Origin of the sequence: Polymorphum gilvum SL003B-26A1 (assembly GCF_000192745.1) — a bacterium.
Classification (GTDB): domain Bacteria; phylum Pseudomonadota; class Alphaproteobacteria; order Rhizobiales; family Stappiaceae; genus Polymorphum; species Polymorphum gilvum.
Genome location: NC_015259.1, coordinates 4,137,644 through 4,194,459, shown reverse-complemented (window position 1 = coordinate 4,194,459; position 56,816 = coordinate 4,137,644). Strand labels below are relative to the sequence as shown.

The 56,816-nt window shown below is 66.8% G+C and carries 57 protein-coding genes (2 of these 57 running past the window's edge); 44 read left to right on the top strand and 13 right to left on the bottom strand.

Translation table 11 applies throughout. The features are described 5' to 3' along the window. The 10 genes from fliK to SL003B_RS19510 all read left to right on the top strand — a co-directional run. A protein-coding gene (gene fliK / locus SL003B_RS19555) for a flagellar hook-length control protein FliK (protein WP_013654606.1) crosses the window boundary here: on the top strand, positions 1–266 show its final stretch. The gene continues 1,027 nt to the left of window position 1, outside the view; the window shows 266 of its 1,293 coding nt (coding positions 1,028–1,293); its start codon lies off the left edge, out of view; it ends in the stop codon at positions 264–266. Beyond that, on the top strand, positions 211–792 hold the full coding sequence (locus SL003B_RS19550; protein ID WP_148259349.1) for a transglycosylase SLT domain-containing protein: 582 nt from the start codon (positions 211–213) through the stop codon (positions 790–792). Before fliK ends, SL003B_RS19550 begins: the two co-directional genes overlap by 56 nt. 184 nt (positions 793–976) lie before the next feature. After that, positions 977–2,251: a flagellar hook protein FlgE gene (locus SL003B_RS19545; protein ID WP_013654604.1), complete on the top strand. Its 1,275-nt coding sequence runs from the start codon at positions 977–979 to the stop codon at positions 2,249–2,251. A gap of 33 nt (positions 2,252–2,284) precedes the next feature. Then, entirely contained in the window at positions 2,285–3,775 is a 1,491-nt protein-coding gene (gene flgK / locus SL003B_RS19540) for a flagellar hook-associated protein FlgK (RefSeq protein WP_013654603.1), read from the top strand. A gap of 5 nt (positions 3,776–3,780) precedes the next feature. Continuing rightward, complete coding sequence (locus SL003B_RS19535; protein ID WP_013654602.1) at positions 3,781–4,830, top strand: flagellar hook-associated family protein; 1,050 nt, start codon at positions 3,781–3,783, stop codon at positions 4,828–4,830. A gap of 58 nt (positions 4,831–4,888) precedes the next feature. After that, on the top strand, positions 4,889–5,239 hold the full coding sequence (gene flaF / locus SL003B_RS19530) for a flagellar biosynthesis regulator FlaF (RefSeq protein ID WP_013654601.1): 351 nt from the start codon (positions 4,889–4,891) through the stop codon (positions 5,237–5,239). A gap of 4 nt (positions 5,240–5,243) precedes the next feature. Next, on the top strand, positions 5,244–5,660 hold the full coding sequence (gene flbT / locus SL003B_RS19525) for a flagellar biosynthesis repressor FlbT (protein WP_013654600.1): 417 nt from the start codon (positions 5,244–5,246) through the stop codon (positions 5,658–5,660). Between the two features lie 11 nt (positions 5,661–5,671). Then, entirely contained in the window at positions 5,672–6,067 is a 396-nt protein-coding gene (flgD, locus tag SL003B_RS19520; protein WP_013654599.1) for a flagellar hook assembly protein FlgD, read from the top strand. 2 nt (positions 6,068–6,069) lie between these two features. Further along, positions 6,070–6,336: a flagellar biosynthesis protein FliQ gene (gene fliQ, locus SL003B_RS19515; protein WP_013654598.1), complete on the top strand. Its 267-nt coding sequence runs from the start codon at positions 6,070–6,072 to the stop codon at positions 6,334–6,336. 40 nt (positions 6,337–6,376) lie between these two features. Beyond that, complete coding sequence (locus SL003B_RS19510; RefSeq protein ID WP_013654597.1) at positions 6,377–7,441, top strand: DUF4424 domain-containing protein; 1,065 nt, start codon at positions 6,377–6,379, stop codon at positions 7,439–7,441. 17 nt (positions 7,442–7,458) lie between these two features. Here SL003B_RS19510 and SL003B_RS19505 read toward each other — a convergent pair whose 3' ends face one another. Then, positions 7,459–7,926: a hypothetical protein gene (locus SL003B_RS19505; protein ID WP_041375647.1), complete on the bottom strand. Its 468-nt coding sequence runs from the start codon at positions 7,924–7,926 to the stop codon at positions 7,459–7,461. A 41-nt stretch (positions 7,927–7,967) separates the two neighbouring features. Continuing rightward, positions 7,968–9,524: a right-handed parallel beta-helix repeat-containing protein gene (locus tag SL003B_RS19500; RefSeq protein WP_013654595.1), complete on the bottom strand. Its 1,557-nt coding sequence runs from the start codon at positions 9,522–9,524 to the stop codon at positions 7,968–7,970. 181 nt (positions 9,525–9,705) lie between these two features. Between SL003B_RS19500 and flhA the strand changes: the two genes are divergently transcribed. The 6 genes from flhA to SL003B_RS19470 are packed head-to-tail and all read left to right on the top strand — an operon-like array spanning position 9,706 to position 14,336. After that, positions 9,706–11,796: a flagellar biosynthesis protein FlhA gene (flhA, locus tag SL003B_RS19495; RefSeq protein ID WP_013654594.1), complete on the top strand. Its 2,091-nt coding sequence runs from the start codon at positions 9,706–9,708 to the stop codon at positions 11,794–11,796. Beyond that, on the top strand, positions 11,793–12,569 hold the full coding sequence (gene fliR, locus SL003B_RS19490) for a flagellar biosynthesis protein FliR (protein ID WP_013654593.1): 777 nt from the start codon (positions 11,793–11,795) through the stop codon (positions 12,567–12,569). The genes flhA and fliR overlap by 4 nt, the downstream gene beginning before the upstream one ends. 7 nt (positions 12,570–12,576) lie before the next feature. After that, complete coding sequence (locus SL003B_RS19485) at positions 12,577–13,014, top strand: hypothetical protein (RefSeq protein ID WP_013654592.1); 438 nt, start codon at positions 12,577–12,579, stop codon at positions 13,012–13,014. A gap of 15 nt (positions 13,015–13,029) precedes the next feature. Continuing rightward, on the top strand, positions 13,030–13,479 hold the full coding sequence (locus SL003B_RS19480; RefSeq protein WP_013654591.1) for a rod-binding protein: 450 nt from the start codon (positions 13,030–13,032) through the stop codon (positions 13,477–13,479). Between the two features lie 6 nt (positions 13,480–13,485). Then, complete coding sequence (locus tag SL003B_RS19475) at positions 13,486–13,884, top strand: hypothetical protein (RefSeq protein ID WP_049792619.1); 399 nt, start codon at positions 13,486–13,488, stop codon at positions 13,882–13,884. Beyond that, positions 13,881–14,336 carry a hypothetical protein gene (locus tag SL003B_RS19470; RefSeq protein ID WP_013654589.1) on the top strand — a complete coding sequence of 152 codons (456 nt, stop codon included), beginning with the start codon at positions 13,881–13,883 and terminating at the stop codon, positions 14,334–14,336. The genes SL003B_RS19475 and SL003B_RS19470 overlap by 4 nt, the downstream gene beginning before the upstream one ends. Positions 14,337–14,675: 339 nt before the next feature. On the opposite strand, the gene SL003B_RS19465 is transcribed toward SL003B_RS19470, so the two are convergent. From SL003B_RS19465 to motA, 7 genes are read right to left on the bottom strand one after another with little or no spacing between them, the layout of a single operon-like run. Continuing rightward, a complete protein-coding gene (locus tag SL003B_RS19465) occupies positions 14,676–15,155 on the bottom strand; it encodes a hypothetical protein (RefSeq protein WP_013654588.1) in 480 nt (159 codons plus the stop codon). After that, positions 15,155–16,231, bottom strand: a complete 1,077-nt coding sequence (flhB, locus tag SL003B_RS19460; RefSeq protein WP_013654587.1) for a flagellar biosynthesis protein FlhB — start codon at positions 16,229–16,231, stop codon at positions 15,155–15,157. Before flhB ends, SL003B_RS19465 begins: the two co-directional genes overlap by 1 nt. Before the next feature lie 46 nt (positions 16,232–16,277). Then, a complete protein-coding gene (locus SL003B_RS19455) occupies positions 16,278–17,312 on the bottom strand; it encodes a flagellar motor switch protein FliG (RefSeq protein WP_013654586.1) in 1,035 nt (344 codons plus the stop codon). A gap of 16 nt (positions 17,313–17,328) precedes the next feature. Next, entirely contained in the window at positions 17,329–17,739 is a 411-nt protein-coding gene (fliN, locus tag SL003B_RS19450) for a flagellar motor switch protein FliN (protein ID WP_013654585.1), read from the bottom strand. Next, positions 17,736–18,287, bottom strand: a complete 552-nt coding sequence (locus SL003B_RS19445; RefSeq protein ID WP_013654584.1) for a hypothetical protein — start codon at positions 18,285–18,287, stop codon at positions 17,736–17,738. The genes fliN and SL003B_RS19445 overlap by 4 nt, the downstream gene beginning before the upstream one ends. Then, positions 18,268–19,212 carry a flagellar motor switch protein FliM gene (locus tag SL003B_RS19440; RefSeq protein WP_013654583.1) on the bottom strand — a complete coding sequence of 315 codons (945 nt, stop codon included), beginning with the start codon at positions 19,210–19,212 and terminating at the stop codon, positions 18,268–18,270. The genes SL003B_RS19445 and SL003B_RS19440 overlap by 20 nt, the downstream gene beginning before the upstream one ends. A 3-nt stretch (positions 19,213–19,215) precedes the next feature. After that, on the bottom strand, positions 19,216–20,118 hold the full coding sequence (gene motA / locus SL003B_RS19435) for a flagellar motor stator protein MotA (RefSeq protein ID WP_013654582.1): 903 nt from the start codon (positions 20,116–20,118) through the stop codon (positions 19,216–19,218). A gap of 178 nt (positions 20,119–20,296) precedes the next feature. On the opposite strand from motA, the gene SL003B_RS19430 reads away from it, so the two are divergent. The 12 genes from SL003B_RS19430 to SL003B_RS19375 all read left to right on the top strand — a co-directional run bounded on the left by SL003B_RS19430 (position 20,297) and on the right by SL003B_RS19375 (position 32,843). After that, the gene (locus SL003B_RS19430) at positions 20,297–21,082 is read left to right on the top strand and encodes a DUF1217 domain-containing protein (RefSeq protein ID WP_013654581.1); all 786 of its coding nucleotides are present in this window, start codon (positions 20,297–20,299) and stop codon (positions 21,080–21,082) included. Between the two features lie 3 nt (positions 21,083–21,085). Continuing rightward, positions 21,086–21,811: a flagellar basal-body rod protein FlgF gene (flgF, locus tag SL003B_RS19425; protein WP_013654580.1), complete on the top strand. Its 726-nt coding sequence runs from the start codon at positions 21,086–21,088 to the stop codon at positions 21,809–21,811. Next, the gene (locus SL003B_RS22480) at positions 21,808–22,530 is read left to right on the top strand and encodes a hypothetical protein (protein ID WP_013654579.1); all 723 of its coding nucleotides are present in this window, start codon (positions 21,808–21,810) and stop codon (positions 22,528–22,530) included. Before flgF ends, SL003B_RS22480 begins: the two co-directional genes overlap by 4 nt. Continuing rightward, a complete protein-coding gene (gene fliI, locus SL003B_RS19415) occupies positions 22,517–23,839 on the top strand; it encodes a flagellar protein export ATPase FliI (protein WP_013654578.1) in 1,323 nt (440 codons plus the stop codon). The genes SL003B_RS22480 and fliI overlap by 14 nt, the downstream gene beginning before the upstream one ends. 146 nt (positions 23,840–23,985) lie before the next feature. Further along, positions 23,986–25,032 (top strand): IS481 family transposase, encoded by a 1,047-nt coding sequence (locus SL003B_RS19410; RefSeq protein WP_013651429.1) that lies wholly within the window; start codon positions 23,986–23,988, stop codon positions 25,030–25,032. A 320-nt stretch (positions 25,033–25,352) separates the two neighbouring features. Beyond that, entirely contained in the window at positions 25,353–26,081 is a 729-nt protein-coding gene (locus SL003B_RS19405; protein WP_013654577.1) for a response regulator transcription factor, read from the top strand. Between the two features lie 50 nt (positions 26,082–26,131). Beyond that, on the top strand, positions 26,132–27,091 hold the full coding sequence (locus tag SL003B_RS19400) for a LysR family transcriptional regulator (RefSeq protein WP_013654576.1): 960 nt from the start codon (positions 26,132–26,134) through the stop codon (positions 27,089–27,091). 129 nt (positions 27,092–27,220) lie between these two features. Continuing rightward, on the top strand, positions 27,221–28,381 hold the full coding sequence (locus SL003B_RS19395) for an ABC transporter substrate-binding protein (RefSeq protein WP_013654575.1): 1,161 nt from the start codon (positions 27,221–27,223) through the stop codon (positions 28,379–28,381). Between the two features lie 69 nt (positions 28,382–28,450). After that, positions 28,451–29,440, top strand: a complete 990-nt coding sequence (locus SL003B_RS19390; RefSeq protein WP_013654574.1) for an ABC transporter ATP-binding protein — start codon at positions 28,451–28,453, stop codon at positions 29,438–29,440. Further along, on the top strand, positions 29,437–30,387 hold the full coding sequence (locus tag SL003B_RS19385; protein WP_013654573.1) for an ABC transporter permease: 951 nt from the start codon (positions 29,437–29,439) through the stop codon (positions 30,385–30,387). Before SL003B_RS19390 ends, SL003B_RS19385 begins: the two co-directional genes overlap by 4 nt. A gap of 186 nt (positions 30,388–30,573) precedes the next feature. After that, a complete protein-coding gene (locus SL003B_RS19380; protein WP_013654572.1) occupies positions 30,574–31,395 on the top strand; it encodes an ABC transporter permease in 822 nt (273 codons plus the stop codon). A gap of 20 nt (positions 31,396–31,415) precedes the next feature. After that, on the top strand, positions 31,416–32,843 hold the full coding sequence (locus SL003B_RS19375) for a gamma-aminobutyraldehyde dehydrogenase (RefSeq protein ID WP_013654571.1): 1,428 nt from the start codon (positions 31,416–31,418) through the stop codon (positions 32,841–32,843). A 269-nt stretch (positions 32,844–33,112) separates the two neighbouring features. On the opposite strand, the gene SL003B_RS19370 is transcribed toward SL003B_RS19375, so the two are convergent. Beyond that, on the bottom strand, positions 33,113–33,670 hold the full coding sequence (locus SL003B_RS19370) for a tautomerase family protein (RefSeq protein WP_013654570.1): 558 nt from the start codon (positions 33,668–33,670) through the stop codon (positions 33,113–33,115). 107 nt (positions 33,671–33,777) lie between these two features. Between SL003B_RS19370 and SL003B_RS19365 the strand changes: the two genes are divergently transcribed. The 16 genes from SL003B_RS19365 (at position 33,778) to SL003B_RS19290 (ending at position 54,505) form a co-directional block, all read left to right on the top strand. Next, a complete protein-coding gene (locus SL003B_RS19365) occupies positions 33,778–34,629 on the top strand; it encodes a GntR family transcriptional regulator (RefSeq protein ID WP_013654569.1) in 852 nt (283 codons plus the stop codon). Positions 34,630–34,689: 60 nt separating this feature from the next. Next, complete coding sequence (locus SL003B_RS19360) at positions 34,690–35,922, top strand: ABC transporter substrate-binding protein (protein WP_013654568.1); 1,233 nt, start codon at positions 34,690–34,692, stop codon at positions 35,920–35,922. An 84-nt stretch (positions 35,923–36,006) separates the two neighbouring features. Beyond that, positions 36,007–36,879 carry a branched-chain amino acid ABC transporter permease gene (locus tag SL003B_RS19355; protein WP_013654567.1) on the top strand — a complete coding sequence of 291 codons (873 nt, stop codon included), beginning with the start codon at positions 36,007–36,009 and terminating at the stop codon, positions 36,877–36,879. Between the two features lie 4 nt (positions 36,880–36,883). Next, complete coding sequence (locus SL003B_RS19350) at positions 36,884–37,858, top strand: branched-chain amino acid ABC transporter permease (protein ID WP_013654566.1); 975 nt, start codon at positions 36,884–36,886, stop codon at positions 37,856–37,858. Then, on the top strand, positions 37,851–38,609 hold the full coding sequence (locus SL003B_RS19345) for an ABC transporter ATP-binding protein (protein ID WP_013654565.1): 759 nt from the start codon (positions 37,851–37,853) through the stop codon (positions 38,607–38,609). Before SL003B_RS19350 ends, SL003B_RS19345 begins: the two co-directional genes overlap by 8 nt. Beyond that, positions 38,602–39,306, top strand: coding sequence for an ABC transporter ATP-binding protein (locus tag SL003B_RS19340; protein ID WP_013654564.1), 705 nt, complete (start codon positions 38,602–38,604; stop codon positions 39,304–39,306). The genes SL003B_RS19345 and SL003B_RS19340 overlap by 8 nt, the downstream gene beginning before the upstream one ends. Further along, entirely contained in the window at positions 39,303–40,622 is a 1,320-nt protein-coding gene (locus tag SL003B_RS19335) for a 3-isopropylmalate dehydratase large subunit (protein ID WP_206771944.1), read from the top strand. Before SL003B_RS19340 ends, SL003B_RS19335 begins: the two co-directional genes overlap by 4 nt. Further along, on the top strand, positions 40,619–41,131 hold the full coding sequence (locus SL003B_RS19330; RefSeq protein WP_013654562.1) for a LeuD/DmdB family oxidoreductase small subunit: 513 nt from the start codon (positions 40,619–40,621) through the stop codon (positions 41,129–41,131). The genes SL003B_RS19335 and SL003B_RS19330 overlap by 4 nt, the downstream gene beginning before the upstream one ends. After that, a complete protein-coding gene (locus SL003B_RS19325; protein WP_013654561.1) occupies positions 41,122–41,988 on the top strand; it encodes an isocitrate lyase/PEP mutase family protein in 867 nt (288 codons plus the stop codon). The genes SL003B_RS19330 and SL003B_RS19325 overlap by 10 nt, the downstream gene beginning before the upstream one ends. Beyond that, positions 41,988–43,724 (top strand): hydantoinase B/oxoprolinase family protein, encoded by a 1,737-nt coding sequence (locus SL003B_RS19320; RefSeq protein WP_013654560.1) that lies wholly within the window; start codon positions 41,988–41,990, stop codon positions 43,722–43,724. The genes SL003B_RS19325 and SL003B_RS19320 overlap by 1 nt, the downstream gene beginning before the upstream one ends. Next, the gene (locus SL003B_RS19315) at positions 43,721–45,772 is read left to right on the top strand and encodes a hydantoinase/oxoprolinase family protein (protein ID WP_013654559.1); all 2,052 of its coding nucleotides are present in this window, start codon (positions 43,721–43,723) and stop codon (positions 45,770–45,772) included. The genes SL003B_RS19320 and SL003B_RS19315 overlap by 4 nt, the downstream gene beginning before the upstream one ends. Positions 45,773–45,775: 3 nt before the next feature. Further along, complete coding sequence (locus SL003B_RS19310; RefSeq protein WP_013654558.1) at positions 45,776–46,390, top strand: cysteine hydrolase family protein; 615 nt, start codon at positions 45,776–45,778, stop codon at positions 46,388–46,390. Between the two features lies 1 nt (position 46,391). After that, positions 46,392–47,795: an FAD-dependent oxidoreductase gene (locus SL003B_RS19305; RefSeq protein WP_013654557.1), complete on the top strand. Its 1,404-nt coding sequence runs from the start codon at positions 46,392–46,394 to the stop codon at positions 47,793–47,795. Between the two features lie 87 nt (positions 47,796–47,882). After that, a complete protein-coding gene (locus tag SL003B_RS19300) occupies positions 47,883–51,206 on the top strand; it encodes a transglutaminase family protein (protein WP_013654556.1) in 3,324 nt (1,107 codons plus the stop codon). 4 nt (positions 51,207–51,210) lie between these two features. Then, the gene (locus SL003B_RS19295) at positions 51,211–53,613 is read left to right on the top strand and encodes a circularly permuted type 2 ATP-grasp protein (protein ID WP_013654555.1); all 2,403 of its coding nucleotides are present in this window, start codon (positions 51,211–51,213) and stop codon (positions 53,611–53,613) included. 10 nt (positions 53,614–53,623) lie between these two features. Then, positions 53,624–54,505 (top strand): transglutaminase family protein, encoded by an 882-nt coding sequence (locus tag SL003B_RS19290; RefSeq protein ID WP_013654554.1) that lies wholly within the window; start codon positions 53,624–53,626, stop codon positions 54,503–54,505. A 66-nt stretch (positions 54,506–54,571) separates the two neighbouring features. On the opposite strand, the gene SL003B_RS19285 is transcribed toward SL003B_RS19290, so the two are convergent. The 3 genes from SL003B_RS19285 to SL003B_RS19275 form a co-directional block, all read right to left on the bottom strand. Next, on the bottom strand, positions 54,572–55,258 hold the full coding sequence (locus SL003B_RS19285) for a fumarylacetoacetate hydrolase family protein (protein WP_013654553.1): 687 nt from the start codon (positions 55,256–55,258) through the stop codon (positions 54,572–54,574). Between the two features lie 407 nt (positions 55,259–55,665). After that, a complete protein-coding gene (locus tag SL003B_RS19280; RefSeq protein WP_206771943.1) occupies positions 55,666–55,995 on the bottom strand; it encodes a DUF4387 domain-containing protein in 330 nt (109 codons plus the stop codon). Continuing rightward, positions 55,992–56,816: the 3' portion of an acyclic terpene utilization AtuA family protein gene (locus tag SL003B_RS19275; protein ID WP_013654550.1), read on the bottom strand. The gene runs 555 nt beyond the window's last position; only the last 825 of its 1,380 coding nucleotides appear in the window; its start codon lies beyond the right edge, outside the window — the gene reads right to left on this strand; its stop codon occupies positions 55,992–55,994. The genes SL003B_RS19280 and SL003B_RS19275 overlap by 4 nt, the downstream gene beginning before the upstream one ends.

Here is a 56,816-nt window from a genome sequence, read left to right as displayed (position 1 = left end):
ATGCGATCACCATTCAGGCAGCCAGTGACGACCGGCCGATGTTCCAGGTGACGTCGACCGGTTCTGCCCAGGGTGGAGCCATGGCAGAGGGCGACGGACCGGGCGCCGGCCCGCAGTTGCGCGGCGAGGGACAAGGCGACCGGCGCGAACACGCCGATGGTGACGACAGGGCCGCTGAAAATCATCAGGAGCAGGGCGAGAGGGCAATCGATGGCGGTTCGCAAGAACGTCGCACCGGTCGTGACCGCGGCGCTGTGTATCTCTAGCCTGCTTGCCGCATCGACCGGGCCGGCAGAAGCCTCCGGGAACGTCTGCGAGCGGGAAATGGCCGAGGCCGCCAGGCTCTACCGGATCCCGCTCGGCGTTCTTTATGCCGTCGGCCTGACCGAGACAGGGCGGCGCAACTCGCTCCATCCCCACGCGCTCAACATCGAGGGCAAGGCGGTTTTCCCGCCTTCGGCCCTGGTCGCCGAGCGCGAGGTGGCCTCGGCACGCCAGACCGGCAAGAGGCTGATCGACATCGGCTGCATGCAGATCAACCACCATTACCATGGCGACAAGTTCCGCTCGGTCGCCCACATGCTGGAGCCGCGCGCCAACGTGCGCTACGCGGCGCGCTTCCTTAACGAACTCCATGCTCGCCAGGGCACCTGGACCATGGCCGTCGCCCGCTATCATGCCGGGCCGAACAACGATCCGGCTCAGAAACGCTACGTCTGCAAGGTGATCGCCAACATGGTCGCGACCGGTTTCGGTCGCTGGACGCCCGAAGCCAGGGCGTTCTGCGGCTGAGCCTTGAAAAATTCTTATTGTAATCAGATTTTGGATCGACAGTATTTCGTTAGTAAGTCACGTATATTTTAATTAGAATTTGATTAAATGGACGCTTTCAGCGCCGAATTTATTCGTCGACAGCCCCACGCAAGTTTGCCGCGGTTGAATGTCTCTCGAAAAGTCTGGAAACGGGAGACGTTCCATGAGTCTTTACGGCGTTATGCGCACCGGCGTGTCGGGTATGAATGCCCAGTCGAGCAAGCTCGGCACCGTCGCCGACAACATCGCGAATTCGAGCACCACCGGTTACAAGCGTGCGGCGTCGGAGTTCAGTTCGATGATCCTGTCGCAGGGCACGGGCACCTACAACTCCGGCGGCGTGAAGGCGCACACGGTCTACGCGATCTCCCAGCAGGGCGCGATCAGCTACACCACCTCAGGCCTCGACCTCGCCATCGACGGCAATGGCTTCTTCGTCGTCGCCGATCGGGAAGGGTCGACCGCGCTGACGCGTGCCGGCTCCTTTGTGGTCGACAGCAAGGGCTACTTGGTCAACACCGCCGGCTACTATCTCCAGGGTTATCCGATCGGGAACGGCGGCACCGTCGCACCGGTCGCCAACGGGCTCGGTGGGCTGGAGAACGTCAACGTCTCGCAGAGCAAGCTTGAGGCCGTCCCGACAGACAGCGCCCTGCTGTGGGCGAACGTGCCGGAAGATGCAGCCATCGTTGCCGCCGCCGACCTGCCGTCCGCCAACGCGGCCACAGCGACCTATTCGGCCAAGACCTCGCTGATCGTCTACGACAATCTCGGCAACGCGGTGACCCTCGACATCTACTATTCGAAGGCGACCGAAACGGCCGCCGACAGCGACTGGGAGGTGACGATCTACAACGCCGACGACGCCGCACCCGGCGGCGGCTTCCCCTATGGCGCGCCGGCGCTCGCGACCCAGACGATCACCTTCGACCGGACGACCGGCAACCTGGCGGCAGCCAGCCCGACGGACATCACCGTCGCCGTGCCGAACGGCAGCACCTTCGATCTCGACATGTCCGGCATGACCTATCTCAATGCCGACTTCACCATCACCGAGGTGGACGCCAACGGCAACGCGCCGAGCGCGGTGGAGAGCGTGGAGTTCGCCGACGACGGGACGCTCTTTGCGGTCTATGCCAACGGCGACCGGCGCGCGCTCTACCGCATCCCGCTCGCCGACGTCCCCAGCCCGGACAAGCTGACGCCGCTGTCCGGCAACATCTACACCGTTTCCAACAACTCGGGCGAGGTCCGCGTCGGCTTCCCCGGCGAGGGCGGTCTCGGCAGCCTCACCGTCGGCGCCCTGGAGAGTTCCAACGTCGACCTCGCGTCCGAACTGACCTCGATGATCGAGTCCCAGCGTGGCTACACCGCCAATTCCAAGGTGTTCAAAGCCGGCTCGGATCTGCTCGAGGAACTCGTCAACCTGGTCCGCTAACGCGCCCGCCACCGCGCACGGGAGATCCCAGCCATGAGCCTTTCGGTTGCCCTGCAGGTCGCCCAGTCCGCGCTTGCGGCCCGACAGACCGAGACCGCGACCGTGTCCCGCAACATCGCCGGGGCGCAGGATCCGGGCTACACGCGCAAGTCCGTCGTGCTGAGCACGGTGGTCTCGGCGAGCGGCCAGACCGGCGGCGTCCGGGTCGACGGGATTGCCCGCACCACGGATTCGGCCCTGTATAACTCGCTCGTCAGGGCGACCTCGGTGGCGACCTCGCAGCAGGCGATCGTCGAGGGCCTGGACAAGCTGAACCAGACCGTCTCGGACACGGAACTCGAGCTGTCGCCGGCGGCCGCCCTCGGCAAGCTGGAGATCTCGATCCAGAACTACGCCTCGGACCCGGGCAACGCGATCCTGGCCCAGACGATGCTGGATGCGGCCAAGGACATGGCCACGACGCTCAACGAATACACAGCCCTGGTCCAGAACGTGCGGGCGGAAGCCGACGCCGACATGGCGTCGTCGGTCAAGACGATCAACAATCTGCTGTCGCAGCTCGAATCGCTGAACACGATCATCGTCAAGGGCACCCAGGGGGGCGCTGACGTCAGCGACGCCCTGGATGCCCGCGACAGGGTGCTGCTTTCCTTGTCGGAGGAAATCGGCATCTCGACGCTGACCCGCTCCGACGGCGGCGTCGTGGTCTACACCGACGGCGGCGTGACGCTGTTCGAGACCACCGCCCGTACTGTCAGCTTCACGCCGACAAACACCTATTCGGCAGCGACGGTCGGCAATGCTGTCTATATCGACGGCGTGCCGGTGACCGGCGCAAACGCCATCATGCCGATCTCCAGCGGCCGCCTGCACGGTCTCAGCGAACTGCGCGACGACATTGCCGTCACCTATCAGAGCCAGCTCGACGAGATCGCCCGCGGCCTCATCGAGGCCTTCGCCGAAAGCGACCAGAGTGGCGGCGGCGGTCCGGACCAGGCAGGCCTGTTCACTTACGCCGGCGCGCCGGCGGTCCCGGCAGCGAGCACGCTGGTTGCCGGCCTTGCCGGCGACATCCGCATCAGCGCCAGCGTCGATCCGGACCAGGGTGGCAATCTCGACCTGCTGCGCGATGGTGGCATCTCGGATCCACTCAATCCGGACTACGACTACAATCCGGGTGACCTGGCCGGCTATTCCGACCGCCTGCAGCAGTTCCTCAACGCCTTCAATCAGCCGAGGGTCTTCGACGGCGGCGTGGAACTGGATCCGACCGACACGTTGAAGGGCTTCGCCAGTTCCTCGGCAAGCTGGCTGCAGCGCGAGCGGCAGACCGCGACCAGCAACCTCGAGGTCCAGGCGGTCATCGTGACGCGCACGGCCGAATCCCTGTCGAACGCGACGGGCGTCAATCTGGACGAGGAAATGACCCGGCTGCTCGACATCGAGCGGGCCTATGCGGCGGCGGCAAAGCTGATCGCCGCCGTCGACAGAATGCTTGAAGACCTCCTGACCGCCGCGAGGTGACTGCCATGAAGACGACCTACATCTCGACATTCACGCTTTCCGACACATCGCGCGGCCTGCTCATGAAGCAGTCGGCCAACCTGGCCAGGCTGCAGGTCGAAATGTCCACCGGCCGCAAGGCGGATATCGGCCTCGATCTCGGCAGCCGGACGGGCGAGGCGATCGCGCTGCGCTCCGAGCACACGCGGCTCAATGCGATCATCGACACCAACGCCCTGGCCGCCTCCCGACTGGACGTGACCCAGGCCGCGCTTGGCGACGTGCTGGGCACGGCGCAGTCGTTCCTGGCCACTCTGGTGGGCGTGCGCGACAGCGACGGCAGCGCCTCCGTGGCCAAGGGCGAGGGACAGGGCGGACTGGACCTGCTGATCTCGCGGCTGAACACGCAGGTCAACGGCAACTATCTGTTCGCCGGGCTCAACACCGACGTCGCGCCGATGGCGAACTATTTCGAAACGCCGGCGGCCTCGAACAAGGCTGCGGTGGATGCCGCCTTCGTGGCGCGCTTCGGCTTCTCCCAGGACGATCCGGCAGTGTCGACCATTTCCGCGGCGGATATGGACGACTTCCTGACCAACTTCTACATGCCGCTGTTCGACGATCCCGCTTGGGGCGCGGACTGGTCGAGTGCCTCCAACGACGCAGTCAGCAGCCGGATCTCGGCGAGCGAGACGCTCGGGATCTCGGTCAGCGCAAACGAGACGGCGTTCCGCACGCTCGCCGCGGTCTTCACGATGCTGGCCGATCTCGGCACCGGCCAGCTCGGAGAAGCCGCCTACGGCGCGGTCGTCGACAAGGCGATCGGCCTGCTCGGGGAGGCGATCGGCGGCGTCACCGACCTGATGAGCAGGATGGGCATCGCCCAGGAACGGGTGTCGAACGCCAGCGACCGCCTCGCGATCCAGGCCGGCATTCTCAACCAGCGCATCAACGTGCTGGAGAACGTCAACCCGGAGGAGACCGCGGTGCGGCTCAACACGGCGATCACCCAGCTCGAGACGACCTATGCCGTGAGCGCGCGGATCCAGCGGCTCAGCATCCTCAACTACCTGTGACGGCCGGCCTGCGCGGACCGTCCGCACGGCCGGCTCCCGGAGCAACGAGAGAGGTTCCATGTACAGCTTTTCCTATGCCCAGACGATCGACGACCTTTGCGTCGACCAGCGCAGCGACGAGCGGCAGGCGATGGACATCGTGATCGCCCAACTGGAACGGGCCCGCGAGAAAGGCCTGAAGTCCCGCGAAGCGGTCGAGGCCATTTTCAACACCCGCCGGCTGTGGAGCTTCTTCATCGAGAGCCTCGCCGACGATGCCAACGAACTGCCGCCGTCGTTGCGGGCGGACCTGATCTCGATCGGCATCTGGGTGATCAAGGAGGTCGAACGGGTCCGGCAGCGGGAGACCGAAACGCTGGACGCGCTGATCGACGTCAACGCGATGGTCCGCGACGGATTGAAAGGCTGATCCCATGCATATCGCCCTGAAGGCCGGTGAACGGCTCTACATCAACGGCGCGGTGTTGCGCGTCGATCGCAAGACGAGTCTGGAACTCATGAACAACGCGGTCTTCCTCCTCGAGAACCATGTCCTGCAGCCGCATGAGACCACGACCCCGCTGCGCCAGATCTACTTCGTGCTGCAGTCCATGCTGATGGATCCGGCTTCGGCCGATCAGGCACGCGACCTCTATCTGATGCTGGTCGGCTCCGCGCAGCGGACCTTCGCCAACCGCGACATCCTGGCCGCACTGGACGACGTCGTCGACCTGGTGGAGGCCGATCGCGCCTACGAGGCGATGAAGCTGATCCGCGGCCTCTATCCGCTCGAGGCGGCGATCATGTCCGGCGGCGAGACCGCCGCCGTTGCCGAAACCGAAGCGGCCTGAGGGAGAGTGCCATGACCGTTTCCAGCGTTTCCCAGGCGACGACGGCGACCACGACGTCCGTCAGCGCCACCGACCAGCTGACGCTCGACTACAACGCCTTCCTGCAACTGATGCTGGCGCAGATGAAGAACCAGGATCCGACCGACCCGGTCGACTCGACCCAACAGCTCGCGCAGCTGGCAACCTTCTCGCAGGTCGAGCAGGCGATGAAGACCAACACCAAGCTGGAGGCCATGCTGACCAACATGTCCTTCGGCCAGGTCGACGACCTGATCGGACGCACCGCGACGGATGCGATCGGCACCACCGGCGTCGTGACCTCGGTCGAGGTCTACAGCGACGGCACACTGCTCGGGCTGGACAACGGCAAGGGCATCCTGCTCGGCCCCGGCGTCAAGATCTCCTGACCATGAACGAAGCCGACGCCCTCGACCTCGTGCGCAGCGCGATCTGGACAATCATCGTCGGCTCGGCCCCCGCGATCGTGCCGGCCATGGTGGTCGGCATCGGCATTGCGCTCATGCAGGCGCTGACGCAGGTCCAGGAGGTCACGCTGACCTTCATTCCCAAGATCGTTGCGATCCTGGTCATGATCGTCATCGCCGGACCCTTCATCGGCGCGCAGATCTACGCGCTGACGGCGCTGGTCTACGGGCGCATCGAGACGGGCTTCTAGGTCTGCGGCGGAACGGCCGCTTTCCGTCCGGGAGGTCGGCGTGGCAAGATGGCGGCAGCCGTTCATGCCGGCCATCGACACCGGCCATCGGGAGACCGCAGCCATGTTCCGCCTCATTGCTCTTGCCGTGCTTGTCCTCGCCGCCGGTCCGGCGGCGGCCAACGATTCGATCGCCGAACTGAAGACCGGTGGTCTCGTCCTCGTGCGGACCGACGCGATCTCCATGGACCGCGAGGATCTCTTCATCTCGCTCGACGAGATCCAGGTCGCCTACCGGTTCCGCAACACGACCGACGCCGACGTCGACACCATCGTCGCCTTCCCGATGCCGGAGATCCAGTACAATCCCTATGGCGACACGGCGTTGCCCGATACGGCAAACGACAATTTCCTCGGCTTCAGCGCGACCGTCGAAGGCGTGCCGGTCGACATCGCTCTCGAGCAGAAGGCCTATGCGGCCGGGCTCGACGTCACCGACCTGCTCAAGCGTCACGGTGTTCCCCTGTTTCCCTTCGGGGACGAGGCTTTCGAGGCGCTGAAGGCGCAGACGCCGGCGACGCTCAGGGACTGGGAGAGCCGCGGACTGGTCTTCAACGACCGCTATGACGTCGGCGACGGCGTCAAGGACCATCCGACGCCGGCCTGGACGCTCCGGTCGACCTACTGGTGGCGGATGACGTTCCCCGCGGGTCGCTCGATCATGGTCGAGCATCGCTACAAGCCGAGCATCGGCGGCACGGCCGGCGTCAGTTTCTTCCAGGATGGCCGCTTCTCGGGCGAGACGCATGCCGACTACCGGGAGCGTTACTGCCTTGACGAGGCGTTTGAACGCGCGATCCTGCGTGAGACGCGTGCGCGCGGAGCCGACTATCCGCCGTTCTACGAAAGCCGGATCGCCTATGTGCTCAAGACCGGCGGCAACTGGGCGGGCGGTACGATCGGCACCTTCCGCCTGACGGTCGACAAGGGCTCGACGAAAAATTTCGTCAGCTTCTGCGCCGACACTGTGCGCAAGGTCGGACCGACGACCTTCGAGGCGACGCAAACCGATTTCTATCCCGAGCGCGACCTGGAGGTGTTGTTCCTCAGGCCAGCCGACTACTGATCCGCCTCGCTCCGCGGTCATCGCGGCGACAGCTCGATCTCCCTGTATCCGGTCCAGGTGCCGCCTTCGTCGCCGCGAACGGAAAAGCCGGTAACGCACAGTCGTCCGGCACCTTCGATCTGCGAGGGATCCTGCATCGGCAGGATCAGCAGTAGCTGGCCCGGCCCGGGCTGCAGCACCCGGCCGTCGGCCGATGTCGCGAGAACGCGGTTGATCTGCTCCCTCCGGTCGTACTCCGGCCCGCTCACCGCGCCGAGCAGGACGACGGCCCGACCGGGCCAGCTCCGCGTCCGGCCGGCACTGCCGGACAGGCCCGGCGTGCCGGGGAGGGTGAGCGGCGCGAGCCAGTGATGGGCCTCCACGACCCCGCAAATCTGTTCCGCGCCAAGCGGCGGCAAGGGGGCAGCGGCAGCCGGCAGCGCCGCGGCGCCCGCCAGGGAGCCTGTTGCGACCAGGCGAGCCAGCCAAAGGATAGGACGCGGCATCTCAGGATCTCCTTGCAAGCCGGGTGGCATCGCGTCCCGGTTCAGGGTGTTGTGCGCAGGTCGGCGACCAGGGCTTCGCTCAACGGATGGCGATCGACGCTGGAGCCGCCCTGGATCGGCTTCGCCGCTTCCGATATGCCGTCGCCGTTGCGGTCCGCGAAGCCCTCTGCCTCCTCGTCGAAGTCGTCGTGGCGGTTTCCGTGCGTGCCGTTGTCCCAGCGGTTCGACGCCGGTTTCAGAACGGCAAGATAGCTTTTAAGGATTTCGGTGCGCATCGCCGGGTTTCGGCGCAGCTGTTCCTTGACCGCTTCAGGATAGGGCAGTGCGTCGATGACGCCGGCCATATCATCTGCCGTCAGGGTCCGGCTGGAGGAATCGAAGGCGTTGACCTTGTTGCCTGTCAGGTCGTTGAGGGCGACCAGGTTATTGGCCGCAGCCTTCGTCAGCGGATTTTCGCCGCCGATGCGAATGCCGAACTCGGTGTTATCCGTAACCTGGTTTCGTTCAATCACGTTCTCGTTCGAACTTATAATGTAGACGCCAATTTGGTTGGTCCGGGTGATGTTGGAGACAACGCTGTTTCGGTCGACCGTGTCGAGGCCGATCCCGGCGCCGAAATTGTCGTGACTGTCGTTGCCGCGGACAATGCTGTCTTCGACCAGACAGAATAAGTAGATCCCAGTCCCGATATTCTCCCGCTTCACTATGGCTTCCGACTTGCCAGCCAGGCCAGCGGTTATCGTATGCTCCACGGCGGCGATGGCTTCCAGGTTGGGCTTGCGTTCGATGCCGGTCAGATGGACGTCGTTGTTCTCGACAATGATCCGACGGCTATGCCACGTGACCGAAATTCCGAAGGTGCCGTTGCCGCGGACATGATTGTCAGCGATCATGACATCTTCTGACCGTTGCGCTTTTTTCGTGTCGGCGGCGAGGTCCGCCACCGCTTTCGGATCGTTCAGCCGGGCGAGAGGCGATTCCTGCATGGAATGCAGGACATCAACGACAATGCCGTTGCTGTTGCGCAGGACTGTATTCCGGCTCAGGCGGTGTTCGCGGCCACCCATCACCTTAATCCCTTCGCGCAGATTGTCTTCGACGAGCGAGTCTTCGACGGTCGATCCACGGCCGCCGAACATCAGGATGCCCCAGTCGTTGCCATAGACATGCAGCTTGCGGAGGCTGACGGCATCGGCTTTGACATGGACACCCGCATCGCCCCAGAACCAGAACAGGTTCGATGTGGTACCTGAATGGGTCAGGGCGATATTTTCGACGGCTACGTTGGGCGAGGTGATGGTCAGCACCGTGCCCTTGCCGCCACCGTCAAGAACCGGGGGCTCATCGCCTGCCGAAATGCCGACCAGGGTAAGCGGCCGGTCAATGACGAAGTTGCCGACAATGGGGCCGCCTTCGACTTCCAGCCGGTCGCCGCCGCGGGCAGCGGACAGCGCGTCCTGCAGGGAGGCGTGATCCCGGCCGCTGGTCAGGTTGCGCACGAGCGCGTCGCCGGCGGCGTGGACCTGAACCGTCGCGCCGGCTGCAACGATGCCGATCAGAATCGCTATGGCTCGGATCGGACCGACGAAGACGCGCATGGCCTCTCCCCCTCTGGTACGCAGGATGCTGTGATTGACACTTCCTAACTTTAAACTATCGCACAGCCGCGGCTGTGCACATTGACGTCCATCAACCCGGACGTCGGAGACGGCGGGCACCATGTTCGCACAAGCTTCGCGGCCCATTCTCCCCGGCGAGCGCCGCCAATCGGGAGACCCCATGTCCGAGACAGTTGTATCCACCATCGGCCCCGACACTCCGGAGAGCCGGCGCGACATCGGCTTCGCCATCGGCATCGTGCTGATCCTGGCTGTCCTGTTCCTGCCGATCCCCCCGTTCCTGATTGACATCGGCCTTGCCCTGTCGATCGCCCTGTCGGTGCTGATCCTGATGGTCGCGCTGTGGATCCAGAAGCCTCTGGATTTCTCTTCCTTCCCGACGATCCTGCTGATCGCGACCATGTTGCGCCTGTCGCTCAACATCGCCACCACGCGCGTGATCCTGGCCAACGGCCACGAGGGGCTGACCGCGGCCGGCCACATCATCAACGGCTTCTCGCAGTTCGTGATGAGCGGCGACTTCGTCATCGGCCTCATCGTGTTCGCGATCCTGATCACGGTGAACTTCCTCGTGATCACCAAGGGCGCGACTCGCATCGCCGAGGTCGGCGCCCGCTTCACCCTGGACGCTATCCCCGGCAAGCAGATGGCCATCGACGCGGACCTGTCCGCCGGCCTGATCAACGACAAGGAGGCGCAGCGCCGCCGCCGCGAACTGGAGGAAGAAAGCACCTTCTTCGGCGCCATGGACGGCGCGTCCAAGTTCGTTCGCGGCGATGCCATCGCCGGCCTGATCATCACCGCGGTCAACATCCTCGGCGGCATCGTCATCGGCGTCACCCGCTACGACATGAGCGTCGCCGAAGCGTCCGACGTCTTTACCAAGCTGTCGGTGGGCGATGGCCTCGTGTCCCAGATCCCGGCGCTGATCGTGTCGCTGGCGGCCGGCCTGCTCGTCTCCAAGGGCGGGACCCGCGGTTCGGCCGACAAGGCCGTGCTCGGACAGCTCGGCGCCTATCCGCGCGCCCTGTTCGTCGCTGCACTACTGATGGTGGTGCTGGCCCTGATGCCCGGCCTGCCGACGGTTCCGTTCGCGCTTCTCGGCGCGCTGATGGCCTTCATCGGCTATACGATCCCCAGACGCCTTGCAGAGCAGAGGCAGGCCGAGAAGGCCAAGGCCGAAGCCGCCGAGGCCAAGGCGAAAACGGACGGCCGCGACTCGGTCAAGGACTCCCTGAAGACCTCGGAGATCGAACTGTGCCTCGGCAAGCAGGTCGCTGCGCAGCTGCTCGCCGCGCATGGCGAACTGGCGCGCAGGGTCGGCAAGATGCGGCGCAAGTTCGCCGAGCAATACGGCTTCGTCGTTCCCGACATCCGCGTCTCCGACAGCTTGACCCTCGATCCCAAGAGCTACCAGATCCGCATTCACGGCACGGTGGTGGCGGCGCAGGACCTGCGGGTCGGCGAACTCCTGGTCATGCCCGCGGAAGAGCAGAAGCTGCCCGTGCTCGGCGACCCCACCCGCGAGCCCGCCTTCGGCCTGCCCGCCTTCTGGGTGCCGATGGCCTATCGCGAGGAGCTCAAGCGCGAAGGCCTGACGCCCGCCGACAACAACACCGTCATCCTGACCCATCTGAGCGAGGTGATCCGCAACAACCTGCCGCAGCTTCTGTCCTACAAGGACATGCGCAACCTGTTCGACCGCCTCGATCCCGAATATCGCAAGCTGATCGACGACATCTGCCCGTCGCACATCTCCTATTCCGGCCTGCAGGCGGTCCTCAAGCTTCTGCTGTCCGAGCGCGTCTCGATCCGCAACCTGCACCTGATCCTCGAGGCGATCGCGGAAATCGTGCCGCACGTGCGGCGGTCCGAGCAGGTGGTCGAGCACGTGCGCATGCGCATCGCCCAGCAGATCTGCGGCGACCTTGCCGAAGGCGGCCCGCTCAACATCCTGCGTCTCGGCAACCGCTGGGATCTCGCCTTCCACCAAAGCCTGAAGCGCGATGCCAAGGGAGACGTGATCGAGTTCGACATCGAGCCGCAGTTGGTGGAGCAATTCGGCTCCGAGATGTCGACGGCGGTGAAGACACACATGAAGGCCGGCAAGCGCTTCGCCATCGTCGCCGCGCCTGACGCCCGACCCTATGTGCGCATGATCGTCGAGCGCATGTTCCCGACCCTGCCGGTGCTGTCGCACCTCGAAATCGCGCGCGGCGTCGATGTCGTCACCCTCGGCAGCGTGTCGTGACCGGGGCCGGCCTGCTGTTGACCCAGTTCGGCCCGCAGGCGGTCCTGGCCACCTTTCTGTTGTTCTGCCGCATTGGGGCCTGCCTGATGGTCATTCCCGGCTTTTCCAGCGACCGGATCGCGGTGCGCATCCGCCTGCTGGTGGCGGTTGCGGCGACGCTGGCCCTTGCGCCCCTGCTGCTGCCGGTGATGTCCGAAGCCCTGCCCGACATGAGTCTCGCGACGACCGTGCGGTTCATCGTCGCCGAACTGTTCGTCGGCCTGCTGATCGGCCTGCTCGGACGCGCGTTCATGGCAGCGCTGGAGACCATCGGCACGCTGGTGGCGATGGCGATCGGCATGTCCAACATTCCGGGAGTCGCCATCGACGGAGCCGACGCCCTGCCGCCGCTGGCGAGCCTCATGACGCTGACGGCGACGGCCCTCATCTTCATTTCAGGTCACCACTGGGAGGTGTTCCGCGGTCTCGCCGCCTCCTACGAGACCCTCCCGCCCGGCGGCGCCATCAGCCTCAGAAGCGGGCTGGAGCAATTCACCGAGCAACTGGCGACCACCTTCGTCCTGGCGTTGCGCATCGGCAGCCCGTTCATCGTCTACAGCGTCGTCGTCAACTTCGCGATCGGACTGACCAACAAGCTGACGCCGCAGATCCCGGTCTATTTCATCGCCATGCCGTTCGTCATCGCGGGTGGCCTGTATTTCCTGTTCGTCGCCGTCGTCGAGGCCATGACGGTCTTCCTCGACGGCTATGTCACCTGGCTGAAATTTGGTTGAGGCAGAAATGTCAAAGAGCAGCACCGAGATCGGGCGCATCCTGAAGCTCCAGCGGCAAATCCACCAGCTGTCTGCCTGGATGCTGGTCAATCTGGATCGCCAGGACGAACAACTGGCGGAGCGTCAGGAGCGGGTCCTCAAGGCGCTGTCGGAAGGCGAACTCGCCCTCCACGACCGCTTCATCCGCAACGCGTCGCAACGGCTGAAGAGCATCGCCGAGGAACAGGCCCAGCTGACGGCGGCGCGCGAGAAGGTCGAGGCGGAGATGGCACGCCAGGGCCGGATGCTGAAGGTCACCGAGCGGCGCCTGCAAACCGTCGCCCGGCTCGAGCGTCAGGCCGTCGAGAACCGGCGGCTGACAGAACTCCTGGAACGCCATCTTGGAAGCGGAGCGCAAGCCTCCGGCAAGCTGGAACCGCTAGCATCCGGTTCCGTGGACGCTTGAAGAGAGGCTCGAACCATGGCGATCGCACCGCCGACCGATCTTGTTCTCGACGTCGCCCGGGCAGCCGACCCGCAAGCGCTGAGAGCCGCGGCTGACAAGTTGCAGCGCCTCGCCTATGCGGCGGGACCGGGATCGGAATCCTTCTCCGAAACGCTCGGGCAGGCGTCGAGCGACGCCGTGCCGGTCCATCTGCGGTCCAGCGCTGCCAGTGCCCGGGTCGCCATGCACAACGAAACGACGCTGGCCGGTCGCGCCGCATCGCCGGTGCAGAAGTTCGAGGCGCTGGTGCTGCAACAGTTTGTCGAATCGATGCTGCCCGACGATGCCGAGTCCGTCTTCGGATCGGGAACGGCTGGCGGCATCTGGAAATCCATGCTCGCCGAACAGATCGGCACGCAGATCGCCGCACGAGGCGGCATCGGCATCGCCGAGATTCTGTCAACGACATTGAAAACCAGGACCTGAGCGACCATGACGCAGCTTCCGGCAAAACCGCTCTCCTTGCCTTCCCCCCCCGAGGCCGTTCTGGCTCCCCTTCATGCCGCGATCGCGCGGGCGCAGGCGGTCGTCGAAGCCGAGACCGAGGCGCTCCGTCGGCGCGCCGGCATCGACCTGAAATCGTTCGAATACCGCAAGAGCCAGGCCTTGCTCGACCTCGACCGCGCCCGTCGAAGCCTTCCGTCCGAAGGGCTGGACCGCAGGACGTCCGAACAGCTCGGCATGTTGCGCATGCGGTTGGACGAGAACATGGCGCTGCTGTCGACGCATATGTCGGCAGTGCGCGAAATCGCCGACGTGATCGCAAAGGCCATGCTGGAGGCGGACTCCGACGGCACCTATTCCCGACCGGGTTCGGGGTGCCTGCCATGATGAAGTTGTTTCTCGCGGGCCTCTGGGTAACAGCGACCGCACTGGCGTCCAGCTACGGCGCCGTACAGTGGACGACGGCCCGTACCGTCGAGAACGAGGCGAAGGCATCTTTCGGCGGCATCGACTATGAGACGATCCGACCGGTCAACGTCCCGATACTCGAGGACGGTGCGTTGCGCGGCTATGTGGTCGCACAGCTCGTCTTCACCGCTGATGCCGATACGCTGAAGGCACTGGCGGTGCCGCCGCATCCGTTCATCGTCGACGAGGCGTTCCGACTGCTTTACGCGGACGAAAGCCTGAACTTCCGCAGGCTGGAGCGCTACGACCTTGATTACCTCAAGACGCGCGTCCGCGATGCCGTCAACGCCCGGATCGGCGAGGCAGTGATCCGTGAGATCCTGGTCGAAGAATTCAACTATTTCGCCAAGGAGGACGTCCTCTCGCACTGACCGTGAATTTCCGGCCTGTCCGGAAGCCTTCCCCACGGCCCGACCCGCCCGGTCGGCCAGAGCCGCCCACGGCTCGACCCACTTACCGCCGCTCTAGAAGCGGCGGTCTTTTTTTACGACGAACTGGCCAGCGCCGAACGCAACGGGCGCGGCTGCGGACAGGCGGTGCCGGAGGGGGTAACGCTGGCGACCGAACGCCACCGGTCACCACCGACATCGGTATCGCCAGCGGCCTGGCACAGCCGGGTGCCCCGACGGCAACGCGCGTCTTTCCGCTGCTGGCCTTGAGTTCGGGTCGCTTGGCTGTTTCGGCCGAGCGGACCTGCCCGGCCGGGCCATTCAGTTCGCCAACGGCTTGAGGCGGGCGTCCATGATCGCGTCGATCAGACGCCGGGTGTTCTCCTCCGGGTCTTCGGAGGGATCGGCGAACTCGATGTGGTAGATGTCGACACCGGCCCCCTTCGCATGGAGCACGAGACCGAAGTAGATCCACACGCCGTTGTTGCGGAACTCTAGGTCGAGGCGCACGGTCGGCGTTGTGTCCCAATCCAGGTCGATATTGGCGCCAAGGCCGTAGCGCAGGGTCTCGTTCTTGAAATAGAGCTCGGTCGACGACTTCACCAGGTCGGAGATGTTGGCGTGCTTCTCGGTGCGCACGAAGGCGATGTAATCGGTCGGATCGACGAGGCGCAGTTCCGACGCGACGTCGTGCACGGCCTGCGCAAGGGTTTCCTCACGGGCCCGTCCGCTGCCGGATAGGCGTGGCGTTTGACTGGCGGAACCCTTGTGCATCAGATGGCCTTCAAACAGTTCGTGCATCACACGACTTTCTCCATCTTGCGCGAATACACGTAACAGATGACCTCCGCAACCATCCGATAGAATTGCGGCGGGATCATCCGGTCGATTTCAGTGCTTGCATAGAGCGAGCGGGCCAGTTCCCGGTTCTCTATGACCGGGATGTCGTTGTCCTCGGCGATCTGGCGGATCTTCAGCGCGATCAGGTCCTGACCCTTGGCGACGACGATCGGCGCAGCGGTTTCGTCACGGTCGTAGCGCAGGGCGACCGCGAAATGGGTCGGATTGGCGATCACGAGGGTCGCCTTGGGAACGGCCGCCATCATCCGGTTGCGCGCCCTGTCGCGTGCGAGCGAGCGCTGGCGGGCTTTCACCAGGGGGTCGCCTTCCGTCTGCTTGTGCTCGTCCTTGATCTCCTGCCGGGTCATACGCAGATTCTGCCGCCAGTGCACCCTGGCCCAGACGAGGTCGAAGGCGACCAGAACGATGGTCGCGATGCAGATGCCCGACAGCAATCGCATGGCCAGGTGGAGAATCGTCTCGGGAAGCGCGCTGGGGTCGCTGAACATGGCGTTCACCAGGCCGGCTTCGTTGGCCCTGAGCAGCAGCAGGGCAATGAGACTGATCGCGCCGAACTTGAGCAGCGCCTTGCCGAATTCGACGGCGCCCTGGATCCCGAACAGGCGCTGCCAGCCCTTGAGCAGGGACAGGCGCGACGGATCGGGCTTGATGCGGTGGCCGACGATGCGCGGCGCGTTCTGGAACCAGGCCGCGGCAAGGCCGGCGACGGCCAGCGTCGCCACGATCGGGGCGAGAAAGCGTCCGGCCTCCAGGGCCAGCGCGTGGGTGAGGAGAAGGGCGTCTGCGCCGTTTCCAAGGGTGAATCCTCCTGCATCGTCGATCAGCCCCGAGAGGCCGGAAACGAGGCGCCGCGCTCCCGTGACGGTGGCGAAGCTGCCGATCAACAGGATCGCCAGGAAGGTTGCCAGGACCGATGCCTCCTTGGAGGTGGGGGTGTTGCCCTTCTCGATCGCGTCCCGGATCTTCTTCTCGGTCGGCTCTTCTGTTTTCGTTTCCTTGTCAGGTTGGTCCGACATGCCTTTTCCCGTCTAGCGGCCTCGGTCCGGTCGCATGTCGCACCGCCTAGCTGAAGTAGGCGTTGTCCTCCTGCTTCGGATTGAGCTCGATTTCGCCGCGACCGGCCATTTCCAGGGCCAGGTCGGTGATCGAGGAGCGGGCCTGCAGCACGTCGCGCTGCCCCGCAGGCTCGCCACCGGACAGTTCGTGTTCGACGATGCGACGGGTCCTTGAGGTGAGCGAGGACAGGATCACCTCCCGGAAGGTTCGCTCGGTGCCCTTCAGCGCCATGACGATCCGGTCGGTCGGGATCTGGTCGAAGATCGCCATCCGCGTGCGTGCGTTCAGGTTGACGATGTCGTCGAAGGTGAACAGCAGGCCCTTCAGCAGTTCCGCCGACTTGGGCCGCGCCTCGGTCAGGCTGCTGAGCGCTTCCTCCATGTGGTCGCGGTCCATCTTGTTGAGAATGTCGGCCATGCGGGCGTAGGAATCCGCCTCCATCGTGCCCGACAGGTTCAGCATGAAGTCCTCGTGCAGGGTCTTCTCGACGTCGCGCATGATCTCCTGCACGATGGCCTTGATCGATAGCATCCGCCGCATGAGTTGGTTGCGCAGCGGTGCCGGCATCTGCCCGAGAACCTTGGCGGCCGCGCCGGGGCGGATCTTCGACAGGATCAGCGCGGCGGTCTGCGGATGCTCCTTGGCCAGATAGTTGGCGAGCACCGTTTCCGACACGGTGGCGATGCGGTCCCAGATCGAGCGGTTCGAGTTGCCCAGCACGTCCGACATGATGTCGGCGACCTGATCGTCCGGCAGCACGCCCTCGAGCAGCTTCTCGACCTCGCCGGCAGTGCCGAACAAGGTCGTGCCGTTGGCGAACTGGGCGATGAACTCCTCGGCCAGTTTGTCGAGTTCTTCGGCCGCTACGGTGCCCAGCTGGGCGGCCGCCACAGTAATGCGCCGGATCTCTTCCTGGTCGAAGTGCTGCAGCAGACGGCGCGAATTCGGTTTTCCGAGCGCCAGCAGCAGGGCCGCGACCCGCTCGGTTCCGGACAGGGCCCGAACGGGCAGCATCGGCGTGAGGTTGGCATTGACGGTCATGTCGGACGGTCCGTTTTCAGGCATCCAGGGTCGTGGACTGGGCACTGATGATCTCGGTCAGGGAGACGCCGAAGCGCGAGTTGTCGTCCTCGACCACCACCACCTCGCCACGTGCCACCACGCGGCCATTGACGACGATGTCGACCGGTTCGCCGACCCGATGGTTGAGCGGGATGACGGCGCCGCGTCCGAGCTTGAGCAGGTTGGCGACCAGCATGGTCGCCGAGCCGAGCACGACCTGGATGTTGACCGGGATGCCGAGGATAGTGTCGAGGTTCCGCTCGTCGCCGATGAGGTCTTCGGTACCCATGCGTGCGGCCTTGCGGCCGCCGCTCTCGATCTTCGCGAAATTGGCCGGACCGGCGGCGTTGATCGTCTGCTTGCCGGCAGGGGTGTGATCGTGGAAGGTTTCGGTCGTGTCGCTCATAGCAGGTCATCCTTGCGGTTCATCGTGACGGACCGGAACGGTCCGGAGGAGAAATCGTCAATCCGATGGATCTTCAGTTCAGGCCCGACGACGGCCGCAGCGGTCAGCGGATGCGCGCCGGTGCCGCCGCGCGGGCGTCGCTGGGCGCCTTCGGAAGTGCTGGCGGCGGCCTGCTTGTCGGCGTCGTTCGGCTGGAAGCGCTCGGCCGACCGGCCGAGCGCCGTTTCCGCGGACAGACTTTTCAGCTCTGCGCGCAGGATCGCCTGCTGACGCTTGGCCTCGCGGGTCAGGGCGTCGATCTCGGCGATCAGGTCGCGGGCATCGTCCATGCGCGAGCCGAGGGCGTTGAGCACCTGCGATCCGCGCACGTTGAGTTCCTGGATCGACACCTCGATGCCGTCGAGCGCCAGCGCGGTCTGGTCGAAGATCCGCTGGTAGTCGGCGTGATAGGCTCCGAGGCGCCGCAGTTCCCGATACATCGAGACGGTCTTCAGGCTTGTGATGGCAAGCGCGATAAGCAACGCGGCGTCAACGAGATAGGAGATCATCGACGATGTCCTTTTCCAGATGGATCAGGTCCTCGACCTGAAGTGTGTAAGAGCCGTCCAACTGACCGAGCAGACAGTTGAAGATCGGTTGTTGGTTGCATTCCAGTTTCACCGGGCTGCGTGGCGTCGCCTGCAGTTCGATGATCTGTCCGACCTGCAGGTTGGCGATTTCGCCCAGGGTCAGTTCCCGCTCCTCGAGCACGGCCTGGAGGCGCACCTCGGTGCGCTGGATCTCGGTCTGGAAATGCTGCGTCCACTGCTTGTCGCGGCCGGACATTTCTCCCGACAGCACCTGCGACAGGCGCTGGCGCAGCGGGTTGAGCGTCGAATGCGGCATGACGACGAAGATCTCGCCGCCACGGCCGATCGCCTGCAGCAGGAGCCGCGCGACGACAGCCGGATTGTTGCGGCGGCCGACCACGGCGAAGTCCATCCGGCTCTCGACCCGCTCGATCTTGAGTGTGGTCTCCGCGATCGGGCTGAACGACTCCTGCAGGGCCTTTGCCGCCACCTCGAACACCGAGCGCGCGATGCGTGTCTCGATGTTGGAGAACGAGCGTTCCTCGTCGATCGGCGGTTCGGTTCCATCGGCACCGAACAGGACGTCGATCATGGTGAAGATGAAGTCCCGGTCGAAGCCGACCAGCATACGGGTGTCCCATTCGGGCGAATAGAGCACCGCGACCAGCGCGTTGGCTTCGTACTCGTCGAGGACGTCGCCGATCCGCTCGTTCTCGATGCAGCTCACCGAAATATAGGACGGCGAGGTCGACTTCTGGCGCATGGCGTCGGCGAACACGCGGGCCATCCGGTCGAAAAGGACCGGCAGCATCGGCAGGCGGTCGACGGAGATCCCGGCGGCGTCAAGGAGCCGGTCGGTGATCTGGGCCCGCTCGGCGCCCATGGACGTGGCTGTCTCGATCATGGATCAGGCCGCTCCCTTCTGCGGGATGTCCTGGACGGTTTCGCCTAGACCGCCGCCGGAGTTCATGGTCTCGTTCTCGACCTCGTCGATGGTCGGACGGTCGTAGGCCGAGATGGTCTTGCGACCGTGCTCCAGGGCGATCTGCGGGGGCGCGCCGTTCATGAACGCCAGCAGCGACTGCTTGACGATGATGTACGGACGTAGGCGATGCTCGCGCACGCCCTTCACCTTGTGCGCGACCGGCGCCACGAGGGCATAGGACAGGAAGATGCCGACGAAGGTACCGACCAGAGCGGCGCCGATCAGCGAACCGAGGATCTGCGGCGACTGGTCGATCGCTCCCATCGCCTTGATCACGCCGAGCACCGCGGCGACGATGCCGATCGCCGGCAGGGCCTCGGCCAGCGCGCTCAGCGCGTAATAGGGCTTCAGCTGATCGCGATGGATGGTCTGCAGTTCCTCGTCCATCAGCGCTTCGATCTCGTGTGCCCGCGCGTTGCCGACCAGGATCAGCCGGAAATAGTCGCAGACGAAGGTCAACAGGCCGCTGTTGCGGTAGACCGTCGGAAAGCTGCGAAAGATCTCGGACTCCTGCGGGTTCTCGATGTGCGGCTCGACCTCGTTGCGGCCCTTGGCGCGCAACTCGCGCATCAGGGCGTAGAGCAGCGCCAGAACGTCGAGGTAGTCGCGCTTCTTCGGCACCGCGTTGAACACCGCCTCGCGCGTCGAGCGCAGGGTGTCGACGATCGCTTTCATGGGGTTGGCAACGAAGAATGTGCCCAGGGCGACGCCGATGATGATCACCAGTTCCCAGGGTTGCCAGAGGACGGCGACCTTGCCGCCCAGGGCGGCGAAGCCGCCGATCAGCGAGACCGCCGCGATGATCAGGCCCAGTATGATTGTCACCTGCCAGCTCCTGCATGGTGCGTGTGGAAAGTCGATGCTGGCAGGCTAGGTGGCGAGGCTTGCCCGAAGCTGGCCCGAAACTGGCTGGCGGAAGGTCAGCCCTGCGCAAGCATGGGGCTTGAGGATCGGGCGAGTTCGGGCTGGAGCGGCCGCCTGGCAACCGTTGAGGATGCATTCGATGATCAGCACCCTGCTGCAGTATCAGATGGTCTCGACCAACATGACGCGTTCGCTGGACACGGTGGCGTCGGAGCCGACCGTCAGGCGCGAGAGCGAGTATTATCTGGCCAACATCGGCAAGGCCAAGAGCATCGACGACTTCCTCGGCGACGACCGGCTGTTCAAATATGCGATGAAGGCGTTCGGTCTCCAGGACATGGACTACGCCAAGGCGTTCATGCGCAAGGTCCTGGAAGAGGGTACGGACGACCGCAATTCCTTCGCCAACAAGCTGGCGGACGATCGCTACCGACAGTTCGCCGAGACGTTCAATTTCACCCGCTACGGCGATGCGGCGACGGCCTTCACGCGCGCCCAGCAGGGGGTGGTCGATGCCTACGTACGCCAATCCCTGGAGATCCAGAACGGCGAGAGCAACGAGGGCGTGCGGCTGGCGCTCTATTTTTCCCGTAAGGCCGAGACGATCGACAGCGCCTACGACATTCTCGCCGACCGGGCGCTGGCCCAGGTCGTCTACGCCGCCCTCGGCCTGCCGGACGAATTTGCCATGGCCGACGTCGACAAGCAGGCGGCCTTCATCGAGAAGCGCCTCGACCTCGAGGACTTCAAGGACCCGCAGGCCGTGGAGGCCTTCCTGAAGCGCTTCACCACGATGTGGGATCTGGCCAAGGGACCGCCCCAGGCATCCGTTCCCAATCTCATCTTGTCGGGCTCGTCGGCGACGGTCGGCGTCGGCCAGGACATTCTCACCAGCCTCCAGGGCCTCAAACTCGGCGGACTCTGATCCATGCAATCTGCACTCTACGTGGCCCTTTCGGCCCAGGTCTCGCTGTCGAACCGTCTCGAGACGGTCGCCCGCAACGTTGCCAACATGAACACGGCCGGCTACCGCGCCGACGAGATCAAGTTCGCCGAGGTGCTGTCTAAGGCCGGCGCCGACCCGGTCAGCTTCGCGACCGCCGGCGAGCGGTACATTTCCCGCCAGCACGGCGGCCTGACGCGGACCGACAATCCGCTCGACGTTGCCGTCGAGGGCGACGGCTGGCTTGCCGTCCGCACCGGCGCCGGCGTCGTCTACACCCGCGACGGGCGGATGAAGATGGACAACGACGGCGTGCTGCGGACGCTCAACGGCTACGACGTGCTCGACGCCGGCGGACTGCCGATCCTGCTCGATCGGGAGGGCGGCATGCCGGTCATCGGCCGCGACGGCACGGTGACCCAGGGCGAGGATGTCGCGGGCGCGCTCGGCCTGTTCCGCATCGACGAGCGCGCCAAGCTGACCCGGTTCGACAATTCCGGCGTGATCCCCGACATTCCGGCCGAGCCGATCCAGGAGTTCACCTCGTCGGGCATGGTCCAGGGCTACGTCGAAGGCGCGAACATCAACCCGATCCGGGAACTGACCAAGCTGATCATGATCACCCGAGCCTTCGAGGGGGCGACGAGCATGATCGAGGCCAGCGACCGGTCCCAGGAACAGGCGATCCGTGACCTTGGAGAGGCATCGTGACTGCGGTTGCAGAAGTCGGCAACCAGGCGTCCGCAGCTCCCCGGCCGGTGCCGCTGCCCCGCCCGAAGCCGGCCGGGACGCCGGCCGCTGACGGGACAGCAGCAGCCTCGTTCGGCTTCGCCGACCTGGTCGACCTGGTCAATCCGCTCCAGCACATTCCGATCGTCAGCGACATCTACCGCGCCGTGACCGGCGACCGGATCGCCGACGGCCCGCGCTATGCCGGCAATGCCCTCTACGGCATGGCCCTCGGCGGCCCGATCGGCATGGCCGCCATGCTCGCCTACACCGCCGTGGGACAGGCGGTCGAATCGGGAGCCCTGCCCGTCGCGCCACAGGCGGGCGAGGCGCCGGCGCCTGCAACAGGTCCCCTGTCGCAGGCGCCGGTCGCCGCCCCCGGCCCGGTTGAGCGCAGCAGTCTTGCGACAGAAGACGGCGCCGGTGCGATGCCGGTGTCCGACCGGCCGCTCGGCGTCACGGTCGGGGCCGCCACCGATCTCGCACGCCGTGCGCCCATCGACCTGCTCGCCTGGCTGGACGGTCCTGCCCGCGTGTCGGCGCCGGCCGGCGATGCGGCGCCAGCCGGCGTTTCCGCCCGCGCCTCGGACACCGATCCGCTCGAAAACGTCGTCTCCCATCCGGCAAACCGCCTGCCGCTCGAGGTCCTGGAAACCCTGCGCCAGCGTCATCAGGAACGCGGAGCCCATGAACCGGCTTGATCGTCTGGCGCTGGCGGTGGCCGGCGCACGCAAGGAAGTCGACCCCGTCCGCATCGGCGGTCGCGTCACCCAGGTCACGCCGGGTTCAGTCCGCATCTGCGGCCTGTCGCGATCCGTCTGTCTCGGCGATCTCGTGGTTTTGTCGGGCAAGGGCGGCGAGCGGCGCAGCGAGATCATCCGGCTCGACGAACAGGATGTGCTGGTCAAGCCGTTCGACAGCCATGTCGACATCGCAATCGGCGCCCGCGCGTTTCGCAAGGGCAGCCTGACCATCCATCCGCACGAAAGCTGGAAGGGGCGCGTCATCGATGCCCTTGGCCATCCCGCCGACGATCGCGGCGTGCTGCGGCCTGGGCCGGCGGCGATGCTGCCCGACTGCGATCCGCCGGCCACGCTCGAACGCGCTCGGATCCGCAAGCCGGTCCGGACCGGCGTCCGCGTCATCGATCTGTTCACGCCCCTGTGCGTGGGGCAGCGCATCGGCATCTTCGCCGGCTCGGGTGTCGGCAAGTCAACCCTGCTCGCCATGCTGGCCGGTTCGGGCGATTTCGACACGGTCGTCGTCGGCCTGGTCGGCGAACGCGGACGCGAGGTGCGCGAGTTTGTCGAGGATGTCCTCGGTGAGGCCCGCGAGCGGTCGGTCGTGGTGGTCGCCACGGGCAACGAGAGCGCCATGATGCGCCGCCTTGCGCCGAAGACGGCGATGGGCGTCGCAGAATATTTCCGCGACCTCGGGCAATCGGTGCTGCTCATCATCGATTCGGCCACCCGCTTCGCCCATGCGGCGCGCGACGTCGCCATGGCGGCGGGCGAGCCGCCTGTCGCCCGCGGCTATACCCCCAGCGTGTTTTCCGATCTGACGCGGCTGCTGGAGCGGGCCGGACCGGGGGGAGAAGGCAAGGGGGCCATTACCGGCATCTTCTCGGTGCTGGTCGACGGCGACGACCACAACGATCCGGTCGCCGATACCCTGCGCGGCGTGCTCGACGGCCACATCGTGCTCGACCGATCGATCGCCGACGCCGGCCGCTACCCGGCCGTGGATGTGCTGAAGTCCGTGTCGCGCCTGTCGCAGCACGCGTGGAGCGCGGAGGAACGCGAACTGATCCTCCGGCTCAAGGCGATGATCTCGCGCTTCGAGGACACGCGCGACCTGCGACTCATGGGCGGCTACCAGCCCGGCAGCGATCCTGCCCTGGACAAGGCCTGCACCCTTGTGCCGAGGATCTACGAGGCCCTACGGCAGGACGCGAGATCGGCACAGGTGGGCGATCCGTTTGCCGATCTGGCGCGGGCGCTGTCGGCGTGATGTCGGAGGGATGCCGGAGTCATGTCGGCCCGATGTGAGACTGACATGGGCCAGCACCGGAGGGTGCCCGGCGGCGTCAAGATCCCGTTTACCAGATGTGCACTTAACCTTCTTTCCGTGCTATCGTTGGAAAGGAGGAAGATCCCATGGGACAATCATCAACAGCAAGGCAGGCCTCGCCTCGTGATGCCGCCAGCAAGGTGGCGCAGCAGCGTTTGAGCGTGCTTGAGCTGGCGAGGGAACTCGGCAACGTCGCCGAGGCCTGCCGTCAGCGAGGCATGGACCGGACCAGCTTCTACGAGTGGAAGCGCCGGTTTCAGACGCAAGGGTTCGACGGGCTGAAGGACCTGCCGCCGATCCACAAGAGCCATCCGCAGACGACGGCGCCCGAGGTGGTGGACAGGATCAAGGAGCTTGCGCTGGCGCATCCCGCCTATGGCTGTAATCGGCACGAGGCGATGCTGGCGCTGGAAGGTGTCCGGGTGTCGTCGATCACCATCCAGAAGATCCTCAACGAAAGCGGCCTCGGCACCAAGGTCGAGCGCTGGCTGGCGCTGGAGGCACAGAACGCCGAGACGGCCATCGAGATCACGCCCGAACAGGCCGCCTTCCTGGAGAAGCTGAACCCCTGCTTCCGGGAAAGGCACGTGGAATCAAGCGCGCCGGGCGAGCTCCTGTCGGCCGACACGTTCTTCGTGGGCAGTCTCAAGGGCGTCGGCAAGGTCTATCTGCACGCCGTGGTCGATACCTTCGGCAGCTACGCCTTCGGCTTCCTGCACGTCTCCAAGCAGCCCGAGGCGGCGGTCGCAGTACTGCACAACGACGTGCTGCCCTTCTACCGCCATCTCGATTTGCCGGTGAAAGCCGTGCTGACCGACAATGGCCGCGAGTTCTGCGGGACGGACCGGCATCCTTACGAGCTCTATCTCGACCTCAATGGCATCGAGCACCGCCGCACGAAGGTGAAGACGCCAAAGACCAACGGCTTCGTCGAGCGCTTCAACGGCACGGTGCTGGACGAGTTCTTCCGGGTGAAGATGCGCGAGACTTTCTACGAGACCGTCGAAGCCCTGCAGGCCGATCTCGACGCCTGGCTCGTCCACTACAACACAGAGCGCCCGCATCTGGGCTACCGCAACCAAGGCAGACGGCCTGTCGAAACCGTCATGTCATTCGTTAGCCAAGAAGGTTAAGTGGACATACCAGACTTGCCGGAATTGGGGATACGGCGCCGACGGCTTGTTTCCGATCGTTGCGCCTTGCGACCGCGTAAGGCATGCTTCGTTTATTTTACAGATCCATTTTGTTATGAATTCCTTTAACTGCATCGACAGGATTTTCGCGAATTTATAGGATTATGAGACATACTATAATTTGATTTAGTGTTTGCTCTCCCGACTAAGCAGCCAAAAACCAGGATTACAATTGGCGCCGGAAGTGACCCAAGGTCATGTTTGACGGGCGCGAATTGTGGAAATACGTATGGTGCAGAAGCATTTGGGGGCTGAGCACTATGTTTGTAATCGTGGACGACCGGGAGATCGTGACCTCCGGCTACACGTCAGGATTTGAGCGCGAAGGCTTTGCCTGCATGGCGCTTCTGCCATCCGAACTGGCCGAATGGATCAATGCGGCCTCCGAAGACGACCTGGCCTCGGTCGAGGCGGTTCTGCTTGGCGATTGCGAGGAGCGGCCGGGGTTCCCGCCGATCATACGCACGCGCTGCGGCCAGACGCCGATCATCGCCCTTGAGGAAAAGCCGTGCCTCGAGCAGACGCTCGACCTGTTCGCCTGTGGCGTCGACGACGTTCTGCGCAAGCCGGTCCATGTCCGCGAGATCCTGGCCCGTGTTGGCGCCATCCGGCGCCGGACCATGGCCGAGGCCGACAATCTCGACGTCGGCCGCATTCGCGTCTTCTTCGACGGCCGCGACCCCATCGTTGGCGGCGAAGTGTTCGAACTGCCCCGCCGCGAGCGCCGGATCCTGGAATATATGGCGAGGAACCATGGCCGCAGGGTCACCAAGACACAGATCTACAACGCGGTCTATGGCCTGATGAACGAGGAAGTCGACGAGTGCGTCGTCGAGAGCCATGTCTCCAAGCTGCGCAAGAAGCTGAAGATGCGGCTCGGCTACGATCCGATCGAATCCAAGCGCTACATCGGCTACATGCTCAAGGCTCAGGCGCAGGAGGTTCCTGGCAAGGTTCACGAGATGCGCCGCGCGCTCGAACGGGTTTGATCCGGAACGTCGTCGCGATGCGATAGCCTTGGCGTCCTGGCGGTGGCACTATGGCCGCGCAGCTGAGTGCTGCGTTCCTGCCGATCCGGTGCGCGCCGAGCATGTCCTTCACCATCCGCCAGCTTCAATATTTCGTCGCCGCCGCCGAGAAAGGATCGGTGTCGGGGGCGGCGCAGTCGTTTTCGATCTCCCAGTCTTCCGTCACCGAGGCGATCAAGGACCTGGAGTCCGATCTCGGCGTGGCGCTGTTCGAGCGCCATTCGCGCGGCCTGACCATCACCCACAAGGGTCATCAGTTCCTCCGTCACGCCACAGAAATTCTCGCCAGCGTTTCGGACGCGCGCCGCGCCTTTTCCGACGTGCCGAGCGCGGTCGGCGGGCGTCTCAACCTCGGCGTGACCTCGCTGGTCGCAGGTTACGTTCTTTCCGACATCCTGGCGCGGTTCCGGCGCGCCTATCCGGCCGTCGAGGTGACCGCCAGCGAGGACAACGGCGATTATCTGGAGCATCTGCTGATCGGCGGCGAGCTGGATGTGGCCGTCATGGTCGTCTCCAACCTGCGCGACCGCATGGCGTTGCAGGCCGAGATTCTCGAGGTTTCCCCCTACCGGCTGTGGTTGCCGCTCGGCCACCGGCTGGAAAAGGCCGACAGCATCGCGCTGGCCGACATTGCCGGCGAGCCGCTGATCATGCTGACCCTGGACGAGATCGAGGAGGCGACCGGGAAGCTTCTCGGCGCGCTGGGATCCAGACCGCCTGTGGCGTTCCGCACTCGCTCAGTCGAGGCGGTGCGCAGCCTTGTGGCGACAGGCGCGGGGGTCGCCATCCTGCCGGATCTGGTCTATCGGCCCTGGTCGCTCGAAGGCGACCGGATCGAATCCCGCGACGTGTCCGGCACGTTGCCAGTGGTCCAGGTCGGCATCGTCTGGCGCCGGGGATCGGCTCCCAAGGAAACCACCGTCAATTTCATCAATGTGGCGAAGGCGCAGAGGATGCTGCGCAACCGTTGAAGTATCGGTTATTCCGATATCTGTTTTCTGATTAATGAAATTGCGAACGCTACCCGGTTGCGCGCAAGCTGCCGGTCGGAAGTTCCATCAGCAGTATTCACGCACTCCATCAGAGGGGAGGTTGCAAAAATGAGAACACTCTTCACCTGCTGCTCCGTCCTGGCCCTGACGCTGACCCAGACCGCTTCGGCCGTCTCGGCCGAGATGCTCAAGGAGCTGGGGACGCCCGAAGGTCAGGTCAACATCGTCGCCTGGCCGGGCTACATCGAGCGGGGCGAGACCGACAAGAACTTCGACTGGGTCACCACGTTCGAGGCAGCGAGCGGTTGCAAGGTTCAGGTCAAGACCGCCAACACATCGGACGAAATGGTGGCCCTCATGAACGAGGGCGGCTTCGATCTGGTCACCGCCTCCGGGGATGCCTCGCTGCGCCTGATCGCGGGCAAGCGCGTCCAGCCGGTCAACGTCGATCTGGTGCCGAGCTGGAAGGATGTCGACGATCGTCTGAAGAGCGCCCCCTGGCACACGGTCGACGGCGTCCACTACGGCGTACCCTACATGTGGGGGCCGAACGTCCTCATGTACAACACCAACGCCTTCAAGGAAGCGCCCAAGAGCTGGAAGGTGGTGTTCGAGGAGATGACCCTCGACGACGGCAAGTCGAACAAGGGCCGCGTTCAGGCGTATGACGGTCCGATCCACATCGCGGATGCCGCCAACTACCTGATGGCGCACAAGCCGGAACTCGGCATCAAGAGCCCCTACGAGCTCAACGAGGACCAGTACAAGGCCGCACTCGACCTCTTGCGTCAGCAGCGCGAACTGGTGTCGCGCTACTGGCACGACGCCTTCATCCAGATCGACGACTTCAAGAACGAAGGCGTGGTCGCCTCCGGGTCCTGGCCGTTCCAGGTCAACCTGCTGCAGGCCGAGAAGTTGCCGATCGCCTCGACGATTCCCGAGGAGGGCGCGACCGGCTGGGCCGACACCACCATGATGCATGCGGAGGCGGCCAACCCGACCTGCGCCTATCTGTGGATGGAGCACACGCTGTCGTCCAACCTGCAGAGCGACCTGTCGGTCTGGTTCGGCGCCAACCCGAGCGTTCCGGCCGCCTGCACGGATGGGCGCGGCATGCAGACGGCCGAGGGCTGCACCAGAAACGGCATGGACGACTTCGAGAAGATCAAGTTCTGGACCACGCCGGTGTCGAAGTGCGAGAGCCAGGGCACCTGCGTACCCTATTACCGCTGGGTGTCCGACTACATCGGCGTCATCGGCGGCCGCTGAGGTCCGTCTCCGATCGGCACACTGACACTGCGCCCGCTGCCGCGGCGGCGGGCGCGGGAAGAGCCAGGCATGCGATCTGCAGTAAGTTTCTCAAAAGTTTCAAGGCACTACGGCTCCGTCAAGGCCGTCGACGGGATCGATCTGGACATCGAGGAGGGCGAATTCTTTGCCATGCTCGGCCCGTCCGGCTCGGGCAAGACGACCAGCCTGCGGCTGATCGCCGGTTTCGAGCAGCCGACGTCGGGCCATATCGAAATCTTCGGTGAGACCGCCGAGGGCGTGCCGCCGTACCGGCGCAACGTCAATACGGTGTTCCAGGACTATGCCCTTTTCCCGCACATGAACGTGCGCGACAACGTCGCCTACGGGCTGATGATCCGGGGGATTGCGAAGCGTGAGCGTCACGCGGCCGCCGAGCAAGCCCTTGAACTGGTTCGCCTTCCCGGCTACGGCGAGCGTCGCCCGAGCGCGTTGTCCGGAGGACAGAGGCAGCGCGTGGCGCTGGCTCGGGCACTGGTCAACAAGCCCAGGGTGCTGCTTCTCGACGAACCGCTCGGCGCGCTCGACCTGAAGCTGCGCGAGCAGATGCAGGAAGAGCTCAAAGCCCTTCAAAAGACACTGAAAATCACCTTCGTCTTCGTCACCCACGACCAGGGCGAGGCGCTGTCGATGGCCGACCGCATCGCCGTCTTCAACCATGGCCGGATCATGCAGGTGGGCACGCCGCAGGAGATCTATCAACGCCCGAAGACCCGCTTCGTCGCTGATTTCGTTGGCTCTTCCAACGTCCTGTCCCCCACCTTCCTTGAGAGCCTCGGCCTGCCGCCGGCCTGGGCTAGCCTGCGTCCGGAAAAGGTCCGGATAGGCGCCGGAGAAGCGCTTGAAACCCGCCTGATCTCCGCCGGATTCCTGGGAGCCTCGACGCGTCTGGTGCTGCAGGCGGGCGATCAGCGCCTGACCGCCATCGTGCCGGCCGGCCAGCCGCTGCCCGAGGAGGGTGGCATCGTCCGCATCGGCTGGAACCCGGACGACCTGCATCCGATGGAGGCGGAGGAATGACCGCCGCCGACGCTGCCGCCATCCTGCCGCGCCGCGCCGGCCTCGCCGCTGCAGCTTCCGACGCGTTCTGGCGCCGGCCGACGCTGCTGCTGCTGACGCTGCTGCTGCCGCCAGTGCTGTGGCTCGGCATCATCTATCTCGGCTCGCTGTTCGCGCTGCTGGCGCAGAGCTTCTTCTCGATCGACGAATTCTCGGGCCTGATCCAGTACGAATTCACCCTGAAGACCTATGGCGAGCTGCTGCATCCGGCCAATCTCGACATCATCGTGCGCACCGTGCTGATGGCGGCGGTCGTGACGCTCGCCGCCGCGGTGGTCGCCTTCCCGATCGCCTATTACGCCGCCCGCTACGCCACCGGGCGCTGGAAGGCGCTGTTCTATCTCGGCGTCATGCTGCCGCTGTGGTCGAGCTATCTGGTCAAGGTCTACGCCTGGAAGCTGATCCTGGCCAAGGAGGGCATCCTCAACTGGATCTTCGCCAAGCTGCACCTGACGTGGCTGCTGGAGGCCTGGCTGGCGCTGCCGCTGATCGGCGGCAACTCGCTGTCGGTCAGCTACACCGGCACCTTCCTGGTGTTCCTCTACGTCTGGCTGCCGTTCATGATCCTGCCCATCCAGGCGTCGCTGGAACGGGTTCCCGGGAGCCTGATCGAAGCCTCGGCCGACCTCGGCGGGGCTCCGCGCCAGACCTTTCGCCACGTGATCCTGCCGCTCGCCCTGCCGGGCGTGGTCGCCGGCTCGATCTTCACCTTCTCGCTGACGCTCGGCGACTACATCATCCCACAGATCGTCGGCTCGTCGCGCCTGTTCATCGGCCAGGCCGTCTACGCCCACCAGGGCATCGCCGGCAACATCCCGCTCGCCGCCGCCTTCACCGTCGTCCCGATCATCATCATGGGCTTCTACCTGTGGGGCGCCAAGCGCATGGGGGCCTTCAATGCCCTTTGAGGTTGAAGCCATCCGCATCCGACCCCCTCACCATCGTCATCCCGGACAGCCGCAGGCTGATCCGGGACCGGCGAGCCCGAACGTCGTTTGCGGCTCCCCGATCCCGGCTCTCCGCTGCACTACGACCGGGATGACGACGGAGAAGAAAGCGACGGCGGCGGCGCCCGCCGTGCGGAGGGCGCTACTATGAGCGCTAGCCATGACAAGTCCAGCCGCGCGCCGCTGGCGCTGAAGATCGCCGCCGCGGCGGGGCTCCTGTTCCTGCACCTGCCGATCCTGCTGATCTTCGTCTATGCCTTCACCACGGAGGAAAAGAGCTATCAGTGGCCGCCACCGGACTTCACCGCGAAATGGCTGGCGGTGACCTGGAACCGGCCGGACGTGTGGGAGGCACTCGGCCTGTCGGTGCGCGTCGCGACGACCTCGACCGCGATCGCCCTGGTGCTCGGGTCCCTGTGCGCGGCGGCGGTGGCGCGTACGAAGTTCTTCGGCCGCGAGACCATCTCGCTGCTGGTGATCCTGCCGATCGCCCTGCCGGGCATCATCACCGGCATTGCGCTGCGCTCGGCCTTCAGCCTGGCCGAGATCCCGTTCTCGTTCTGGACCATCGTGCTGGGCCACGCCACGTTCTGCGTCGTGGTCGTCTACAACAATGCCGTCGCCCGCTTCCGGCGCACGTCGGGGTCGCTGATCGAGGCCTCGATGGACCTCGGCGCCAACGGCTTCCAGACCCTGCGGCACGTGATCCTGCCCAACATCGGCACGGCGCTGCTCGCCGGCGGCATGCTTGCCTTCGCCCTGTCCTTCGACGAGGTGATCGTCACCACCTTCACCGCGGGCCAGCAGGCGACCCTGCCGATCTGGATGCTGGAGGAACTGGTCCGCCCGCGCCAGAGGCCGGTTACCAACGTGGTCGCCATGGTCGTCGTGATCGTCACGTTCCTGCCCATCCTGGCCGCCTACTACCTGACCCGCGACGGCGACCGGATCGCCGGACACGGCAAATGACCCTGAGAGGGAGGTTCCCCATGGAAACGCACATGCTCATCGGCTCCGCCTTCGAGGCCGGCACGGAAACCGAGGAGACGATCCTCAATCCGAAGACCGGCGCGGCCGTGCTCAATCTGGCCGAGGCCTCCGCCGCGCAGATCGACCGTGCTGTGGATGCCGCCGACAGGGCCTTCGCGACCTGGTCGCAGACGACGCCGGCCGAGCGCTCCGGCTACCTGCTGAAGATCGCCGAACGCATCGAGGCGGAGGCCGACGGCTTCGCGGCGCTGGAGGCGCTCAACTGCGGCAAGCCGATCAACGCGGTGAAGAACGACGAACTGCCGGCGATCATCGACTGCTACCGCTTCTTCGCGGGCGCCGTGCGCTGCATTCCCGGCAGCGCCGCCGGCGAGTACATGAAGGGCTTCACCTCGATGATCCGGCGCGATCCGATCGGCATCGTCGCCTCGATCGCGCCGTGGAACTATCCGCTCATGATGATGGCCTGGAAGCTCGCCCCGGCGATCGCCGGCGGCAACACGGTCGTGTTCAAGCCGTCCGAGCAGACGCCGCTGACCGCGCTCAAGATGGCGCGGATCCTGGCCGACGTGCTGCCCGAGGGCGTCGTCAACGTCGTGCTCGGCCGCGGCGAGAGCGTCGGCAACGCGCTGATCAACCACCCGAAGGTCAACATGGTGTCGATCACCGGCGACGTGGCGACCGGCAAGAAGGTGCTGCAGGCGGCGGCAAAGAGCGTCAAGCGCACGCATCTGGAACTCGGCGGCAAGGCGCCGGTGATCGTGTTCGACGACGCCGACATCGATGCGGTGGTGAACGGCCTGCGCGCCTTCGGCTACTACAACGCCGGCCAGGACTGCACCGCCGCCTGCCGCATCTACGCCGGGCCGAAGATCTACGAAAAGCTGGTCGCGGATCTCTCCTCGGCGGTCTCGACCATCGCGTTTGCGCGCGAGGACGATAGCGAGAACGAGATCGGCCCGCTGATCTCGCAGCGCCAGCGCGACCGGGTGGCGAGCTTCGTCGAGCGCGCGCTGCAGCAAAACCACATGGAGGCGACCGCCGGCGGCAAGGCCCACGACGGCAACGGCTTCTTCTTCCAGCCGACGGTGATCGCCGGCGCGCTGCAGAGCGACGAGATCGTCCGCCGCGAGGTGTTCGGTCCGGTCGTGTCGGTGACGCGCTTCTCGGACGTCGACGAGGCGGTCGCCTGGGCCAACGATTCCGACTACGGCCTCGCCTCGTCGGTGTGGACGAAGGACGTCTCGCGCGCCATGGCGACCGCCGCACGCCTGCGCTACGGCTGCACGTGGATCAACACCCACTTCATGCTGGTCAACGAGATGCCGCACGGCGGCCTGAAGCAGTCCGGCTACGGCAAGGACATGTCGCTCTACGCGCTGGAGGACTATACCGCCGTGCGCCACGTCATGGTCGCCCACGGCTAGCAGCGCTTTCCGGTCAAGTGGAACCGCATGACCGGAAAGACATCGCTCCAGCTTCTCCACTGGAGCATATTCTTATCGACCGAATCGATTCGATCCGGTCGGAATATGCTCTAGCAGTGCGGAGGCGGAGGACGCTTGCCCCCGCTCCGTCATCGTCTCGGAGCGCCCGCGCCGACGGGCGCCCCGAAGGATGGCCGTGGCCACAGCCGCCGGTCGCGCATGGCTCGAGACGGCCCGCGCCCGCGCCATGACGGCGGCGGCAGGAGGCGTCAGCGGGCGGATTCGGCCAGGTCGTTCCAGACCATCTGGCCGACGATCAGCCCGTCCCTGAGTTCGAAGCGGTCGATGAAGCGGATGCCGGAGAAGGCCGTTCCGTCCGGCCATTCGCCGGCAAGGGTTCCGTAGCAGTAGACCGTGCTGCCGCTGTCGCCGGCGAGCGTTTCGAACCGGTCGTAGCTCTTGCGCACGAAGCGGTAGCGCGGTTTCGCCCAGGCGATCAGTTCCTCCAGCGACGAGAACGTGGCGCCGCCCGGAAAGGTCATGCGGAATTCCGGCGCCAGGAAGCCGGAGGCGCGGGCCAGATCGCGCGCTTCCATCGCCTCCAGGAAACCGCGCACCAGCACCGCCGGATCGGGCAGGGCCGGACCCGGCACGCGCGTGCGGCCGCCGCGCATGTAGTTGGCGGGCTTCACTTCCTCGATGGCGACAGTGATCGCGTCGATGGGCGCGGCGATGGTCGAGCGCACCGCCTGGGTCAGGGCGCGGGCGAGGCGCTGGCGCACCTCGTCCTCATAGCCCTCGATGACGGTGACGCGAACGATCGGCATGGCGACTCCTCCAAATGGTCTATGTCTATATCATTTCAGATTGACATAATGATATAATTACATACCATTCAAAAAAGACAACGGGCACAACGCCCCGGAGGATGGCCGTGAACGCAGATACGGGTCAGGAGCGGGAAGCCGACGCGCAGGCGGCGCGCTCCCACGGCCGTCTCAATCCGTCCGGCCGCGTGCCGCTGTACCATCAGATCTTCCTGATCCTGCGCAACCGCATCTACGGCGGCGAACTGTCTGCCGGCGACCTGGTGCCGAGCGAACTGGACCTGACCACCGAATTCGGCGTCTCACGCATCACCGCCAAGCGCGCGCTCAACGAACTGGCCGACGCGGGCCTGGTGATCCGCGAGCGCGGCCGCGGCACGCGCGTGGTCAAGCGCCCGCCGGCGCCTGCGGTGACCTCGTCGATCGAGGGCTGGCTGGAGAACATCTCGCTGATGGGCCTGTCGACCGAGGCGCAGGTGCTCGATTTCGGCTACGTGCCGGCCAGCGAGGACATCGCCCATGCGCTGGAGATCGATGCGGGCACCGACGTGCAGCGCGCAGTCCGCGTGCGCCGCCTCGACGGCGAGCCGATGTCCTTCCTCGTCACCTACGTGCCGGCCGACATCGGCCGGCAGTTCGACCGCGACGACCTCAACGTCAAGCCGCTGCTGCACCTGCTGGAGATGGCCGGCGTCGACGTCGCCTCGGCGCGCCAGACCATATCGGCGACGCTGGCCGACGCGGAGGTCGCCGGCGCGCTGTCGATTCACGCCGGCGCGCCGCTGATCGAGGTGCGCCGCGTGGTACGCGACCGCAGCGGCCGGCCGGTCGAATACATCCGGGTCCTGTACCGGCCCGACCTCTACCACTTCGAGATGTCCATGCGGCGGGTGCGCGAACAAGACGGCCCCCGCTGGGCGACGACAAGCCCTCCGCCGGTCCCGGCCGGCGGAGGATAACAATCAGATGGGAAACCGGGAAACCACCGACCTGTATCGGGTCCTAATCGGGAGGTCTTGATGACCGAAAAGACGAAAGTGCGCGGCCTCGGCCGCCGTGAATTCCTTGCAACCGGCGCCGCGGCGCTCGGCGTCGGCCTGACCGGGTTTCCGGCCGTGCTCAGGGCGCAGCCGGCGGCCGTCAAGCTCGGCCTGATCCATCCGGTGACCGGCTTCGTCGCCTTCTCCGGCACCCAGTGCCGCGAGGGCGCGCTGATGGCCATCGCCGACATCAACGCAGCCGGCGGCATCAAGTCGCTTGGCGGCGCCAAGCTGGAGGCCGTGCTCGGCGACAGCCAGGGCAAACCCGACCTCGGCGCGGCCGAGGTGACCAAGATGGTCGAGGCCGGCGTCGACGGCATCGTCGCCGGCTACTCGTCGGCGATCTCGCTGGCGACCTCCCAGGAGGCGGCCAAATCCAACACGCCGCACATCGTCGACGTCGGCGTCTCCGACCAGATCGTCCAGCGCGGCCTGGCCAACACGTTCCGCTTCGCGCCGGGCTACGGCTCGATCGCCAAGTTCGCGGTCGACAACCTGGGCGGCCTCAACCAGCTGACCGACTCGCCGGCCAAGACGGCGATGATCATCCACGAGGAGTCGCTGTTCGGCACCGGCACCGCGGAGCTGCTGGCCAAGGAACTGCCGGGCAAGGGCATCGAGGTGATCGACGTCATCAAGCACGCCAACCCGACCCGCGACTTCACCAACATCGTGCTGCAGATCAAGTCCAAGAAGCCGGACCTGATCATCCCGGCCAACTACTACAACGAATACGTCCTGTTCGCCCGCACGCTGCGCCAGCAGCGCGTCGAGGCCAAGGGCATCTATTCGGTGCTCGGCGGCGCGGCGTCGAACTACCAGTTCGTCAAGGAATTCCCGGAAGCGGCCGAATTCATCATGGACTGCAACCACTGGTTCAACCCGAAGTCCGAGGTGGCGCTGGCGCGCAAGGCGGCAGCCGAGGCCAAGGGCCTGTTCTACACCTACGAGGTGTTCCTGACCTACAACGCGGTGCTCGCCTATGCCGACGCCGTCGAGCGGGCCGGCAGCACGGACAAGGCGGCGGTCAACGAGGCTCTGGCGAACTCCACCCTCGACATGTCGTTCATGCCCTACGGCCCGACGCAGATGATCAACGGCCAGAACATGGGCGCCAAGGCGGTCAACACGCAGGTGCTCAAGGGCGAGATCGAGGTGATCTTCCCGCAGGAATTCGCCTCGGCCATGCCCGTTTTCCCGATGAACGGATAAGAACAAGGCCCCATCGTCATCGGCCCGCGCCGGGCGGAGCGTTCCGCCCGGCGCCTCCCTTCCAGACCAGAAAGCCGGACCGCTATGCCCGACCTGGCGATCATCCTTCCCTCCCTGCTCAACGGGCTGACGACGGGCGCCCTCTACGCGCTCGTCGCGCTCGGCCTGACGCTCATCTACGGCGTTCTGCACATCATCAACTTCGCCCACGGGGCGCTGCTGATGATCGGCCTCTACGCCGTCTATTTCCTCAACGCCCGGTTCGGCATCGACCCCTACGTGGCGCTGCTGATCGTGCCGCCGGCGCTGTTCGCGCTCGGCTACGCGCTGCAGCGCGGGATCATCACCCGCGCCGGCCACGGCCGCGACGAGAACATCCTGCTGGTCACCCTCGGCCTGTCGATCGTGATCGAGAACCTGGCGCTGTTCGCGTTCCGCTCCGATACGCGCACGGTCGACACGCCCTATTCCTTCGAGATCGTCGAGGTGCTCGGCGCCTTCCTGCCGCTGCCCAAGGTGGTCGCCTTCTTCGGCGCGCTGGTCACCGCGGCACTGCTGTGGGGACTGATGGCCAAGACCGACCTCGGCCGCGCCATCCGCGCGCTCGCCAAGGAGCGCAAGGGCGCCAAGCTGGTCGGCATCAACACCGAGCACGTCTATGCCATGAGCTTCGGTCTCGGTGTCGGCTGCCTCGGCGTCGCCGCCTGCCTGCTGCTGCCGAGCTACTACGTCACCCCGCAGGTCGGCCACGGCTTCGTGCTGATCGCCTTCACCATCGTCGTGCTCGGCGGCATGGGCTCCTTCGTCGGCGCTCTGGTCGGCGGGCTGATCATCGGTGTGGTCGAGGCGCTCGGCGGGTTGTTCCTCGGCGAGAGCCTGGGGCAGATCGGCATCTTCCTGATCTTCATCCTGGTCCTCATCTTCCGGCCGACCGGCCTGCTCGGACACAAGGTGTAGCCTCATGCGACAGCTCGCCGTCCTCGCCCTCGTCTTCGCCGCGCTCGCCGCCGCACCGCTCCTGATCGCGTCCGAGGCGACCCTCAACATCGTCATCATGACGCTCTATGCCGCCCTGCTCGGCCAGGCCTGGAACATCCTCGGCGGCTACGGCGGACAGTTCTCCTTCGGCCACGCCGCCTTCTTCGGCACCGGCGCCTACACGGTCGCCGTGCTGCAGGTGCAGTTCGGGCTCAACCCGTGGCTCGGACTGGCCGCCGGCGGCGCCGTCGCCGTCGCGGTCGCCGCCTTCATCGGCTTCGCCACCTTCCGCTACGGCCTGCGCGGGTCTTATTTCGCTCTCGTCACCCTCGCCTTCGCCGAGGTGCTCAGGATCCTCGCCAACTCGGTGCCGTTCACCGGCGCAGGCGTCGGCATCCTGATCCCGCTGAACCAGAGCGCAACCAACCTGCAGTTCGCCTCCAAGACCGGCTACTTCTGGCTGATCTGGGCGATGGCGCTGGCCGCCTTCCTGGTCGCCTGGTGGATCGGCCATTCGCGCTTCGGCGCGCGGCTGATGGCTGTGCGCGACAACGAGGACGCGGCGCGCGCCCTCGGCGTCGACCCGTTCGCGGTCAAGATGCGGGCGATCATGCTGTCGGGCCTGTTCTCCGGTCTCGCCGGCGTGTTCTACGCCCAGTATTTCCTCTATCTCGACCCGGCGCTCGCCTACGGCCCGGCGATCTCGGTGGAAAGCCTGCTGGTGCCGATCATCGGCGGCATGGGCACGCTGTTCGGGCCGCTGCTCGGCGCTGCCGCGCTGCATCTACTGTCGGAGGTCACTCGCGAGCTGATCGGCGACCTGCCGGGCATCAGCCTGGTGCTCTACGGCACGATCCTGATCCTGATGGTGCTGTTCGTGCCGCGCGGCCTTGCCGGGCTGATCGCCCCGCTCGCCCGCCGCTTCTCCGCCAGGCGCAAGGAGACCGGCCATGCCTGAGGCCATGCTCGAAGTCCGCGGCGTGTCGAAGAGCTTCGGCGGCCTGAAGGCGTCCAACAACGTCACCATGAGCGTGCCGCAGGGCAAGATCACCTCGCTGATCGGCCCGAACGGCGCCGGCAAGACGACGCTGTTCGCGCTGATCACCGGCTTCTACCAGCCCGACGAAGGCTCGATCGCCTTCCTCGGCAAGGACATCACCGCGCGCCCGCCGCAGGAGATCGCCGCGCTCGGCATGATCCGCACGTTCCAGATCGTGCAGCCTTTCGCGGGCCAGAGCGTGCGCGAGAACATCGCCGTCGGCGCCCACCTGCACATCCGCTCGCGCCGCGACGCGCTGGCCAAGGCCGAGGCCGTCGCCCACAAGGTCGGCCTCGGCGACCGGCTCGACCAGGACGCCGCCTCGCTGACGGTCGCCGGGCGCAAGCGGCTGGAGGTGGCGCGCGCGCTCGCGACCGATCCCAAGCTGATCCTGTTCGACGAGGTGCTGGCCGGCCTGAACCCGTCCGAGATCCGTGACGTCATCCCGGTGATCCGCGCCATCCGCGACGAGGGCATCACCATCCTGCTGATCGAGCACGTGATGCAGGCGGTGATGAGCCTGTCCGAACACACCTGGGTGCTCAACCAGGGCCAACTGATCGCCGAGGGCGCGCCCCGGGACGTGGTCCGCGATCCTCAGGTCATCGAGGCCTATCTCGGCAAGGGCATGGCCGAGCGCATGGCCCGCGAGGAGGCCCGTCATGCTTGAGGTCAAGAACCTGCGCGGCGGCTATGGCGCCGTCGAGGTGCTGCGCGGCGTCAGCTTCGACATCCGCGCCGGCGAGATCGTCGCCCTGCTCGGCTCCAACGGCGTCGGCAAGACCACGATCAGCTCGGTCATCTCCGGCCTGATCCGGCCCTGGTCGGGCGAGATCCTGTTCAAGGGCCAGCCGATCCACGGCCTGACGCCCGAAGCGGTGGTCGACCGCGGCCTGATCCACGTGCCGGAAGGCCGCCACATCTTCCCCAACCTGACGGTGCGCGAGAACCTGGAACTCGGCTCCTACCGCCGCGGCAAGGCCAACCGGGCGCAGAACCTCGACAAGGTCACCGCCACCTTCCCGCGCCTGAAGGAACGCTTCCGCCAGAAGGCGGGAACCCTGTCGGGCGGCGAGCAGCAGATGCTCGCCATCGGCCGGGGCCTGATGGCCGAGCCGGAACTGCTGATCCTCGACGAGCCGTCCATCGGCCTGTCGCCGCTCCTGGTCGAGGAGATGTTCGACCTGATCGGGACGCTGAACCGGGAGGGCTTGCCAATCCTGCTGGTCGAACAGAACGTGCTGCAGTCGATGGAGATCGCCGCGCGTGCCTTCGTGGTCGAAAACGGCGAGATCCGCCTGTCCGGCAGCACGGCGGAGCTGATGGACGATCCCGAACTGCGACGCTCCTACCTGGGACTGGCATGATGGCTGCGACGATCCCGACCACCCTGGCGACCTCGACCACCCTGGCGCAGAAGATCCTGGCGCGCGCCGCCGGACGCGACCACGTGACGCCGGGCGAGATCGTCACCGCGACGGTCGACCTCGCCATGATCCACGACAGCGGCGGTCCGCGCCGCGTCGAGCCGATCCTGAGGGAGCTCGGCGTCGGCCTGTGGGACGCGGACAAGGTCGTGCTTATCTCCGACCACTTCGTCCCCGGCGATACGGACGAGGGCGCGCGCATCCTCGATCTGACCCGGCAATGGGCGAAGGAGCGCAAGGTCGCCTTCCACGACGGCGAGGGCATCTGCCACGTCGTGCTGCCCGAGCGCGGCCACCTGAACCCGGGCATGCTGGTGGTCGGCGGCGACAGCCATTCGCCGACCGGCGGCGCCTTCGGCGCCTACATGTTCGGCGTCGGCGCCACCGAGATGGCCGGCGTGCTCGCCACCGGCGAGATCTGGCTGAAGGTGCCCGAGACGATCCTGATCGAGTGGCGTGGGCGGCTCGCCGACGGCGTCACGGCCAAGGACATCATGCTGGCCCTGTGCGGCCGGCTCGGCATGGACGGCGGCCGCTACCAGGCGGTCGAATATACCGGCGAGGCGATCGCCGCCCTGTCCATGCAGGAGCGCATGACGCTGTCCAACATGGCGGCCGAACTCGGCGGCCAGGCCGGCCTGATCGCCCCGGACGCGACCACCGCGGCGTACCTGGAGGCGGCCGGCGTGGTCCTGTCGCCGGACGACTGGACCTGGCTGAAGACCGATCCGGGCGCGCCGCTGATGGCCCATCACGCCTTCGACGCCGGCGCCCTGGAGCCGCAGGTCGCCGCGCCGCATTCGCCGGCCAACAGCGGCCCGGTGACGGACGCGGCCGACACGGCCATCGACGTCGCCTATGTCGGCGCCTGCACCGGCGCCAAGTACGAGGACCTGAAGAACGCCGCGCGCATCCTCCAGGGCCGCAAGGTGGCATCCGGCGTGGATCTGATGGTCGCGCCGGCCTCGCTGCGCGACCAGGAGCGGGCGGCGCGCGACGGCATCCTCACGGTCCTGGAGGAGGCCGGCGCCAGGTTCCTGCCGAATGCCTGCGGCATCTGCGCAGGCTACGGCCAGCACCGGCTCGGCGAGGACGTCACCTGCATCTCCTCCACCGCACGCAACTTCAAGGGCCGCATGGGTGCCGCCTCGTCGAAGGTCTGGCTCGGCTCGCCGCTGACGGTCGCCGCCTCCGCCGTCGCCGGCCGCATCGCCGACCCGCGCGCGTTCCTCGACAGCGACGGGAGACGGGCATGAGCGGACGGATCTTCCTGTTCGGCAACGACATCGACACCGACCAGCTGGCGCCGGGCCTCTACATGAAGGGCGGCATCGCGGAGCTGGCCGCCCACTGCCTGGAGGGCGTGCGGCCTGACTTCGCATCGTCGGTGCGCCCCGGCGACATCGTCGTCGCCGGCACCAACTTCGGCATGGGTTCCTCGCGCGAGCAGGCGGCCGAAGCGCTGAAGCATCTCGGCGTCGCCGGCGTCGTCGCCCTGTCCTTCGCCGGCATCTTCTATCGCAATGCCATCAACCTCGGCCTGCCGGTGCTGGTCGCACACAGCATCGACGGCATCGGCGACGGCGATGTGGCGTCTCTGGACATCGACGCAGGGCTTCTGAATTTGCCGGCTAAAGAGCGCACGATCCGTCTGGAACGCCTGCCGGACAACCTTAAGGCCATGCTCGCCGATGGCGGCCTGGTTCCCCATCTCAAGAAACGATTCGCGGCTGAACGCGACAAGGAGCACGGCCGATGCGCCTGAAACAACGACTGGGCGAGGACAGGATCCTGCTCGCCCCCGGCGTCTACGATTCCCTGACCGGGCTGATCGCCGAACAGGCCGGTGCCGAGGCGGTCTATCTGTCCGGCGCCTCGATCGCCTACACCCGCTTCGGCCGGCCGGACATCGGCCTCGTCGCCATGAGCGAGGTCGCCGACACGGTGGCCGCCCTGCGCGACCGGATCGCGCTGCCGATCGTGGTCGATGCCGACAACGGCTTCGGCAATGCGCTCAACGTGCAGCGCACGGTGCGCGTGTTCGAACGCATGGGCGCCAACGCCCTGCAACTGGAAGACCAGACAATGCCCAAACGCTGCGGGCATCTCGACGGCAAGTCACTGGTCTCGACGGCCGAGATGGCCGGCAAGATCAAGGCCGCCTGCGATGCACGCGAAAGCGCGGACACGCTCATCATCGGCCGCACCGACGCCATCGCGGTCGAGGGCTTCGATGCCGCGCTCGACCGGGCGGAGGCCTATCTGGAGGCGGGCGCCGACATGCTGTTCATCGAAGCGCCGCAGTCGCTCGACCAGATCAGGGAGATCGTCCGCCGCTTCGCCGGGCGGGTGCCGCTGATGGCCAACATGGTCGAGGGCGGCAAGACTCCGATCGTCGATGCCGACGGGCTGGAAAGCTACGGCTTCAGCTTCGTCATCTTCCCGGGCGGAATCGTGCGGGCGATCGCCGCGACCGCCCGCGACTACTACGCCAACCTGCTCAAGAACGGCTCCAACGAGGCGTTCCGCGACCGCATGTTCGACTTCGCCGGCCTCAACGACGTCATCGGCACGCCCGAGATGCTCGCCAGGGGCCGCGCCTACGACGAGGGAGCCGCTTGATGGCCATCGATCCCGTAACCCTGGCCATCCTCAAGGGACGCCTGGAGCAGATCGCCGACGAGATGGACGCGACCCTGTTCCGCTCCGCCTTCAACCCGATCATCGCCGAAGCGCACGACGCCTCGCACGGCATCTACGACGCGGTCACCGGCGAAACGCTGGTGCAGGGCAAGTCAGGCCTGCCGATCTTCGTCGGCGTCATGGCCTTCGCGGTAAAAGCGGTGATCGACAAGGCCGCGGCACAGGGCGGCGTCCATGAGGGCGATGTGTGGATCTTCAACGATCCCTATGCCGGCGGTACGCATCTGTCCGACTTCCGGCTGGTCAAGCCGGTGTTCCGCGGCGGCAAGGTGTTCTGCTACCTCGCCTCGGTCGGCCACTGGCACGACGTCGGCGGCAACGTGCCGGGCAACTACAACCCGGCCGCCACCGAATGTTTCCAGGAAGGCATGCTGATCCCGCCGGTCAAGCTCTACGACCGCGGCGCGTTCCGTCAGGACGTGGTCGACATCCTGTCGGCCAACTCGCGCCTGCCGCTGTCTCTCTACGGCGACCTGAACGGCCAGATCAACGCGCTCGACCTGGGCGAGAGGCGCATGGCCGCGCTGCTCGACGAATACGGCGACGCGACGCTGGCCGAATGCCTGAGCGAGCTGCGCAGCCGCGCGGCGCAGATGATGCGCGCCCAGATCGCCAGCCTGCCGTCGGGCACCGTGTCGGCCGAGGACTTCCTCGACAACGACGGCAACAGCGACGAGCCGCTGAAGATCGCGCTGGACCTGACCATCGACGGCGACCGCATGGTGATGGACTTCAGCCGCTCCTCGCCGGCCTGCATGGGCCCGGTCAACATCTCGCGCGCGACGACCATCGCCGCCTGCTACGTGGCGCTGAAGCACATCTTCGGCGACGTGCCGGCCAATGCCGGCGTGCTGGAGCCGGTCGCGTTCCGCATCGACGAGGGCTCGCTGCTGTCGGTCAAGGCGCCCAAGCCGGTCGGCGGCTACACCGAGACGATCATGCGCCTGATCGACGTCGTGTTCCAGGCGATTGCCCAGATCGCGCCGGAGGAGGCGATGGCCTGCGCCTACGGCACGATCAACGCTCTGTCGCTCGCCGGCCACCGCGCCAACGGCCAGCGCTGGGTGATGTTCTCCTTCTTCGGCGGCGGTCACGGCGCCCACGGCGCCGGCGACGGCCTCAACCATGGCAACGCGCCGATCTCGACGGCAACCATTCCGCCGCTGGAGATCCTGGAGGCGGCCTATCCGGTACGTTTCACCCAGTGGGCGCTGCGGCCGGATTCGGGCGGACCGGGCGCGTTCCGCGGCGGCCTCGGCGCGGTCTACGAGATCGAGCTGCTGGAGCAGAACGCCGACGTGTTCCTGTTCGGCGAGCGCGGCAAGTTCGCTCCGGCGGGCGTCGTCGGCGGCAGGCCGGCAGCCCGCAACGTGTTCCGCTACGAGCAGGCCGACGGCGAGCACGAGCCGCCGATGGTGTCGAAGATCGTCGGGGTGAAGATCGCCCGCGGCCAGAAGCTCAGGCTGGAGACGCCCGGCGGCGGCGGCTACGGCGATCCCTTCGCCCGCGATCCGGACCGGGTCGCGCAGGACGTGCGGCTGGGCTTCGTCAGCCGGCACAGCGCGGAACGCGACTACGGCGTCGTCCTCGACGCCGACGGCAAGGTGGACACGCGCGCGACCACGGGTCTGCGCCGCAAGGAGGCAGCCGAATGACCAGGCCTGCATATGTGATCGGCGTCGACGTAGGCGGCACCTTCACCGACATCTTCGTCCTCGACGAGGCAAGCGGCACCGTCGTGACGACCAAGATTCCCTCGACCCGCGGCGACCAGTCGAAAGGCTTCGTCGAGGGCATCGCTCGCAAGGTCGCCGACTTCGCCGACATCCGCACGGTCGTGCACGGCACCACGGTCGGCACCAACGCGCTGCTGGAGCGCAAGGGCGCGCGCACCGGCATCATCACCACCGAAGGCTTCCGCGACGTGCTCGAGATGCGCCGCCGCGACCGGCCGACGACCTGGGGCCTGAAGGGCAGCTTCACGCCGGTGGTCGAGCGGCCCGACCGGGTCGAGGTCGGCGAGCGGGTGCTCGCCGACGGCTCGGTGCTCAGGGTCGTCGAGGCGGACGAGGTGAAGGCGCAGGCAAGGGCGCTGGCCGAGGCCGGCTGCGAGGCGGTGTGCGTGTTCTTCATCAACGGCTACGCCAACAACGACAACGAGAGGATCGCCGTCGAGGCGGTGCGCTCGGTGTGGCCGAACGCCTATGTCACGGCGGCGACCGAGATCCTGCCCGAGATCCGCGAGTTCGAGCGGCTGTCGACGGCGACGCTCAACGCCTATCTCCAGCCGGTCGTGTCGTCCTATCTCGACCGGCTGGAGACGGGCCTGGCCGACAAGGGCTTTGCCGGCGACATCCTGATCGTGCAGTCGAACGGCGGCGTCATGTCGGTGGAGACGGCCAAGCGCTACCCGGTGCGCACGGCGCTGTCGGGACCGGCGGCCGGCGTCATCGCGGCGACCGCCATCGCCGGTGCGGCGGGCTTCCCCAACATCATCACCTGCGACATGGGCGGCACCTCTTTCGACGTCTCGCTGGTCGCCGGCGGCGAGGCGGCGCTGGCCGCGCAGACCGCCATCGACTTCGGCATGGTCGTGCGTACGCCGATGATCGAGATCACCACCATCGGCGCCGGCGGCGGCTCGATCGCGGCGGTCGACCGATCTGGGCTGCTGCAGGTCGGTCCCGAGTCGGCGGGCTCCGATCCCGGCCCGGTCTGCTACGGCCTCGGCAACACGCGCCCGACGGTGACCGACGCCAACCTGGTGCTCGGCCGCATCAATCCGGACCGGCCGATCGGCGGCAAGCTCGCCCGCCTCGACGTCGAGGCGGCGCGGCAGGCGATCAAGACCCATATCGCCGAGCCGCTCGGACTCGGCGTCGAAGAGGCGGCGGAAGCGATCCTCAAGCTCGCCAACGCCAAGATGGCCGGCGCCATCCGCCTGGTGTCGATCGAGAAGGGCCACGACCCGGCGAAGTTCGCGGCCATGCCGTTCGGCGGCGGCGGCGCGCTGCATACCGGCGCGCTGATCAAGGAGGTCGGCCTTGGCTCGGCGCTGGTGCCGCGCTTTCCGGGCGTTACCTCGGCGCTCGGCTGCGTCGTCGCCGACATGCGCCACGACCGAGTGCAGACCGTCAACCGGCTGCTCGACCAGATCGACGCGGCGACGCTCGGAGCAGACATCGCCGCGGCCGCGGACGAGACGCAGGCGCTGCTGGAAACCGCCGGTGTCGCCTTCGCCGGCATCGACCGGCTGGTCGAGCTCGACATGCTCTATCTGGGCCAGACCCACACGGTCACCGTGCCGATCGAGGTCCCGGCCTCGGGACTGACCCGCGAAGCGATCCGTGCCGCCTTCGAGGCGGCCTATCGCGCCGCCTACGGCCGCCTGCTCGACAATATCCCGATGCGGGTCATGAACTACCGCATCGCGGTCATCGGCCGGCGGCCCTCGCTCGACATGCGGCTGTTTGCCCCCGTCGACGGCAAGCCGGCGGAGGCCTGCCGCCTCGGCACGCGCACGGTCCATGCCGACGGCCGGACGCACGAGGCCGGCGTCTACGAGCGGCTGGACCTGGAGGTTGGTGCGGTGATCGCCGGGCCGGCGCTGCTCGAGCAGCCCGACACGACGATCTTCGTCGATCCGGGCCTGACGGCACGCGTCGACGCCTTCGGCAACCTCGTCATCACCCCGGTGGCGTGAGCCATGGATTTCAAGGCAATCAACCCCGCCCGCACCGGGCTCGTCATCGTCGACCTGCAGAACGACTTCCTGCATCCCGACGGCGCCTATGCCCGCGGCGGCCAGACCAGCGCCGCCATCGCGGCGCTGCCGGCCCGGGTGCTGCCGGTCGCCAATGCGCTGCGCGCGGCCGGCGGCTGGATCGTCTCGACCCAGTTCACGCTGGTGCCGGGCAAGGGCGGCGAGCCCTTCATCTCGCCGCACCTGAAGGAACTGCGTCCGTTCCTGGGCAAGGGCGACTTCTGTCCCGGCGCCTGGGGACACCGGCTGGTCGACGAGTTGCAGCCGGCGGATCTCAGCGTCGAAAAGGTCGCCTATTCGGCCTTCTACATGACCCGGCTCGAATGGGTGCTGAGAAAGGCCGGCATCGACACGCTGATGGTCTGCGGGATCGTCACCAACGGCGGCGTCGCCTCGACGGTACGCGATGCCCATGTGCGCGATTTCAGGACCATCGTGCTGTCCGACGGCTGCGCGGCGTTCTCGCAGGAGACCCACGACCGGGCGATCGGCGACCTCGGCACCGTCTCCAGGGTGATGACCTGCGCCGAGGCCGAAGCGCTGGTGGCGGGGCGCTAGCATGAGCACCGACCCATCGGTCACGTTCGACGCCCCTCCTCGGCTCGACGCCGAGGCCGACGTCGTGGTCGTCGGTGCCGGCGCCTGCGGGCTGGTCGCCGCGCTCAGGGCGCGGGCGCAGGGCGCGGAGGTGATCGTGCTGGAGCGCGACGCCTCGCCGACCGGCTCGACCTCCATGTCGTCGGGCTTCGTGCCAGCTCCGGCGACGCACTTCCAGCGCGCCATCGGCGTCGACGACGACACGGCCGCACGGTTTACGGCCGACATCATGGCCAAGTCGAAAGGCCTGTCCGACGCGGCGCTGGCCGGCCTTGCCGCGCGCAGCATCGGCCCGGCGCTGGAATGGCTCGCCGATACGCAGGGCATTGACTGGATCGTGCTCGACGATTTCCTCTATCCGGGCCATTCGCGCCACCGCATGCACGCGGTGCCGGAAAAGACCGGCGCGGCGCTGCTCGCCCGCCTCATCGCCGCGGCGGAGCGGGCCGACGTTCCAATCGTCACCGACGCCCGCGCCTGCGGCCTCTTTATCGACGACGGCCGCCGGGTGACGGCGGTCGAGGTTACCCGGCCCGGCGGCGCGCGCGAGATCATCGGCTGCAGGGCGCTGGTGCTCGCCTGCAACGGTTTCGGCGGCAGCCGGGACCTCGTGCGCCGCCACATCCCGGAGATCGCCGACGGGCTCTACTACGGCCACGAGGGCAACACCGGCGACGCCCTTTTATGGGGGGAGGCGATCGGCGCCGGGCTCAAGCACCTTACCGGCTACCAGGGCCACGGCTCGCTGGCCCATCCGCACGGCATCCTCATCTCCTGGGCGCTGATGATGGAAGGCGGCATCCAGGTCAACGCCCAAGGCCAGCGGTTCTCCAACGAACACGGCGGCTATTCGGAACAGGCGGTGCATGTGCTCAAGCAGCCCGGCGGCATTGCCTGGAACGTCTACGACGAGCGCATCCACCGCTTCGCCCTCGGCTTTCCGGACTATCAGGAGGCGGTCGGGGCCGGCGCGGTGAAGAGCGCCGACGACGTCGCCGGCCTGGCGCGGGCGACCGGCCTGCCCGAGGCGGCGCTGGCGCTGACGCTGGACGAGATCTCCGGCCTCCAGCGTGGCGCGGGCACGGACGCGTTCGGGCGCGACTTCACCGGCAAACCCGGCCTCGTGCCGCCGTATCACGCGGTCAAGGTCACCGGCGCCCTGTTCCATACCCAGGGCGGACTGACGATCGGCGCCGACGCCCGCGTGCTCGACCGCGATGGCGCGCCGTTCCCGAACCTCTTTGCCGGCGGCGGCGCAGCCTGCGGCGTGTCGGGTCCGGAGGTCTCCGGCTACCTGTCCGGCAACGGACTGCTGACGGCCATCGCCTTCGGCTGGCTGGCTGGCGGCGCCGCCGCACGCGGCTGAGGCTTTCGCCCAAGAATTAGGCTTGGTGACGGGTGCCGTTTCGTGAAACGCTGGTGGTCCCCGAGACCCCCCGGACGCTCCGCACCCATGACGATCCTCGCCAGCATCCATCACCTGACGCACTATCGCTACGACCGGCCCGTCACGCTCGGGCCTCAGGTGATCCGGCTGCGCCCGGCGCCGCACAGCCGCACGCGCGTCCTGTCCCATTCGCTGAAGGTGACGCCGTCCGGCCATTTCGTGAACCACCAACAGGACCCTTACGGAAACTGGCTGGCCCGCTTCGTCTTTCCCGAACCGGTGACCGAACTGAAGATCGAGGTCGACCTCGTCGCCGACATGCAGGTCTACAACCCGTTCGACTTCTTCGTGGAGGCCGAGGCGGAGCACTGGCCGTTCGACTACACCGCGGATCTCGTCGAAGACCTGTCGATCTATCGCCGCACCGAGCCGGCCGGACCGCGCTTCCAGGCGTTCCTCGACAGCCTCCCGCGCGAGCGCCGGCGCACCGTCGACCTCGTGGTCGATGTCAATGCCCGCGTGGCGCGCGCGATCGGCTATGTCATCCGCATGGAGCCCGGCGTCCAGACGCCGGAGGAAAGCTTCGAGAGGGGCACCGGTTCGTGCCGGGATTCCAGCTGGCTGCTGGTCCAGACCCTGCGCCATCTCGGCCTGGCCGCCCGCTTCGTCTCCGGCTATCTGATCCAGTTGAAGCCGGACATCGTCGCCCTCGACGGGCCCGCCGGCACGGATCACGACTTCACCGACCTGCACGCCTGGGCCGAGGTGTTCCTGCCCGGCGCCGGCTGGATCGGGCTCGACCCGACCTCGGGCCTGCTCGCGGGCGAAAGCCACATCCCGCTCGCCGCCACGCCGCACTACCGCAACGCCGCGCCGATTTCCGGCATGGCCAGCGCCGCCAATGTCGATTTCCGGTTCGACATGAAGGTGGCGCGCGTCGCCGAGCACCCACGCATCACCAAGCCCTTTTCCGACGAGGCCTGGGAGGCGCTCAACGCGCTCGGCCGCAAGGTCGACGAGGCGCTCGATGCCGGCGACGTGCGCCTGACCATGGGCGGCGAGCCGACCTTCGTCTCCATCGACGATTTCGAATCCGCGGAATGGAACACGGACGCCGTCGGACCGGCCAAGCGCGCGCTCGCCGACACGCTGATCCGGCGCCTGCGCAACCGCTTCGCCCCGGGCGGCTTCCTGCACTACGGCCAGGGCAAGTGGTATCCAGGCGAGAGCCTGCCGCGCTGGACCTTCTCGCTCTACTGGCGGCGCGACGGCAAGCCGATCTGGATCGATCCGTCGCTGATCGCCGAGGAGGGCGACGACACCGGCGCAGGACCGAAGGAGGCCGAGGCGTTGCTGCATGCCATCGCGGCCAACCTGGAGGTATCGTCGCACTGCGTCGTGCCGGCCTACGAGGATCCGGCCGAATGGATCCTCAAGGAGAGCGCCCTGCCCGACAACGTCACGCCGGAGAACTCGAAACTGAAGGATCCGGAGGAGCGCAGCCGCATCGCGCGGGTGTTCGGCCGCGGCCTCGACACGCCGGCCGGCTACGTGCTGCCGATCCAGCGCTGGCAGGCGCAGGCCGACGGCGCGCGCTGGCGCTCGGAGCGCTGGCCGACGCGACGCGGCCACCTGTTCCTCATCCCCGGCGACAGCCCGGTCGGCTTCCGCCTGCCGCTGGAGTCACTGCCGCACATCCCGCCGGCGGCCTATCCCTACACCAACACCGCCGATCCGACGGTGCCGCGCGGGCCGCTGCCCGATTTCGAGCAGACCGAATTCGGCGCCCGCAGCCAGCACGTCGCCCGCTTCACCGCTGCGGAGGCCGTGCAGGAACGCCAGGAGCAGGACCTCGGCGAAGACGGCGGCGCGGTGCGCACGGCGATGTCGGTGGAGCCGCGCGACGGCCGCCTGTGCGTGTTCATGCCGCCGGTGGAGCGCATCGAGGACTATCTGGAGCTGATCGCGGCGGCCGAAGCGGCGGCCCGCGCCATGGACCTGCCGATCCACATCGAGGGCTACGCACCGCCGCCGGATCCGCGCATGAACGTCATCCGCGTCGCTCCGGATCCTGGTGTCATCGAGGTCAACATCCATCCGGCCGCAAGCTGGGAGGAGTGCGTCGCCACAACGGAAGCGATCTACGAGGAGGCGCGCCTGTCGCGCCTGGGCGCCGACAAGTTCATGATCGACGGCCGCCACACCGGCACCGGCGGCGGCAACCACGTGGTGGTCGGCGGCGCGACGCCGCTGGACAGCCCGTTCCTGCGTCGCCCGGACCTGCTGCGCAGCCTGATCCTGCACTGGCAGCGCCACCCGAGCCTGTCCTATCTCTTCTCCGGCCTGTTCATCGGTCCGACCAGCCAGGCGCCGCGCATCGACGAGGCGCGCCACGACAGCCTGTACGAACTGGAGATCGCGCTCGCCCAGATCCCCCATCCGGGTCAGGGCGACGCGCCGTTCCCGTGGCTGGTCGACCGGCTGCTGCGCAACCTGCTGACCGACGTCACCGGCAACACCCACCGGGCCGAAATCTGCATCGACAAGCTCTACTCGCCAGACGGGCCGACCGGTCGCCTCGGCCTGGTCGAGTTTCGCGGCTTCGAGATGCCGCCGCATCCGCGCATGAGCCTCGCCCAGCAGGTGCTGATCCGTGCCCTGATCGCCCGCCTGTGGCAACAGCCGCTGCCCGGCAACCTGACCCGCTGGGGCACCGTCCTGCACGACCGCTTCATGCTGCCGCATTTCGTCTGGGAGGATTTCCTCGACGTGCTGCGCGACCTCGCACAGCATGGCTTCGACCTCAGGCCCGACTGGTTCGAGGCCCAGGCCGAGTTCCGGTTTCCCTTCTGCGGCGAGATCGAGGTCGACGGCGTGCATCTGGACCTGCGTCAGGCGCTGGAGCCCTGGCACGTGCTCGGCGAGACCGGCGCCATCGGCGGCACGGTGCGCTACACCGACAGTTCGACCGAACGGCTGCAGGTCAAGCTCACCACCACCGATCCGGACCGCTACGTCGTCACCTGCAATCGCCGCCGGGTGCCGCTGCAGAAGACCCGCACCGGCGGTGTCTCCGTCGGCGCGGTGCGCTACAAGGCCTGGCAGCCGGCGATGGCCCTGCACCCGGTCATTCCCGTGCACACGCCGCTCACCCTCGACATCTTCGACACCTGGACCGGACGGGCGCTCGGGGGCTGCGTCTATCACGTCGCCCACCCGGGCGGACGCAGCTACGACACCTTCCCGGTCAACGGCTACGAGGCGGAGGCGCGACGGCTTGCCCGTTTCGAGCCGCACGGGCACACTCCCGGTCTCTACGAGCCGGCCATGGAGCTCCCGCATGCGGAATTCCCGATGACGCTGGACCTCAGGAGGCCGGCAGGACTGTGACCGCATGAATATCGACAAGGCGCCCCGCAAAGACCCGACGGTGGACGTTTTGGCCGGCTATCGTCCCCCGAGCGGCGTCGCCGACGAACTGCTCGACGCCTCCGGAGCGGTGCGTCCGGTTTGGGCCGGCTTCATCCGCCAGTTCGCGGGCCTTGCGCCGGACGAGCTCGCCCGCCGATTCTCCCGCGGCGACCAGTATCTGCGCGACGCCGGGGTTTTCTTCCGCCAATATGGCGAGGACGCCACCGGCGAGCGCGACTGGCCGCTGAGCCATGTGCCCGTGCTGATCGACGAGCGCGAATGGCGCGCCATCGCCGCCGGCCTCGTCCAGCGCGCCGACCTGCTGGAGGATGTCGTCGCCGACCTCTACGGCGCCAACCGGCTGGTCGCCCAGGGCCACCTGCCCGCCGGGCTGATCGCCAAGAGCCCTGAATGGCTGCGTCCTCTGGTCGGTGTGACGCCCCGCTCCGGCCGCTTCCTGCATTTCCTCGCCTTCGAGATCGGTCGCGGGCCGGACGGCACGTGGTGGGTGCTTGGCGACCGCACCCAGGCTCCCTCCGGGGCCGGCTTCGCGCTGGAGAACCGTGTCGCCACCAGCCGGGTCTTCTCCGACATCTTCGCCAAGGCCAACGTGCACCGGCTCGCGGGCTTCTTCCGCAGTTTCCGGGATGCCCTGCTCGCGTTGCGCGGGCCGAGCGACAGCCGCGTCGGCATCCTGACCCCGGGCCCGCTCAACGACACCTATTTCGAGCACGCCTACATCGCCCGCTACCTCGGCTTCATGCTGCTGGAGGGTGAGGACCTGACGGTGGACAACGGCGAGCTGATGGTGCGCACGGTGTCGGGCCTGCGTCCGATCAGTGTGCTGTGGCGGCGCATCGATGCCGACTGGACCGACCCGCTGGAACTGAGGGAGGGCTCGCAACTCGGTACGCCCGGTCTTGTCGAGGCAGTTCGTCAGGGCAGCGTGACGCTGGTCAATGCGCTCGGCGCCGGCGTGCTGGAGACGCGCGCCCTGCTCGCCTTCCTGCCGCGCATCTGCGAGGCGCTGCGCGGCGAGCCGCTGCTCCTGCCCAACATCGCCACGTGGTGGTGCGGCGATCCCGCCGCACGGGCCTTCGTCGCGGCCCATGCCGAGCGCATGATGATCGGCAACGCGCTGGCGACCAGCCTGCCCTTTGACCCGCACGACACGGAAGCGGTCGGCGGCACCTTCCGCAAGGCCTCGCCGGCCTCGCTCGCCGCCTGGCTCGAGCAGAGCGCCGGCGATCTGGTCGGCCAGGAAGTGGTGACGCTGTCGACCACGCCCGCCTATGTCGACGGCAGCCTGCGCCCGCGGCCGATGAGCCTGCGCGTGTTCCTGACCCGCACCGCCGAGGGCTGGCAGGTGATGCCGGGCGGCTTCGCCCGTATCGGCCGATCCAAGGACCCGGCGGCGATCGCCATGCAGGCGGGCGGCTCGGCGGCCGACGTGTGGATCATCGGCGAGCGGCCGGTCGACACGCCGAGCATGCTGCCGCCCGAACGCGAGCCCTACCTGCGCAGCCAGCCCGGCGTGCTGCCGAGCCGGGCGGCGGACAACCTCTACTGGCTCGGCCGCTACGTCGAGCGCGCCGAGGGTCATTTCCGCCTGTTGCGCGCCTATCACGCCCGCCTCGCCGAGACCGCCGATGCGGACGCGCCGCTGCCCCGCCACATCTGCGAGCACCTGACCGCGATCGGCGTCGACCCGTCGGAGGGCATCCCGGCCGGCCTTTCGGCGATGCTCGACAGCGCCGTCGCCAGCGCCGGCAAGGTGCGCGACCGCTTCTCCGTCGATGGCTGGATGGCGCTGACCGACCTGGCCAAGACCGCGCGCGAGATGAAGCGGACGGTGGCGCCTGGCGACGACGCGGCGCGCGCCATGGGCGTGCTGCTGCGCAAGATCACCGGCTTCTCAGGCCTGGTGCACGAAAACATGTACCGCTTCACCGGCTGGCGCTTCCTCGGCATCGGGCGCTCGCTCGAGCGCGCGCTTGCGATGGCCCATCTGCTTGCACGCTTCGCTGATCCGGAGGCGCCGGACGGCGCCCTCGACCTCGCCGTCGAGGTCGGCGACAGCGTCATGAGCCTGCGCCGGCGCTACGCCGTGGCGACCAACCGCGCAACGGTGGTCGACCTGCTGGCCCTCGACGCGCTCAACCCGCGCGCGATCCTCTATCAGCTGACCGAGATGCAGACCCACATCGGCGTGCTGCCCGGCGGCGCCCGGCACGGCCAGATGACGCCGCTGGCGCGCGCCATGCTGCAGACCCACACCAATCTCGCCGTAGCAACGCCCGAGAGCCTCGACACCGACGCGTTCGGCGACCTCGCCCGACGCATCGCCGCACTGTCGGACGGCATCACCGAAACCTACGTGATATAGGGGTGCAAGGGTGCTCTACGACGTCGGCCTGACCATCGAATACACCTACGCCCGCTCGGCGGCGGCCGGCCGCCACGCCCTGCGCCTGATGCCGGCGAGCCTGCCGGGCGAGCAGCGCGTGATCGCCGCCAGCATAGGCATCGACCCGAAGCCGGACGAACTCGTCGAGCGGCGTGATTTCTTCGGCAACGCGGTGACCACGATCAGCTACAGGGCGCCGCACACGGAGATCATCTTCGCCCTGCAGGCGCGCATGGAGCGGACCGGGGCCGAGCCGGCGCTCGACATCTCGCCGCGGCTCGACCAGCTCGCCGCCGAGATCGAGGCAGTGCGCACGCTGGAGCCGACCGCGCCGGTGCATTTCCTCGGCGCCTCGCCGCGCATCACGCCGGCGCCGGCGTTCCACGCCTATGCCATGGCGACCGCGAAGCCGGGCATGACGGCGCTCGCCGCCATCGAGGCGGTCGGCCGCGCGCTGCACGGCGACATGCGATTCGACGCCGAGGCGACCACGGTCGACACGCCGCCGCTCGAGGCCTTCGAGAACCGCCACGGCGTCTGCCAGGACTTCACCCATGTGATGATCTCCTGCCTGCGCGCGCTCGGCATTCCCGCCGGCTACGTCAGCGGCTTCCTGCGCACGATCCCGCCGCCCGGCGAGGCACGCCTGGAGGGCGCCGATGCCATGCACGCCTGGGTGCGTGCCTGGGCCGGCGTTGACGTCGGCTGGGTCGAATACGACCCGACCAACGCCCTGTGGGCGGCGGCCGATCATATCGTCGTCGCCCGCGGCCGCGATTACGCCGACGTCGCGCCGGTCAAGGGCGTGCTGCGCACCGCCGGCGGTCAGACGAGCGAACAGCGCGTCGACGTCGTGCCTCTGGAACGCTGAGACAGCCGCAGCGGACGGGCGGCCAATCAGGCGAGCCGGTTCAGGCGATCCGGCCACGCGCGCCGGTCAGACGACCCTGCAGGTCAGCTCGCCGACGCCAGCGACATGGCCCGTCAGCAGGTCGCCCCGCGATACAGGACCGACGCCCGCCGGGGTGCCGGTCATGATCAGGTCGCCGGCCTTCAGCTCGAACAGCTCCGACAGGTAGGAGATCATTTCCGGTACCTTCCAGATCAGCTGGTTGAGGTCGCCTTCCTGGCGCCGGCTGCCGTTGACGTCGAGCCAGATCGCGCCGGCTTCCGGGTGGCCGATTTCGGCCGCCGGCACCAGGTCGGAACAGGGGGCGGACTTCTCGAACGCCTTGCCGATCTCCCACGGCCGGCCCATCTTCTTGCAGCCGTCCTGAAGGTCGCGCCGGGTCATGTCGAGGCCGACGCCATAACCGAAGACGCAGTCCATCGCCTTGTCGAGGGGGATGTCGGTGCCGCCCTTCGACAGCGCGACAACCAGTTCGATCTCGTGGTGGACGTCGTTGGAGCTGGACGGATAGGGGAAGTCGGCGCCGCAGATGACGAGGTTGTCCGGGTTCTTCTGGAAGAAGAACGGCGGCTCGCGGTCCGGGTCGCCACCCATTTCGATCGCATGGGCGGCATAGTTGCGCCCGACGCAATAGATGCGATGGACGGGAAACACCGCTTTCGATCCCCGGATGGGCAGGTAGGCCGGTGCGGCCGGCGGAATGACATAGTCCACGGATAGTCTCCTTGGTTTGGGGCGGTCTTGGCTGGATGTGTTGTCCTGGGGTGGCGGTCAGTGGCGCGAGGGGCATAGTAGTCGACCTTGCGCTCGAGCCAGGCAAGCCCTTCGTTGACCTGGCGGCCGCAATCCGGACGCCGCCCATCGCGCCATGCGCGAGCACCTGGTCAGCGTCCAGCGCAACCTGCCGGTCTTGCCGTCAGGCGGCGGAGTAGCGCCAGACGGCAAGAACCGGCCCTCGCGATCACGAACCAACCCAAGGAACGGCTTGCCTCTTGTCCCTGCGGAAAAGAAAAACGGACTGCTCCGGGATCGGAGCAGTCCGCAAGGCAAGCGACCTCGCCGGCCAGCGGCAAGGACGCAGTCCGGACCGGCTCTGCCGGCCGGCCGGAACCGGAGGTGCCTCAGGCCTCTATCGGCACCTCCACGTCGAGCAGCGGCGCGTACTGCTGAGCGCCGAAGATATCCGGATCGCCCGGGCTGCCGCTCGGGCGATCCCGCAGAATGGTGAACTTGATCGCGTTGGCCGGATCGTACTCGACGAAATCGGTGATCCGATTGCCGGAGATCTTGAACAGGTCTGCCATCGTCTCGCGGGTGAGCGCCCTTGAGCGCTTGACCATCTCGTAGGTATCGCGCTCGCGGAAGATCACGTCGAAGGTGATCTTGTCGGTGCCGGCATTTTTCGACCGGATGGTCTTGGCAAGGTCGGAAAGCTTCTTCGTGGCCATCATGCGTTCTCCAGGACCTGGACGCCGACGATTTCGGAATGCGTCGGGAATAGCTCGAGCGGGTCGTCGACCGCCATAGTGTGGTTGAGGGTCCAACGGTAGCCGGGGCTTGCCGGCATGACCTCGTCGAAGACGAAGGAGACACCGCCAGCGGTGCCCTTGACGTCCGGCAGGCGGGCGTAGAACAGTTGGCGGGTGCCGGTCATGGTCAGTTCCTCGGCCATCTCGCGGGTCGGCGCTACGCCCTGGACGACGATCAGCAGTTCGTGCGCCGGCTTGTCCTTGAGCGGCTCCATGTCGCCCATGATGCCGTTGCGGCCGAAGACGTTGTAGTGCAGCTCATAGCCGCTATCTCCGAAGCGCTCGCGCACCTGGGTGCGCGCCCATTCGATCACCTCGTCGACATGGGCGACGGTGTAAGGGTCGCGGATGCCGGCCATGCCGACAAAGCGCTCGCCGAGCTTGCCGGAGCCTTCCAGCTTGACGCGGAATTCCTCCGCCGGAACGAACGTCATGCCGGTCACACGGGTGGTCTTCTCGGCCACCTGCTCGTAGTGGCAGTTGGTCATGTCGAGTAGGCCGCCGGCGACATATTCGTGGAACGGGTTGGAGCGTTCGTACATGGCGTGGCCGGCGACCGAGGCGATGGTGCAGCGCTGCGCCGGGTTCATCGCCGTGACCTCCACCCAATCCCGGGTGATCGTGCCCATCACCGTTTCCTTGGCGCCATAGGGTTCGGCGCAGAAGGAGGCGCATTCGAGCACCTTGCCGAGATAGTAGGATTCGGCTTCCGGATAGCCTTTCGACAGGGCGGCGGCGGCGAA

Coding starts and splice junctions, on each gene's coding strand:
- SL003B_RS19320 (WP_013654560.1), top strand. CDS start 41,988: ATGGCCATCGATCCCGTAACCCTGGCCATCCTCAAGGGACGCCTGGAG.
- SL003B_RS19505 (WP_041375647.1), bottom strand. CDS start 7,926: ATGCCGCGTCCTATCCTTTGGCTGGCTCGCCTGGTCGCAACAGGCTCC.
- SL003B_RS19395 (WP_013654575.1), top strand. CDS start 27,221: ATGAGAACACTCTTCACCTGCTGCTCCGTCCTGGCCCTGACGCTGACC.
- SL003B_RS19390 (WP_013654574.1), top strand. CDS start 28,451: ATGCGATCTGCAGTAAGTTTCTCAAAAGTTTCAAGGCACTACGGCTCC.
- SL003B_RS19465 (WP_013654588.1), bottom strand. CDS start 15,155: ATGCACGAACTGTTTGAAGGCCATCTGATGCACAAGGGTTCCGCCAGT.
- SL003B_RS19475 (WP_049792619.1), top strand. CDS start 13,486: ATGACGCAGCTTCCGGCAAAACCGCTCTCCTTGCCTTCCCCCCCCGAG.
- flgK (WP_013654603.1), top strand. CDS start 2,285: ATGAGCCTTTCGGTTGCCCTGCAGGTCGCCCAGTCCGCGCTTGCGGCC.
- SL003B_RS19385 (WP_013654573.1), top strand. CDS start 29,437: ATGACCGCCGCCGACGCTGCCGCCATCCTGCCGCGCCGCGCCGGCCTC.
- flaF (WP_013654601.1), top strand. CDS start 4,889: ATGTACAGCTTTTCCTATGCCCAGACGATCGACGACCTTTGCGTCGAC.
- SL003B_RS19455 (WP_013654586.1), bottom strand. CDS start 17,312: ATGACCGTCAATGCCAACCTCACGCCGATGCTGCCCGTTCGGGCCCTG.
- SL003B_RS19470 (WP_013654589.1), top strand. CDS start 13,881: ATGATGAAGTTGTTTCTCGCGGGCCTCTGGGTAACAGCGACCGCACTG.
- SL003B_RS19345 (WP_013654565.1), top strand. CDS start 37,851: ATGCCTGAGGCCATGCTCGAAGTCCGCGGCGTGTCGAAGAGCTTCGGC.
- SL003B_RS19280 (WP_206771943.1), bottom strand. CDS start 55,995: ATGATGGCCACGAAGAAGCTTTCCGACCTTGCCAAGACCATCCGGTCG.
- SL003B_RS19545 (WP_013654604.1), top strand. CDS start 977: ATGAGTCTTTACGGCGTTATGCGCACCGGCGTGTCGGGTATGAATGCC.
- SL003B_RS19445 (WP_013654584.1), bottom strand. CDS start 18,287: ATGATCTCCTATCTCGTTGACGCCGCGTTGCTTATCGCGCTTGCCATC.
- SL003B_RS19480 (WP_013654591.1), top strand. CDS start 13,030: ATGGCGATCGCACCGCCGACCGATCTTGTTCTCGACGTCGCCCGGGCA.
- SL003B_RS19535 (WP_013654602.1), top strand. CDS start 3,781: ATGAAGACGACCTACATCTCGACATTCACGCTTTCCGACACATCGCGC.
- SL003B_RS19430 (WP_013654581.1), top strand. CDS start 20,297: ATGATCAGCACCCTGCTGCAGTATCAGATGGTCTCGACCAACATGACG.
- SL003B_RS19500 (WP_013654595.1), bottom strand. CDS start 9,524: ATGCGCGTCTTCGTCGGTCCGATCCGAGCCATAGCGATTCTGATCGGC.
- flhA (WP_013654594.1), top strand. CDS start 9,706: ATGTCCGAGACAGTTGTATCCACCATCGGCCCCGACACTCCGGAGAGC.
- SL003B_RS19315 (WP_013654559.1), top strand. CDS start 43,721: ATGACCAGGCCTGCATATGTGATCGGCGTCGACGTAGGCGGCACCTTC.
- SL003B_RS19335 (WP_206771944.1), top strand. CDS start 39,303: ATGATGGCTGCGACGATCCCGACCACCCTGGCGACCTCGACCACCCTG.
- SL003B_RS19410 (WP_013651429.1), top strand. CDS start 23,986: ATGGGACAATCATCAACAGCAAGGCAGGCCTCGCCTCGTGATGCCGCC.
- SL003B_RS19380 (WP_013654572.1), top strand. CDS start 30,574: ATGAGCGCTAGCCATGACAAGTCCAGCCGCGCGCCGCTGGCGCTGAAG.
- SL003B_RS19360 (WP_013654568.1), top strand. CDS start 34,690: ATGACCGAAAAGACGAAAGTGCGCGGCCTCGGCCGCCGTGAATTCCTT.
- SL003B_RS19310 (WP_013654558.1), top strand. CDS start 45,776: ATGGATTTCAAGGCAATCAACCCCGCCCGCACCGGGCTCGTCATCGTC.
- fliI (WP_013654578.1), top strand. CDS start 22,517: ATGAACCGGCTTGATCGTCTGGCGCTGGCGGTGGCCGGCGCACGCAAG.
- SL003B_RS19405 (WP_013654577.1), top strand. CDS start 25,353: ATGTTTGTAATCGTGGACGACCGGGAGATCGTGACCTCCGGCTACACG.
- SL003B_RS19325 (WP_013654561.1), top strand. CDS start 41,122: ATGCGCCTGAAACAACGACTGGGCGAGGACAGGATCCTGCTCGCCCCC.
- SL003B_RS19355 (WP_013654567.1), top strand. CDS start 36,007: ATGCCCGACCTGGCGATCATCCTTCCCTCCCTGCTCAACGGGCTGACG.
- SL003B_RS19370 (WP_013654570.1), bottom strand. CDS start 33,670: ATGCCGATCGTTCGCGTCACCGTCATCGAGGGCTATGAGGACGAGGTG.
- fliQ (WP_013654598.1), top strand. CDS start 6,070: ATGAACGAAGCCGACGCCCTCGACCTCGTGCGCAGCGCGATCTGGACA.
- flbT (WP_013654600.1), top strand. CDS start 5,244: ATGCATATCGCCCTGAAGGCCGGTGAACGGCTCTACATCAACGGCGCG.
- SL003B_RS19400 (WP_013654576.1), top strand. CDS start 26,132: ATGGCCGCGCAGCTGAGTGCTGCGTTCCTGCCGATCCGGTGCGCGCCG.
- SL003B_RS19375 (WP_013654571.1), top strand. CDS start 31,416: ATGGAAACGCACATGCTCATCGGCTCCGCCTTCGAGGCCGGCACGGAA.
- SL003B_RS19295 (WP_013654555.1), top strand. CDS start 51,211: ATGAATATCGACAAGGCGCCCCGCAAAGACCCGACGGTGGACGTTTTG.
- SL003B_RS19350 (WP_013654566.1), top strand. CDS start 36,884: ATGCGACAGCTCGCCGTCCTCGCCCTCGTCTTCGCCGCGCTCGCCGCC.
- SL003B_RS19440 (WP_013654583.1), bottom strand. CDS start 19,212: ATGATCGAGACAGCCACGTCCATGGGCGCCGAGCGGGCCCAGATCACC.
- SL003B_RS19485 (WP_013654592.1), top strand. CDS start 12,577: ATGTCAAAGAGCAGCACCGAGATCGGGCGCATCCTGAAGCTCCAGCGG.
- flgF (WP_013654580.1), top strand. CDS start 21,086: ATGCAATCTGCACTCTACGTGGCCCTTTCGGCCCAGGTCTCGCTGTCG.
- SL003B_RS19340 (WP_013654564.1), top strand. CDS start 38,602: ATGCTTGAGGTCAAGAACCTGCGCGGCGGCTATGGCGCCGTCGAGGTG.
- SL003B_RS19305 (WP_013654557.1), top strand. CDS start 46,392: ATGAGCACCGACCCATCGGTCACGTTCGACGCCCCTCCTCGGCTCGAC.
- SL003B_RS19550 (WP_148259349.1), top strand. CDS start 211: ATGGCGGTTCGCAAGAACGTCGCACCGGTCGTGACCGCGGCGCTGTGT.
- flhB (WP_013654587.1), bottom strand. CDS start 16,231: ATGTCGGACCAACCTGACAAGGAAACGAAAACAGAAGAGCCGACCGAG.
- SL003B_RS19300 (WP_013654556.1), top strand. CDS start 47,883: ATGACGATCCTCGCCAGCATCCATCACCTGACGCACTATCGCTACGAC.
- flgD (WP_013654599.1), top strand. CDS start 5,672: ATGACCGTTTCCAGCGTTTCCCAGGCGACGACGGCGACCACGACGTCC.
- SL003B_RS19330 (WP_013654562.1), top strand. CDS start 40,619: ATGAGCGGACGGATCTTCCTGTTCGGCAACGACATCGACACCGACCAG.
- fliN (WP_013654585.1), bottom strand. CDS start 17,739: ATGAGCGACACGACCGAAACCTTCCACGATCACACCCCTGCCGGCAAG.